Source organism: Rhodopseudomonas infernalis, assembly GCF_022271405.1.
Lineage (GTDB): Bacteria > Pseudomonadota > Alphaproteobacteria > Rhizobiales > Xanthobacteraceae > Rhodopseudomonas > Rhodopseudomonas infernalis.
Genome location: NZ_JAJNAL010000025.1, coordinates 1 through 55,773 on the forward strand (window position 1 = coordinate 1; position 55,773 = coordinate 55,773).

A 55,773-nucleotide genomic window follows, 5' to 3' on the forward strand; every position below is an offset into this window, starting at 1 on the left:
TCCCGCGAACCGTGACGATCGCGTGTCGCCCCTCTCCTTGGGACGGGATGAAGGGACTATAGTCCTTATAGGAATATTGTCAAGAGCGATTGTCGATAGTCTGTAGCCCGGATGGAGCGAAGCGTAATCCGGGGAGCGTTGTCGATGCCGTCCCGGATTTCGCTTCGCTTCATCCGGGCTTCTGTAACGGGCCTTCGTTAGTCAATCCCTTTTGCTTGGTCCTTTCGCCGGCGACTTGCTTCTGTCCGGGATCGGCGCTGTGGCCGTCACCTTTAGGGGTGCGTAAGAGGAGCCAGCCGGCCAATCTACGGAAGCGTGGTTGTGAACCGACTTCCCGGATGGCGGCCTGACCGGATCCATCGTCCCGGCGAGGGGACCTCGCTCAAGAATGGCCTGGTGTCGTGGCCTTCCCGAACTCGATTGTTGCTCCTCGTCAGGCCAAGGCCAGCTTGGCGTTGGGATTGAACGGTTTGGCGTCGGCGAGCATCCGGTGCAGCACGACCGCCAGCTTACGCGCCAGCGCCACCTTGGCCTTGCGCAGGCCGGCGCGCCTGGCGATCCGCGTCGCCCAGCTCTTCAGCTCGGTGCAATTCTTGATCGGCTTCGTCAGCATGATGTGCGCGGCCTGATACAGCGCCTCGCGCACCGAAGCGTCGCCGATCTTGGTGATGCGCCCGGTGTAGTCGGTCTGCCCCGATTGATATTTCTTCGGCGTCAGCCCGAAGTGAGCACCGGCCGCTTTCGAAGACTTGAACCGAGCGGGATCATCGATCGCATTGGCGTAGGTGAGCGCCACGATCGGACCGACCGACGGCGTCGTCATCAGCAGGCGGGCCTGCGGCTGCGCCTTGGCGAGCCGCAGCACCTGCTTGTCCAGCCCTTTGAACTCGCGCAGCAGCACGGCATGCACCGCCAGCAGCGCCTTGGCGATCGAAGCCAGCGCGGCGTGGCCGTTCGTGAGTTCTTCGATTCGAGCCGCAAAGCTTCGCTCGGTCGTCTTGCCGACCTTCAGGCCGAAGCCGCGCAGCACCCCACGCAGGCTGTTCTCGACGTCGAGCAGCTTGGTCTGCACCAGCTTGCGCGCCGTCAGCACAGCGCGCACCTCCTGCGCTTCGATCGACTTGCAATGCACCGGCCGGAACCAACCGAGCCGCATCAGCTGCGCGATCGCGCGAGCGTCGTTGCGATCGGTCTTCACCGACATCGCCTTGAACGCATCGCGGACGTGACGCGTCTCGAGCAATTCGACCGCCAGCCCGGCCTCGCGCAACGCTGCGTATAGCCACTGCGACAGAGGCCCAGCCTCCAGCCCGATCCGCTCCAGCGGCATCGCCAGCGAACCGAACCAGGCGATCAGCGCTGCAGGCTCGCTCGCCACCTTCGCTTCCCGCACGATCCGCCCCGTCCCGTCGACGACACAGACCGCAGACTGTTCCAAAGAGACTTCGATTCCGGCATAGTGGTGCATGGTCGTTCCTCGATGATGCTTGGAGCGGGCTCGCCCGACTCCGTTGATTGACACCATCAGTTTGAGGGACGACCACCCTTCCGCCAATTCGCCAAGCTACCTGCTCGGCCTGGCCGGCCCGTTACCCCATCTACTGACGGAGTCAGTGCTCGCGTCGCCCTCACCCCCGCCCTCTCCCGCACGCGGGAGAGGGAGCGCGCTGCGATGCGGGGGGGAGTTATCGGAATCGCGGACTGAACGACGGCGATGGGTCACATCGCGTTGAGGCGCGCCTGGTGCTGTCTGGCCAGGTCCTCTTTGCGTTCGCTGTAGCGATCCGTCAGATAGGGGGACACTCCGCGCGTCAGACGGGTGAACTTCACCAGTTCCTCCATCACATCCACGATGCGGTCGTAGTACGATGACGCAAGCATCCTGCCGTGATCGTCGAACTGCTCGTAGGCCTTGGCGACCGACGACTGGTTCGGGATGGTGATCATCCGCATCCACCGCCCGAGCACGCGCATCTGATTGACCGCATTGAACGACTGCGAGCCGCCGCTGACCTGCATGACCGCCAGCGTCTTGTCCTGCGTCGGCCGAACCGCGCCGAGCGACAGCGGGATCCAGTCGATCTGAGTTTTCATGATGCCGGTCATGGCGCCGTGCCGCTCCGGGCTGCACCAAACCTGCCCTTCCGACCAGGTCACCAGGTCGCGCAATTCCTGCACCTTCGGATGATCCGCCGGCGCACCGTCCGGCAAGGGCAGGCCCGCGGGATCAAACACGCGCGCCTCCGCGCCGAAGGCCTGCAAAAGACGCGCTGCCTCCATCGTGGCAAACCGACTGAACGACCGCTCGCGCAAAGAGCCGTAGAGTAACAAGATCCGCGGACGATGTTGCGCGTGATCGCCAAGACGCGCCGGATCCGGCGTTGTGAAGGCGTTTGGAATGATGTGCGGAAGGTCTGCTGGATCGGTCATCGGGCTCCAGAAAGGTCGGTTGAACACAGCGACATTCTACTTGATCCGCGCTTATAATTCAATTATTCATGAATCATGGAAACACAACACGCGCTGAACGCCCTCTCCGCTCTGTCGCAGGAAACTCGCCTGGCGGTGTTTCGCATGCTGGTTCGTCGCGAGCCGGACGGCGTGGCGGCCGGCGATCTCGCCAAGGCGATCGGCGTGCCTGCCAACTCGATGTCGGTACATCTCGGCGTGCTGAGCCATGCCGGGCTCGTCACCTCCGAGCGTCGAAGCCGGTCGATCATCTATCGCGCCAACCTGGCCCGGTTCCGCGACCTGATGCTGTTCATGCTGAAGGACTGCTGCGACGGCCGAAGCGAGATCTGCGCACCGCTGATTGCGGACCTCACCACTCCCTGCTGCCCTTCGAAGGACTCCGTCGATGCCTGATCGCGTCTTCAACGTGCTGTTTCTTTGCACCGGAAACTCCGCCCGCTCGATCCTCGCCGAGAGTATCCTGCGCAAAGACGGTGGCGGCAAATTCAACGCCTTCTCGGCTGGCAGCCAGCCGAAGGGCGCGGTCAACCCGATCGCCCTCAAGGTGCTTGCCGAGAGCGGCTACCCGACCGCCGGCCTGCGTTCGAAGAGTTGGCTCGAATACGCGGAAGCTGACGCGCCGGTGATGGATTTCGTGTTCACGGTCTGCGACAACGCCGCCGGCGAAGCCTGCCCGGTGTGGCCTGGGCAGCCGATGACGGCGCATTGGGGGATCGAAGACCCTGCTGCGGTCGATGGCTTGGATCTCGATAAAGAGCGCGCGTTCTATCAGGCGTTTCGCTACCTCAAGAACCGCATCGGTGCGTTCACGGCACTGCCGATCAATCGTCTCGACGGCGTCGCGCTCGGGACCAAACTGCGGGAGATCGGTCACCTCGACGGGGCCAGCCACGGCCGTCCGGAGGTGGCGTGATGGACGTCGTAATCTATCACAATCCCGCCTGCGGCACCTCGCGCAACACGCTCGGCCTGATCCGCAATGCCGGCATCGAACCACACGTCATCGAGTATCTCAAATGCCCGCCCAACCGCGCCCTGCTGCAGCAGTTGATCGCGCGCGCCGGTCTCACGCCGCGGCAGGCGCTGCGCGAGAAGGGCACGCCATTCGCGGAGCTGAAGCTGGATGATCCGTCGCTCAGCGACGGCGACCTGCTCGACGCGATGATCGCGCATCCGATCCTGATCAACCGTCCCCTCGTGGTGACGCCGAAGGGCGTGCGGCTGTGTCGGCCTTCGGAAGAGGTGATCGACCTGTTGCCGCCGCAGCGCGGAGAGTTCTTCAAGGAAGACGGCGAGCAGGTGGTCGACGCCAGCGGCCGGCGCGTGGCGACCGCTTAGATCTCGACGCCGTAATCACGAGCCGAAGGTCGGCGCCGCACGACGACAGCCCGCAATTCGGCGCCCGCAACGAGGTGGATTGCTTCGTCGCTTCGCTCCTCGCAATGACGCAGAGGGTCAAGCAATCGACCCGCTCTCTGGCTGGAAAGTAGACTCTTATGTCCACCTTCGAACGCTATCTCACCCTCTGGGTCGCGCTGTGTATCGTCGTCGGCATCGGACTCGGGCACGTCATGCCGGGCGTCTTCCATGCAATCGGCGCCGCCGAGATCGCCAAGGTCAACCTGCCGGTCGCGGCGCTGATATGGCTGATGATCATTCCGATGCTGGTGAAGATCGACTTCGCCGCATTGACCCGCGTGCGGGAGCACTGGCGCGGCATCGGCGTGACGCTGTTCATCAACTGGGCCGTGAAGCCGTTCTCGATGGCGGCGCTGGCCTGGCTGTTCGTCGGCTGGCTGTTCCGCTCCTACTTGCCGGCGGATCAGATCAATTCCTACATCGCGGGCCTGATCATCCTCGCCGCCGCGCCCTGCACCGCAATGGTTTTCGTCTGGTCGAACCTGACCAAAGGCGAGCCGCATTTCACGCTGAGCCAGGTGGCGCTCAACGACACCATCATGGTGTTCGCGTTCGCGCCGATCGTCGGCCTGCTGCTCGGCCTGTCGGCCATCACCGTGCCGTGGGACACGCTGGTGCTGTCGGTGGTGCTGTACATCGTGGTGCCGGTGCTGATCGCACAGCTGCTGCGGCGGCAGGTGCTGGCGAGCGGCGGCGACGCGGGATTGCAGCGGCTGCTCGGCGTGTTCCAGCCGCTGTCGCTGGCGGCGCTGCTGGCGACGCTGGTGCTACTGTTCGGCTTCCAGGGCGAACAGATCATCAGGCAGCCACTGGTGATCGCCCTGCTCGCGGTGCCGATCCTGATCCAGGTGTATTTCAATGCAGGCCTGGCCTATCTGCTCAACCGCTTCGCCGGCGAACAGCATTGCGTCGCCGGACCTTCGGCGCTGATCGCCGCCAGCAACTTCTTCGAACTGGCGGTGGCAGCCGCGATCAGCCTGTTCGGGTTTGAGTCCGGCGCGGCGCTGGCCACGGTGGTCGGCGTTCTGATCGAGGTCCCGGTGATGCTCACAGTGGTGTGGATCGTGAACCGCAGCCGCGGCTGGTACGACGCCCCCACGGCTGCGGCACACCGCGCGACCGAGCCGGCGCCCCGATCCGGAATGCCGGGCGCATAGACGCGAGGCGGTGGAAGCGAAACTGGAGGTAATATAGGAAGGGTAACCCGGCTGCGCGTTTCCGCGGCACGCCGGCTGCCGATCCGATCGCGGCTCCGGAAGCGAGGAATGATTGGCGCTTTGGCTCGTCTTGCAGTAAACGTTCCCGACCTCCCATCATCGCCTGCCGCTTGCGGCCGCGGATTGTCTCGGCTCGACTCGAGCCGTCGGGATTTCCCATTCGGCGTTATCGCCCAGAAGGTTGCCTGCCCGTGCCATTTTCGTCTTCCCCCCCGCCGCTCGCCCGAGCTCTGGCGGAGCGCAATTATTCCGAGGCGACGCCGGTGCAGAGCGCCGTGCTGGCGCCGGACGCCGCCGGGCGCGACCTGCTGGTTTCGGCGCAGACCGGCTCCGGCAAGACCGTCGCCTACGGCCTCGCCATCGCCCGCGACCTTCTCGGCGACGCCGAGCGCTTCGAACGCGCCGCCGCGCCGCTGGCGCTGATCGTGGCGCCGACCCGCGAGCTGGCCCTGCAGGTGCACCGCGAACTCGGCTGGCTGTATGGCGAGGCCGGCGCGCGCGTCGTGTCCTGCGTCGGCGGCATGGATCCGCGCCGCGAGCAGCGCGAGCTGGAAGCAGGCGCGCATATCGTGGTCGGCACGCCCGGCCGGTTGTGCGACCATCTGCGCCGCCACCGGCTCGACGTCTCCGAGCTGAAAGCGGTCGTGCTCGACGAGGCCGACGAGATGCTCGATCTCGGCTTCCGCGAGGACATGGAGTTCATCCTCAAGACCACGCCGGAGAGCCGCCGCACGCTGCTGTTCAGCGCGACGCTGCCGCGCACGATCATCACCCTGGCCAAAACCTATCAGCACGACGCCTTCCGGATCGAAGTCGCCGGCACCGACGGCGGCCACGCCGATATCGAATATCGCGCCATCCGGATCGCGCCGAGCGACGCCGAGCACGCCGTGGTCAACACGCTGCGCTACGTCGAGTCGCCGACCGCGATCGTGTTCTGCGCCACGCGCAGCGGCGTGACGCATCTGCAGACCGCGCTGCTCGAGCGCGGCTTCTCGGTGGTGGCGCTATCCGGCGAACTCACCCAGAACGAACGCACCAATGCGCTGAACGCGCTGCGCGACGGCCGCGCCCGCGTCTGCGTCGCCACCGACGTCGCGGCGCGCGGCATCGACCTGCCCAATCTCGGCCTGGTGATTCATGCCGATCTGCCGAACGATCCTGAAGTGATGCAGCATCGCTCCGGCCGCACCGGGCGCGCCGGCAAGAAGGGCATCAGCGTGTTGCTGGTCCCGCCGGCACGTCGGCGGCGCGCCGAGACGCTGCTCAATCTCGCCGGCATCGACGCGGTGTGGGGCACCGCGCCGCAGGCCGAGGAGATCCGCGCGCTCGATCAGCAGCGCATGCTGCAGGACGAACTGTTCACCGAAGAAGCCAGCCCCGACGATCAGGCGATGGCGCAGACGCTGCTCGCGGAGCGCGGCGCCGAACAGATCGCGGTGGCGCTGGCGCGGCTGTATCGCGCCCGGCTGCCGGCCCCCGAAGACATTCTCGATCCGGGCGAACGCTCGGCCCGCGGCCGCGACGATCGTGCTGCGCGCGCACCGCGTGAGGAACGCGATTATGGTCCGCGCGACAAGGGGCCGCGAGCACGCTCGGGTAAAGCCGGCGAGAAGCACAGCATGGCCGACGGCGTGTGGTTTCGCGCCGCGATCGGCAAGCGCAAGAATGCCGAGGCGCGCTGGCTGCTGCCGATGATCTGCCGCCGCGGCGGCATCACCCGGCAGGACATCGGGGCGATCCGCATTCTCGATACGACGACCGAGTTCGAAATCTCGGCGGCGGCCGCGGTCGATTTTGCCGCGCAGATCAAGCGGCCCGACAAGGACGACAACATCCGCATCGAGCCGCTGATCGGCGCCAAGCCGATCGAGGAGCGCCCCGAGCGCCCGGCCGCGAAGGCCTCGCACGAGACGAAGGCGCCGTACGAGCGCAAATCCGAGCGCGCGACGCGCCACAGCAAGCGACCGGATTCGTGGTCGCCGCAAATCGAGCCGCTGGCCGATCCGCGCCGCGACGATCGACCGCGTAGCAAGAGCTTCGACGATCAGCGCGCGCCGCGCGGCAAGGATGCGGGCTTCAAGGACGCCGGCTTCCGTGCCGGCAACGACGGGCTGAAGAAGAAGGACGGCTTCAAGAAGGACAGCTTCACGCCGGAGGGGTTCAAGAAGAAGCCGAAGTCACGCGACGACAAGCCGGCCTATGTCAGCAAGGCGCGCCGCGCCGATCCGTCGGCCAAGAGCCCGAGCTTCAAGAAAAAGGCGAAGACCAAGTTCCGCGGCTGAGCGCGCGGAATTCACGTCGCGGAAGATACACGGAGGGTGGGCAAAGGCGCGCAGCGCCGTGCCCACCCCAATCCTCGACAAACTACGCGTGGGCACGCTTCGCTTTGCCCACCCTACGACGACTGGCGATGCCCCCGTTGTTCGGTGGCACCCACCATCCACAGCGCGGCGCGCTGGCTTAGGCCGCCTTGCGCTTGCGCGAGTTGGTCTTCTTCGCGGCGGGCTTCGGCGCGGCGGTCTTGACGGTGGCGATCTGGGTCAGGGACTGCGTGAGCAACTCGCGCTGGGCGCTCAGCCAGAACGCATCGGCATTGCCCTCGGGCCGGCCGGCCTCGTTCCACATGTGATAGGCGCGCTCGCGGATGGCTTGGTCCATGTCCTGCATTGGAAACTCCTGTTGCGTTGCGGCGACGATGCCGCGACGCGGTTAACAAATCACCAATCGCAGCGCGGCCCGCACGCAAGTGATTAGTCCGCGATGATTTCGATCAAATGATATGCGCGCCCGCCCGATCACCACAACTCACTCGGCCCGGGGCTGTCTGCGCGGGCATCCCGGCCCGCCATATCAACGGCGTAAATCCGATCCACGCTGTCGCCGCAGGATCAGGCCGCGTGGAGAGCAGGAATGCAACGGTTGAACGTGGTCGTCGTGGCGGCCGTGCTGCTCGCCTCGACAGCGCCGGCCTCTGCCGATCCGGCGCTGTCGCTTCCGATCGCCTGCACGGTCGGCCGCGATTGCTACATCCAGAACTACGTCGATCACGATAGCACCGCCGGCTCGCAGGACTATCATTGTGGCCCCCGCACCTACGACACGCACAACGGCACCGACTTTCGACTGCCCGACACGGCCACGCAGCGGCGCGGCGTTGCGGTGCTGGCGGTCGCCGATGGTGTCGTCGAACGAACCCCGGATTCGATGGCCGACATCTCCACCCAGACCACCGGCCGCGCGGCGGTGCGTGGCAAGGAGTGCGGCAACGGGCTCGTCATTCGCCATGCCGACGGGTGGACATCGCAATACTGCCACCTCGCCCACACCAGTCTCGTCGTCAAACCGGGGCAACAAGTGAAGTCGGGAGACAAGCTCGGCCAGGTCGGGCTGTCGGGCGATACCGAGTTTCCGCATGTTCACGTCAGCATCCGCAAGGACGGCAAGATCGTCGATCCGTTCGCCTACCCGGACAGCGCGAGCTGCGGTCCTGGGCAGTCGCTCTGGCAGCCGGCGCTGCAGCCGCAGCTGCAATATCGCCCCACCGAAGTGCTCAATGTCGGCTTCTCGTCGCAGACCGTCACCATGGAGTCGATCGAACAGGGGCAGTCCAACGAGCTCTCCAAAGACGGCCCGATCATCGCCTATGCCCGAACCATCGGCCTGCGCGCCGGCGACGTGCAATCGTTGAAGGTGACGTTGCCGGACGGCAAGACCCTGGTGGAGCGGACCTTCCCGCCGTCGGAAGGCAACAAGGCCCAGGCCTTCATCGCGCTCGGCAAGCGCAACGCCGCCGTCACCGGCCGCCTCAGCGCGACCTACACCATCACCCGCGACGGCGCGGACGTGCTGCAGCGCAGTTTCGACGCCGACTTGAACTAGTCGAGGGGAGCTACCCCGTCCCCCTCTTGCGTCATTCCGGGTCTACGCCGCTGCGCAGCGCATTCCGGAATGACGCACAGGCTGGTTCCGGCTGGTGAGTGATGGCGGTGAGCCCGCTGGAGTTCGGATCAAGCGAAGCGAAATCCATGGATCGGCGGGCGTAACAGGCGCAAGGTGGAGCGATCGACGCCGGGCTGCGGCCGTGAGTCGTCGATGCGATGCCGATCGAACCGATCGCCGCCAAGTTACGTCCCGTTTCACATCCAACAGGAGACCGCTATGGCCAAGGGCGAGCAAAAGGGTAATCGCGAAGTCAAGAAACCCAAGAAGGAAAAGGTCAAAACAATCGCCGCCGCGCCGAGCCAGAAGACCGGCGGCTGGCAGCCGACCCAGGGTGGGACCGGCAAGAAGAAATAGCAGACGAGGTCGAGGCAATCAGGTCAGGGACGGATTCGCTTGCGACTTCTTGCTCGTCATTCCGGGGCGCGTCGCAAAGCGACGCGAACCCGGAATCTGTATTCACGGGTGAACGGAGCGATATCCGGGAGTCGGAAGCGCTTCGACGAGACTCCCGGGTGTCGCTTCGCTCACCCGGGCTGCGCTCGCTAGGGCTGCAAGCTGGCGTCATCCGACCCGCACGGTGAATTCGTTGCCGCGGCCTTCGTCGATGTCGAGCGACTGGGAGAAGTAACCGTTGGCGGGCGTGCGGACGTAGTCGAGATAGTCCTGCGCGAAGGCGTTCTCCCCGAGGATCACGGCGCCGGGCGTCAGCCGTGGCTCGATCAGTTTGAGCATCGGCAGGTACAGCGAAAACGCGCCGTCGATCGATAGAACATCGACCTCGCCGCCGATATCCTTGAGCGTTTCGAGCGCATCGCCCTGGCGGATCTCCACCAGATCGGCAAGCCCGGCCGCTTCGAGGTGAGCCCGCGCCCGCGTCACCTTGGTAGGTTGCAACTCGGAGCCGATCAGCTGTCCGCCGCCATTGTCGCGCAGCGCAGCCGCAAGGTAGATCGTCGAGACCCCCATCGACGTGCCGAACTCGACGATCCGGGTCGCCCTGCGGGCGCGCACCATTGCGTAGAGGAAGCGGCCATAGGCCGGAGAGATCGCCAGGAAATGATCGGCGTGATCCCGATACATCGTTCCGTAGTTCGCCCGCTCCTCGTCGATGAATTTGGCGGCCGCATCCTTCAGCGTTGCGCCGGCCGCCTCGACCTTCGCCATCATCTCGGCCATCAGGCCGCGATCGGCCGCTTCGGCATCGGCGTGGAGTTTGTCGAGCGTCTCTGCGACGCGCTTGCTGCTCAGTGACGTCATGAAAGTCCCTTTCGGTGATGCCGTGACCGTTTCGGCCTCGACTATCCGTGTGCGTAAAGGGACGTCGTCCTGGCGTCATTCCGAAGTCTGGACAAATTGTTATCCAGTTACGCCAGACCGCATGGTAGATTGAACGATGCCCATCCTTACAGACAGCTCCTCTGCGTCCGACTGGACCGAACCCGACGAGGTCGCGCGCCCGGTCGTTACCTACGGGATGGAATCGAACAGGATCAGCTCGTTCGAGCTCGACCCGCACTGCCATGCCAAAAGCCAGATCATGCTGGTGCAGCGCGGCGCGCTGAGTTGCCGGGTGGAGGGCGGGCTGTGGATCGTCCCGCCGCGTAGCGCGGTCTGGATCCCAAGCGGCGCGATGCATGCCATCACGGCGACCGGCACGCTCGAAGGCTACAGTGCGTTCGTCGCCGCCGACATCGATGCAGGGCTACCGCAACGCTGCTGCAGCGTCTCGGTGACGCCGCTGCTCCGCGAACTGCTGTTCCGGGCCGCCCGCCTGCCGTTGTTGTACGACGAGGGCGGCGTGAATTCGCGATTGATCGCGGTGTTGCTCGACGAGATCGCGGCTGCCGAGATCGAGGACCTGCATCTGCCGATGCCGGTCGATCCGCGGCTGCGCACCCTGGCCGACCTGATGATGACCGCGCCCGCCGACCGCGGCTCGCTGCAGGGCTGGGCGGAGCGCGCCGGGATGAGCGAGCGGACGCTGGGGCGGCTGATCAGCCGCGAGACCGGAATGAGCTTCGGGCGCTGGCGGCAACAACTCGGCGTCATGCTCGCCGTGCAGTGGCTGGCCGGCGGCGCCTCGATCCAGCAGGTGGCCGCAGACCTCGGCTACGAAAGCGTGCCGAGCTTCGTCACCATGTTCCGCAAGACGCTGGGCACGTCCCCGGGCCGCTACATGGCGGAGCGCTACGCGGGAAGAAGTGCGGGGTGATAGGCGAGCGTAGTTCGACCGCAGCGACCGGTTTCTGTCGCAACGTGCGGACGGGTGGGCGGACACGTAGGGCGCAGTTCGGTTGGTGAACAGATGGCGGTGCGTTTGGAGGGCCTGACCGCAATAGCGCCCGCCCCTCTTTCGTCATTCCAGGGCGCCCGCACTTGCGGGCGAACCCGGAATCCATAACCACCCGCGTCGCGACAAGGCGTAGGCCGGATGAGCGCAGCGATCCGGGGCGACGCATCTGAATCGAATCCCGGAGATCGCTGCGCTCACCCGCGCTAGGCTGGCCAGCGAGAGCATTGGTGATTGACCACAACGGCCGGCATCCTATTCTAGCTAGACTTCGAGCCAGATAGGTCCACCGAGATGGCCGAGCGCAGCTGGTCAGTGCAGGACGCCAAGAGCCGCTTCAGCGAGGTCATCGAAGCCGCGCGCCAGAGCCCGCAAACCGTGACCAAGCACGGTAAGCCTGCCGTCGTTGTGGTCGACGTCACCGAGTACGAACGCCTGCAGCAACTCGACCGCGCCAGCGCGCCGTCGTTCGCCGATGTGCTGCTGGCCATGCCGCAGGACGATGGCGAATTTTCGCGCGACGCCGTCCGGATGCGCGATCTCAATCTGTGATGTTTCTGATCGACACCGGTATCGACTAGTTCGCAGGGCGGTTAGCCGAAGGCGTAACCCGCCGACAGCCGCAGGGGCTTGTCTCGGCGTAATGGCGGATTACGCTGCGCTAATCCGCCCTACGGGTTGCACGATGATCATAGTCCCTAATAACAATGACCGCTGGCAATTGCTCACGCCGCGCAACATCGCCGTAAGGCGGCTATGGGGATGGGGCTATTCGGTGCAAAAAATACTCGCGGCATCAGAGCCGAAGCCTCGCGAAAGCGCGTCGCTCGTCATTGCGTCGGATTTTGGCGGTGAGCACAAACATGCCACGCATCTCATCTACTGCTACCTTCTCGTGCGTGGTGGTATGCGCGATTGGCTGTCCTCGACAGCGGCTGTTCGCAGACACCTCACCGACACACGTAGAATGGCCTACAAGCGGCTCGATGATCGGTTGCGGCAAAACGCACTTATACCTTTCCTAACCGCAGCTGCGGGACTCGATGGGCATCTCGTAGCAATAGCTATTGATAAGAGAAAGAAGTGGCTATCAACTGCGCCGGGCTCTTCGGATCGATTGCTACGCGAACTGAACCTGAACGCAACCTGGAACGCGCGTGCATTGGAGGGCATGCTCCGAAAAGTCCACATCACGGCGATCCTGCTTTCGCTTTGGTCGCGCCCCCATAGCAACGTCACATGGATCACGGACCAGGACGAATTCGTTGCGAACGATTTGCGTCATGATGATGCTCTCTTAGCCGCTGCGCGGTACTCGTCGTTCTACATCGACCACCCGATGGGCGTCTTTCGCCTCAATACCACGGGGCAAGACGCGGATGCGGGCGACTTTGAAGACATATGCGCTGTTCCGGACTTGGCTGCTGGCATGTTGTCTGACGTTTCGACACGACTTCGAAACAGGGGGGCGGAAGACAGGCTCTGGAAGCTATCTTCGGACCTTCCACCTAAGGCCGAGGTCATCGCCGATTGGTTCTGGGACGACGCCATGGTGCTGCGAAAGACCCTCATCTCGATCGACGTGCATGGTGACAAGTTTGGGGTTCGCAAAGTGTCGATGATGATGCAATCGCCAGACGACCAATCGGCTATCTCTCCAAACGAACCGCTATGATTGCGGGTCTTTAGCCATTCTCTGTAACACTAAAAGTGTATGACCATTCCTTGTTCTTAGGCGCTCGACTGCAAATGGAAAGACAATTCAGAGGAAGCGCACCTTAGGCATGCCTCGCCATACAGCAGAAGCCCCGGAGCATCGCTCCGGGGCTTCGTTTCTGTCAGATGGATGGCCGCGCCTTCGCCCGGCCATGACGCTCTGAGCGAGTAGCAGCAGCCACGCCCTGCGCGACCGCCGCCCTCCCCGCATCAATACCGATAATGATCCGCCTTGAACGGCCCCTCGACCTTGACGCCGATGTAATCCGCCTGGTCCTTGCGCAGTTCGGTCAGCTTGACGCCGATCTTGGCGAGGTGGAGCCGCGCCACCTTCTCGTCCAGCGACTTCGGCAGGACGTAGACTTCCTTCTTGTACTTGCCGTCCTTGTTGTTGGCGAACAGTTCGATCTGCGCCAGCGTCTGGTTGGTGAACGACGCCGACATCACGAAGGAGGGATGGCCGGTGGCGTTGCCGAGGTTGACGAGGCGGCCTTCCGACAGCAGCACGATGCGCTTGCCGTCCGGGAAGGTGATCTCGTCGACCTGCGGCTTGATGTTGTCCCACTTCAGGTTCTTCAGATGCGCGATCTGAATCTCGTTGTCGAAGTGGCCGATGTTGCAAACGATGGCGCGATCCTTCATCGCGCGCATGTGCTCGATGGTGATGATGTCCTTGTTGCCGGTGGCGGTGACGAAGATGTCGGCGCGGGGCGCGGCGTCTTCCATCGTCACCACTTCGTAGCCTTCCATCGCCGCCTGCAGCGCGCAGATCGGATCGACTTCCGACACCATGACGCGGGCGCCGGCCTGGCGCAGCGACGCCGCAGAGCCCTTGCCGACGTCGCCGAAGCCGGCGACCATCGCGACCTTGCCGGACATCATCACGTCGGTGCCGCGGCGGATGCCGTCGACCAGCGATTCACGGCAACCATAGAGGTTGTCGAACTTCGACTTGGTGACCGAGTCGTTGACGTTGATCGCCGGCCACAGCAGCGTGCCGGCCTTCTGCATGTCGTAGAGGCGGTGCACGCCCGTGGTGGTCTCTTCGGAGACGCCCATGATGTTCTTGGCGATCTCGGCGAAGTAACCCTTCGGCTTCTCCTTGAGCTGCTTCTTCAAGAGCGCGAAGAAGATCACTTCCTCGTCGGAGCCGGGCTTATCGAGGAAGGCGGTGTCGCCGTTCTCGGCGCGCAGGCCGAGATGGACGTACATGGTGGCGTCGCCGCCGTCATCGAGGATCATGTTCGGGGTGCCGCCGCCGTGCCAGTCGAACATCCGGGCGGTGTAGGCCCAGTAATCCTCGAGGCTCTCGCCCTTGATGGCGAACACCGGAATTCCGGCAGCGGCGATCGCCGCGGCGGCGTGATCCTGGGTCGAATAGATGTTGCACGACACCCAGCGCACATCGGCGCCGAGCGCCGTCAGCGTCTCGATCAGCACCGCGGTCTGGATCGTCATGTGCAGCGAGCCGGCGATCCGCGCGCCCTTGAGCGGCTGCTTCGGGCCGTATTCCTCGCGCGTCGCCATCAGGCCGGGCATTTCGGTCTCGGCCAGCGAGATCTCCTTGCGGCCGAAATCGGCGAGGCCGATGTCCTTGACGATGTAGTCGGTGAAGGTGGCGGTCATGCGGATGGGTTTCCTGATTTCGGTGTCAGACGAACTGAGCACTACAAACTAATTGGGGCACTTTGAGGCACTGCGCCTCTTCTCCCCGCTTGCGGGGAGAAGGGTGGGATGAGGGGGCGTCTCCGCGAGTCCGAACGGCTCGGCTACGCGGAGGCGCCCCCTCACCCGCCCGGCTTCGCTGCGCTACGCCGGGCGACCTCTCCCCGCTCGCGGGGAGAGGTTAGAGAAGGCGTCGTTGCTCACTTAAACCGCGCGCTTGAGCGCGTCGGCAAGATCGGTCTTCTCCCAGGAGAAGCCGCCGTCGGCGTCCGGGGTGCGGCCGAAATGGCCGTAGGACGAGGTGCGGGCGTAGATCGGCTTGTTGAGATCGAGATGGGTGCGGATGCCGCGCGGGGTCAGGTCCATCGCCTCGGCGACCGCCTTCTCGAGCTTGTCTTCCGAAACCTTTCCGGTGCCGTGGGTGTCGATGTAGATCGACAGCGGCCGCGCCACGCCGATGGCGTAGGCGAGCTGCAGCGTGCAGCGATCGGCGAGACCGGCCGCGACGATGTTCTTGGCGAGGTAGCGCGACGCATAGGCGGCCGAGCGGTCGACCTTGGTCGGATCCTTGCCGGAGAACGCGCCGCCGCCATGCGGGGCCGCGCCGCCGTAAGTATCAACGATGATCTTGCGGCCGGTCAGGCCGGTGTCGCCGTCCGGGCCGCCGATGAAGAACTTGCCGGTGGGATTGATGTGCCAAATCGTCTTGTCGGAGATCCAGTCGGCCGGCAGCGCCTGGCGGACATAGGGCTCGACGCGCTCGCGGACCTGGGCGGAGGTCATGTCCTCGATCAGATGCTGGTGCGACACCACGATCTCGCGGACGCCGACCGGCTTGCCGTTCTCGTACTGGATGGTGACCTGGCTCTTGCTATCCGGGCCCAGCACCTTCTCCTTGCCGGAGTGGCGGGCTTCGGAGATCAGCCGCAGGATCTTGTGGGCGTAGAAGATCGGCGCCGGCATCAGGTCGGGCGTCTCGTTGGTGGCGTAGCCGAACATGATGCCCTGGTCGCCGGCGCCCTCTTCCTTGTTGGTGCCGGGCTGCAGCGCGTCGACGCCCTGGGCGATATCGGCCGACTGCGGATGCAGCAGGATCTCGATGTCGCAGTTTTCCCAGTGGAAGCCGTCCTGCTCGTAGCCGATGTCCTTGATGGCGGCGCGGACGACGCCTTCGATCTGGTCGTTGGTCACCGAGGCCGGGCCACGGGTTTCGCCGGCGATCACCACCTTGTTGGTCGTCGCGAGCGTTTCGCACGCGGCGCGGATCGCCCACGGATCGATGCCGGCTTTCGGCCCTTCGCGGAAGAACAGATCTACGACTTCGTCAGAGATCCGATCGCAGACCTTGTCCGGATGACCTTCAGAAACCGACTCACTCGTGAACAAATAAGACGCGCGCATCTAACAACCCCTTATCCGCCGAACCCCGGCGGCGCTTTCGTGAATGTTATCCCTGAAAGTCAATCGCGCCGACGCGAGATGACGTAGGATTCGTCGTAGAACCAGAGCCCGCTGTGCTTGCGCAAAACCTCTCTGGTGGCCTTCAGATACTGGTCGCCCTGGGTCGTCTCCGTCAGCCGGTCGTCTTCGATCTGGGCGACATAGACTGCGGCATTCCAGGCTGCAAAGGCCGTCGAATTGCCGATCGACCCCGTGACCTCATTGGGTAGCGCCTCCATATCATAACGAAATATCGACCGGCTATCCGCGTAAGCGTTAAAGTTGAGGTCCCGGCCGGCGGCCCCCAACTCGTACTTCACGGCCCGCAGCAGCTCGTGGCGGCTGACCGAGAACGGATTTTCGTCCGGCCATACCGCCTGGACGATTTCCAACCCCGGATCCTGGCCGTGAGAGTGGATTCCGATCAGCCGGCCCCCGGCCCGCAGCGCCCGTGCGAGCGGCGCGATGATCCGCTTCGCCCGAAAGTTGACGCTGGATTTCGCCCGATACGGCTGCGAGGCGATGATCAGATCGAAATTCGCCTCGGTCTTGCCGGCGCGCGGGATGATCGAATCCAGCAGGAAACGGTGATCTTCCCGGTACAGCACGATCGCCACCGGCCGCTCGTAGACCGGCATGCCGGAGCGTGGGCTCACGGCGGCGCGCCAGTTTTCCTGCAGAAAAGGCGCCAGCTCGGCAATCTGGGTCTCAAATTCGCCCGACGACGCGCCGCGCAGCGCCACCTCGTGCCAGATCATGCCGGCGGCGGCGGTGGGCGAAGCCGGCGTCAGCCACGGCGCTTCGGCGTAATACATATTGGTGAAGACGAACACCGACGCCGGGTGCTCGAACAGCCGGTCCGCCACCTTGTCCAGCGTCAGCCGCAGATCCTCGAGGCTGAGCTCCTTGCCGGCGACATAGAACGGCATGTGCGGGAACCGGCCGTGCATCGCCCGCAGCACGCGGGCCAGTACCGTGCCGTCGCCGCAGCCGGCGTCGAATACCCGCAGCGCCGGCGGTCGCGGATGAATGCTGCCGAGTTCCAGCGCGACGCGGTCCGCCACCACCCGCTTCTCGCTGCAGGTGTGAACGAACAGCAGATATTTCTGACGATTTTCGAAGAACCGGAAGTTGCTGCGCGGATCGCGCCGCTCCGGCGGCACCACAAGCCCGCGCGGCGGCGGCGGATTGCCGAGCCCGGCGGCGACGAAAGCCTCGATCCGGTCCAGCGTATCGACCGTGATCCGCTTCCCCTCGCGCAACCGCTGCACCAGCTTGCCGTCATTGACCGCACGCCGACCAAACGTGGTCTCGGCCATCCCCGCCAGGCGGCAATAGTCCGAGATCCGGCCGAGGAGCTGGTCGTTCTTCATAAAACCATGGTGGGCAGATCGCGATCGTAGGTCAACCCCACCATGCCTTTCCCACGACCAAAAGACAATGGGGCCCGCTGCGGCGGGCTGGAAAGGGTGGGACGATGCGGGGCGGTGGAGCGGCACGCCTTGGTGGGCCCGGCAGGACTCGAACCTGCAACCAGACCGTTATGAGCGGCCGGCTCTAACCATTGAGCTACAGGCCCCGCCGGGCGCCGCGAGGCGGCGGACGGTGCGGGGACGGCATACAATGGCGGGGTCGGCGCGGCAATGTTTGGCTAAGGCGAGCTGGAGCATTGGGTAACATCTGTGCGCAGAACAAAAATGCCTGGCGATTGAAGCCGGCACGAGCCCGCGGCAGTGACCGAAGCACAGATCGTTCGAGCGGACTGGAAGAACGCCATACAAGGCACCCGACCAGTTCGGGCCCGGTGCACAGACTCGACAATGCGCCTTCGACAAGCCGAGGCAATGCGGCTGACGAAAGCCACCGTCGACGCATGTCCTGATTGGCGCCGGCCCTTACTCGACGGGCGAGAGTTGTCTCAGTCTTGACTCATACGGCAACAGGCCGCTGCCCGAATGACAGTTGAAATATTCGAAGCAGGGGTTGCTCGCATCGAGAATGAAGATCTCGTTGTAGGTGCGAAGCTGCAACGCATCCTGGAATTTCCTGCGTGCCGCCATGGCTCGCGCATAGATCGACAGATGGGTCGGATGATGCTCGGCCCACGATTCCAGATGACCGAGCGACAGGAAGTGGCCGAGCGAATAGGCCTCCGCCATCGGGCGGTCGGTGCCCTCCACGGCCACGACCTGGCGCAATGCCAAACAGCCGGTCTCCTGCGGATGATCGCGCAAATAGGCCATCCCCTCATCGAGCTTCGGCTTGATGCGCTCGAAATAGTCCTTGAGTTGCTCGCCCTCGCAGGCCTGCCACGAAACCCCGGACCGGATCACGGCCAGATTGGCGGGCGGCTGGATCACCCGATGACCGGACGCGGTGGCGTTGCTGGCTGTCTCCCCGGCCGGCTGATCGAGCCGCGCGACGGCCGGCTCGAACATGTCGTCGGCCGATGCAGGGATCCGGTCGCGAGCCGCGCCCCAATAGCCGGTGCCCTCCGTGGTCTGCAGCCCGGACGCCGGGCAGCCGGAAACCCCGCGGCGAAATTCCTTAAACGTGATCGTTTCCGCACGCTGGGCGTTGACGATCACCGGCTCCCACCACACCCCGACCCGCTGCGTCAGAATGTGCTCGCGCCACTCCGCAACGGGCGCGCTGCTCGACCAGGCGTGATAGGCGGAAGCGTCGAGCCAATACAGGGCCACGACATGATTGAGGTAGCCGCTCTTGTCGGTGAAGACGGCGTCGTCCTTGTAGTCCGGCGCGTGTGGTGCAGCCTGAACAAGTGCACCGGATTTCGCCAGTGCAGCCCTGAGCTCTTCCGGATGCTGCGATTGAATGCCGAGGAACAGCACGGCGATCCGGGACGACGGCGCAAGAGCCGCCGAGTATCGCGTGATCGGCGCCGTGTGGCCTGCGGGCCGCCGCAGCGGGAAGCGCCGCACCGGGCAACCGCCTGCGGCTGTGCCCGATGCCGTGCCACGATCGGCGTCAAGGTCGACCATCACTCACCGTTCGCGAAGGCGCGCAGCTTCGGATCCTGATCGATCATCTTCAGAAAGCGATCGTCGATATAGGTTTTCGCGTCCGGAATGGATTTGAGTGTGCCGGTACTCACGAGATAGGCGGCAAGATCGTCGTTCCATTTGTCGACGGTCGACGGCCCCTTGCTGCGATCGAAGATCTGCAGCTCCTCCGCCAGCGTGAAGGTCTTGCGGCGATCATGGTCGATCTCGAGGAAGTGGTCGCTCAGCGAAACGCCGTTCGCCTCGTTGAACTTCTTCAAATAAGCCAAAGTCCCGGCCCGGTTCTTCTTCTGCCAGCCGACGGCCCGCAGATACACCGCGAGTGCCTTGGCGACCTGTTCGGGCTTTGCCTTGGCATATTCCGACGTGACGACGAAGGACGACGTGACGAACGCGTTGGCGAGCTGGCCGTTGCAGATTTCCTTGGCGTCGGCTTTGTCCTGGAGGACATAGGCGAATGGCGCCCACGACGCGGCGATGGTGCCGTTGCCGTTCGAGTATGCGGAAATCAGCTGCGGCGGCGCCAGGTTGACGATCTGCACGTCATCGCGTGTCAGGCCGAATTTCTTCAGACAGGCCAGCGCCGAGTACTCGCCGGTCGAGTTGGTGGTGACGAGCAATTGCTTGCCCTTCAGCATCGCTGGATTCTTGAGGATCGCATCGGCGTCCGCCGCGCGGGCGACCGTCGCCGTCACTGCGGATTCGTCGGTCTGAATCGCGATCGACTGGAGGCCGAGCCGGACGCCGCCGAGGACGGCCGGGGGACCGCCGGTGCCGCCGAGGTCCCAGGACTGCATCGCCGAGATCTGCTGCGGCCCGGCGGGGAAGACCGAGAACTGTGGCTCGATCCCTACTTCCTTCCAGTAACCAAGCTCGGAGGCGACATAGAACGGCAGCGCCCAATACAGCGGCTGATACGAAATCCGCATCGGCTCCGCCCGGGCGCCGGCCACGGGACCGGTCGATGCGAGGACGAGTGCAGCAAGGCCTCCAAGAACGTGACGAAGCGACATAAGGTTCTCCAATGAACGGGCTCAGCTCGCGATGGATAGTTTCCGACGATTGTCTGCCTGCGGTTGCGCAGCGCCGCTGTCGCGCAGCAGCCGCCAAACCTGGGTGCGGAGATGGACGAACGACTCCAGCTCCATCACGTCTTCGACCGGCTTGACGTCCCAGCCCTCGTCTTTGCGGACGCTCTGGACTTCGATGACCTCGCGAATGCGGCCGGGGCGCCCGGCCATCACCACCACGCGATCGGCGAGGTAGACGGCTTCTTCCACACTGTGAGTGATGAACAGCACCGTACGGCGACGCTCCGCGGTGACCCGGATGAGTTCTTCCTGCATCTCGATGCGCGTCTGCGCATCCAGCGCGCCGAACGGCTCGTCCATCAGCAGCAATTGCGGATCGAGAATCAGCGAACGTGCGATGGCGACACGCTGCTGCATGCCGCCCGACAGCTGGTGCGGATAGCTCTGCTCGTGACCGGACAGGCGCATCAGGCTGACGTAGTGCGCGACCTGGTCGGCCGATTTGGCCGCAGATACCCCACGGCATTTCAGCCCGAACGCGATATTCTCGTTCACCGTTTTCCACGGCAGCAGAGCGAACTGCTGGAACACCACGGCACGGTCCGCGCCCGGCCCGGACACTTCCTTGTTGCCGACGATGACGCCGCCGGTGGTGGGAAAGTCCAATCCAGCGGCCATTCTCAGCAGTGTGGTCTTGCCGCAGCCGGACGGACCGACGATCGCGACGAAATCGCCTTCGGGAATTCTCAACGTGATCGGCTGCAGCGACTCGTAGTGACCGTTCTTGGTGTCGAAGCGTCGCGTGACGTTCTCGAATCGGACCTCGCTCATCGTGCTGACGGCCTCCATTTGTGACCAATGCGGTCGGACGCGAATTGCAGGGCCCGATCGATGATCAGCCCGACAAGCCCGATCGCAACCATCCCGGCGAGAACAATGGGTGTTTCGAAGGACCCCTGGCCCTGCACCATCATGTAACCGACACCCGACGACGCCACGATCAGTTCGGCACCGACCAGCGACTGCCAAGCGAGCGCCGCGGACACGCGCAGCCCGGCCATGATCGATGGCAGCGCGCCGGGCAGCAGCACATCGACGGCGAGCCGCCACGGGCTGGCTCCGAGCATCTGCGATGCTTCGAGCAGCACCGGATCGATCTGCCTGGCGCCGCGGAAGGCGTTGATCACGCAAGGCGCGAGAGCGCCGGAGAACACGATCAGGATCGGGCCGCCGATGCCGGTCCCGAACCACAGCGCCGCGAAGGGAATCCACGCCAGCGGTGCGATGAAGCGAAACGTTTCGAAGAACGGCGTGACGACATGGCGGATCGGCGGCGACCAGCCCATGACGAGTCCCAGCGGAACACCGATCAGCGCCGCGAGCAGGAACCCGGCCGCAAACCGACCGATGCTCGACAGCAAATGAATCTGCAGCGTGCTTCCCGCGAACCCTTCCGTGACGAGTCGATAAGCCGCGCTCGCAATCTCCCATGGCGGCGGCAAGACGCCCTTCGGAAGCCAGCCGGCCAGCGATGCCGCCGACCACGCGATCAGCAGCGTGCTTATGCTCAACGCAGACAGCAGCCTCAGGCTCATTGCGCGCGGATTGGTCGGACGCCGCCGGCGCACGGCCGGGAGAACCATCGTCATGACGCTCTCCTCGACCAGGGCATGGCTCGCCGTTCGATCACATCCAGTGCCTTCGTCATCAGCGCACCGGCGACAGCGACGCAAACCATGCCGACGACGATCATGCCCGGATAAATGTCCTGCGCCGCCATCGTGAGGACGCGGCCGAGTCCGAAGAACGCGCCGACCAGTTCGGCGGCGACCAGCGCCATCCAGGCGGCCTGCAGCGACAGGCGCAATCCGCCGAAGATCATCGGCAGCGCGCCAGGGATCAATACATCGATCAGCAGCCGCCAGCCTTTGGCGCCATGCACCCGCGACGCCGCGATCAAGGTCGGATCGACGCCGCGGATCCCCACATACGTATTGATCAGGCTGGGGACGAAGGCGGTGAACCAGATCACGAAGATCTTCGCGCCGTCGCCGAGGCCGAACCAGATGATGGCCACCGGGATCCAGGCAAGCGGTGGGATCGGTCTGACGAATGCGACGATGGGATTGAAGATCGCCTCGCAGCGGCGATCCAGCGCCATGGCTATTCCGATCGGAATCGCAGCCGCCACAGCGACTGCAAATCCCATCAGCGCGAGCCGCATGCTATATACCACGTGGGTCAGCAAAGTGCCGCCCGCATATCCCTTGACCGTGATCTGGTGCAGCGCCTCATAGAATTCGGCCGGTGAAGGAAAGCGGACCGGCTTGATCACGGCCGACAAAGCAAACCAGAGAACCAATGCGATGATGACGGCGAAGGCGCCGACCGCAATGCCGGTTCTGACGTGGCGGGCTTTGCTGGCCAGCGTCATCGCACGGCGGCCCCGTAGGTCTCGTCCACCATGGCGAAGGCCTGCTCGGGGTCCTGCGAGCGCGCCGGCAGCGGCGAATCGATCACCGCATCCTTGAGCCCCTGCGGACGCTCGCGGACGAGGCCGACCCGGAACAATTCTCCCCGGTGATAATACCCGGCCATGTCGTGATGTTGTTTCAGTTCGACGAGGCTGCGCAGATCGACCTCCGCGAACAGAAGGCCTTCTTCCCCGGGCGGCAGTTCGGCGATGATGTTGCCCATCGGACCGATCACCATCGAATTGGCCTGCGGACAGGCCCGCATGATCTTCTCGATCTCCGCGTCACCGGCGCTGACCGTCGCAATGGTCGGCTCGTCGAGTACGCCGGCGGCAACGACCGTAAACACCTTCGCTTCGAAGCTATGCGCTGCGGCGCGGAAATGGATTGCCTGCCGCAGATCGTAAGGCGCTGAGTCGACGGGATTGCGGAACGGCCAGATCGACGGATAGCACGCGCAGTGAATTTCCTCGGCCTCGCTCATCAGTGCGTAGCGGGCGAGCGGATTGTTGTTCTCGCCGCAGATCAGCCCACCGATCCGGCCGATCGACGTATCGACGACACGCAGGCCGGCGGCGTCGCCGCGATTCCACGACAGCTGTTCGTAGAACGTCGGCACCAGCTTGCGATGATGATTGATCAGTTCGCCTTGATCCGAGATCAGCGCCTGACTGTTCCACATGCAGCCGCGGCTGCGTTCGGACACTTCGCAAAAGCCGAGGCTGACGAAAATCCGGTGGCGCGCCGCAGCGCTCGTGATCTCTGCAAACAGACCGCCGCTCGGCTGCAACGCGTTGGCCGCAAACCGACCGAAGAAGCTGTGCGCGTCGATCGGACGATAGAAGCCGTTCCAGATCGGAAATCCCGGCAGAAACGATTCCGGAAACACGATCAGGCGGGCTCCTCCCGCTGCGGCCTGCGCGATCAGCTCGCAGCACTTGGCTACTCCTGCCCGGATATCGAACAGCGGCGCGACGGCCTGGGCGGCAGCGACCACGACACGACCGGCCGGAGCGCTCGTCTGGAAATCGGCTTTTTGCAGCATTTTCTTTCTCTTCTGGCGTTGAAATAATTTGATCGCTCATGCAGCATTTGAAAAGTCGGAACCAACAAAATGGCTTCATCGGAAAATCTTAACAACTTTTCTCTGCGTGAGCTGCGATCACTCGTTACGGTTGCAGAGCTCGGCAGTATTTCGCTGGCCGCCCGCAAGCTGGGGCGCAGCAGCGCAGCGGTCTCCACCGCTATCTCGGACATCGAAGCCAAGCTTGGAATTCAGCTCTTTATCCGCAAACCCGCGAAGGGCCTTTCGCTGACCTCGTCGGGAGAAATCATCTCGATGGAGGCGCGCGGGCTGCTTGCCCATGCCGACGAATTCGAGATGATCGCAGGCGCTCTCGGCAGTGGCCTGGAAGGTGAGGTCTCGGTCGGATGCTTCACAAACCTCGCACCGATCGTGTTTGCGAGCCTGCTCGCCGCGTTCAACCAGGAATTTCCGGGCATCCAGGTGAGGATGCATATCGGCGATCAGGAAGAAGTACTGCAGGCGCTGAAGAGCGGGATGACCGAGCTCGCAGTGACTTTCGATCTGGATATCTCCGATCACTATGACAGCGTCGTCATGGCTGAGCTGCCGCCTCACGCGATCGTGCCGGCGACACATCGATTGGCCCACCGCGAGGAGGTCTCCCTCTCGGAACTGATCGACGAGCCGTTCGTGCTGATGGACCTGCCGCACACCCGCCAATACTTTCTGTCGGTGTTCTACAGCCAGAATCTCGAGCCGAAGATCCGCTATCGCTCGACATCGTTCGAGGCCGTTCGCGCACTCGTCGGCAACAACCTCGGCTACGCGCTGCTCAATCTGGAACCGAAGAATTCGCAGACCTACGACGGCCGCGAAGTCGTCAGTCTCAGGCTTCGTGAAACCATGCGCCCGCTGAAGATCGTCCTCGTCTCCTTGAAGCGGACCGCGCGGCGGCGCATCGCGCGGACATTCCAGGATTTCGCGCGCGGCTTCGTCAAGACCTGGCGCGAAGAGCAGCGCCGCATTGTCGGTAGCCGCCTCTCCAAGGAGACGTGAGCGACCCGGCGGATCCGCGTGCATGCGCGGACCTTCCGCGGGCCACGCTCGCGTGGCGCCTGCGAGAGGTCTCGACTGAGAGTACTTGATGTGTCCTGCTGACCCGGGCCGCCCCTCCCCTTTTCGAGGGGAGGGTGAAGCAAGGCTTGGTGCTGTGCCCTCCCCGCTTACTTGCTGATCAGCGTTACCTTGCCGTCGTCGATCTTGACCAGGTGGGTGACGGCGGGGCTCTGGCCGCTTTCCTTGCCGGCGGGACCGACCTTTTCGAACTTAATTTTGCCGGTGAGGCCGGCGTAGCTGACGTCCCACAACGCCGCGCGGATCTTTTCGGAGTCCGGAGCGCCGGCCTTTTCGATCGCCAGCGCCAGCACCCGCACCGCGTCGTAGCCGCGCGCGCCTTCCGGCATGCCGCCGGGCGGCAACCCGGCCTTGGTCCAATCGGCGATGAACACCTTGGCGGCTTCCGGGTCCGGCGCGGTCTCCGGAAACCACGGGGCGAACATCGCGTCGTGATACGAGTCGTTGGCCGCGGTGCCGGCCTGCGCGATCAGCTGATCGGGCAGCGTGCCGCCGGTGGTGACGATGCGCCGCTTCAGGCCGAGCGACTGCGCCTGCTTCATCAGCAGCGTCATCTGTTCGACGCCGGTGGTGATGAACAGCGTGTCGCTGTCGGTGCCTTTCAGGTTCGACAACTGCGCCGACACATCCTGCGCGGCGGCATCCATCGTCAGCGACTTGTTCACCGTGAGGCCCTTGTCCTTCAGCATCTTGCCGAACTCGGCGGCAGCGCCGAGGCCCCAGTCGTTGTTGACGGTGAGGAAGTCAGCCTTCTTGATGCCGAGCGGCTCGACGAAGCGGGCGAAGCTCTTGGCTTCGGTGCCATTGGTCGGGCTGATGCGGAATACGTAAGGATTGCCCATCATGGTGATCTTGTCGGCGCTCGAGGTCTCGACCACCATCGGGACCTGATATTCGAGCAGCTTCGGCATCACCGCGAGCGTGTAGGTCGAACTCCAGGCGCCGACCAGCGCCGGCACCTTGTCGCGCGTGATCAGCTTCTCGGCGACCGCGGCGGCCTCGGTCGGGTTGCTCTTGTTGTCCTCGATCACCAGTTCGAGCTTTTTGCCGAGAATGCCGCCCTTGGCGTTGATCTGCGCGGCGGCGATTTTGGTGCCCGCCGTCACCATGTTGCCGGCGGCCGCGACCACGCCGGTCAGCGGCTGATTGACGCCGATCTTGATGACATCCTGCGCAGCAGCGGGGCCGCTGATGCCGACGACCACGGCGGCACACGCCATCCACGAACGTGACGAGTTCATCTCACTCTCCTCCTCTGCTGAACCAGGTTCGACGCTTCGCCGCGCGCAGCCGCGCTGCATTTTGCGCTAATAGCATAACTTTAGGATGTTTCCGGTCAACGGGCCGGGACGGCGATAATTCCGGCAGATGCTGCCCAACTTAGGCGCAGCGACGCCGTTGCGGTGTCTAATCCTAATGTGCTATTTATAGGACTTATTAGATACGCGCTCGCGCGGTGCTGCGCATCGCCCGGCCGGCTTCAGCTGCGGCGAGAGCCGCGCGGCAACGCCGGCCGGTCGGATGGCGCGCACACAAGGAGGAGACGGCAATATGGATCTCGACGGCAGCGTGGCGATCGTCACCGGCGGCGCGATGGGGATCGGCTTTGCAGCCTGCGAGGCGCTCGCGGCGCAAGGCGCCGCGGTGCTGGTGGCCGACAAGGCCGGCGCCGCGGATGCGGCGGAACGGCTCCGCAACCAAGGCTACCGCGCCGCCCACGCGGTCACCGACGTGGCCAGCGAAACCGACACGGCCGCGATGGCCGAGGCCGCGCTGCGCGCCTTCGGCCGCATCGACATTCTTCTCAACAACGCGGCGATCTACTCGACGCTGACGTCGAAACCTTTCGAGCAACTGACGATCGCCGAGTGGCGCACCATTCTGGACGTCAATGTGATCGGACAGTTCCTGTGCTGCAAGGCGGTCGTTCCGCACTTCAAGGCGCAGCAGTCCGGCCGCATCATCAATATCTCGTCGGGCGTCGCCTTCAAGGGCAATCCCGGAATGTTGCACTACGTCGCCACCAAGGGCGCGATCGTGTCGATGACCCGCACGCTCGCCACCGAGCTGGGCGACCATGGCGTCACCGTCAACAGCGTCGCGCCGGGCTTCACGCTCAGCGACGGCGTGCACAAAAATCCGGAGCTGGCGGGCGCGGTCGCGACGTTCTCGGTGCGGGGTCGCGCGCTGAAGCGCGACATGGTGCCGACCGATCTCGGCGGCGCGATCTGTTTCTTCGCCGGCCCGCATGCCGCGTTCATCACCGGCCAGACGCTGGTGGTCGACGGCGGCGCTTACTATCACTGACCGGCGACATCCGGGCATCCCCACGCAGGAGGCAGTCATGACCTACATCAAAGAGGCCTGGTACCCGGTGGTCTGGGCCGATCGCGTCGGCCGCGAACTCACTCGCCACACCGTGCTGGAGGAGCCGATCGTGATCTATCGGCTGCAGGACGGCGGCATCGCCGCGCTGCAGGACGCCTGCCCGCATCGCCTCGCCCCGCTGTCGCTCGGCCGGCTGAAGGGCGACGACATCGAATGCGGCTATCACGGCATGACGTTCGACTGCGCCGGCAAATGCGTGCTGATTCCGGGGCAGGACATCATCCCGGGCCGCGCTTTGGTGCGCGCCTTCCCGGTGCAGGTCAAATACGGGCTGGTCTGGCTGTATATGGGCGATGCCCGCAACGCCGATCCGGGCAAGATCTTCCACATCGAGCAATACAACGACCCGGCCTGGCACGCGGTGCAGGGCGACACGCTGCGGATCGAATGCAACTATCTCAGCCTGTGCGACAATCTGCTCGATCCGGCGCACGTGACGTTCGTCCACGCCACCACGCTCGGCACGCCGGCCGGCGCCACCGTGCCGGTCAACAACGAGTATCATGGCAACGAGATCTGCGTCTGGCGCTGGATCCGCAACGCGCCGCCGATCGGCGTGTTCGCCAAATTCGGCGGGCTGACCGGCATGGTGGATCGCTGGCACTACTACACTTACAGCACGCCGAGCTACTTCAAGATCGACATGGGCTCGTGCCCGACCGGCAGCATTCCGGACATGGAGCGCCGCGCCGAGGGCACCCAGATGTACACCTGCCACGTGCTGACGCCGGTCGATGAGCGCACCGTGCTGCAGCACTGGTTCCACGTCCGCAACTTCCGCACCAACGAGTTCGAGATGGACGCCGACCTCAGCGCCAGCCTCGACATGGCCTTCCGCGAGGACAAGGTGATCCTCGAACGGATCCAGCTCGAGGAAGAGCGCGCCCCGGGCTTCAAGCGCATCATCCTTGGCATCGACGCCGCGCCGATGAAGATGCGGCGGATGGTGGACAAGCTGATCCAAGCCGAGGCCGCGGCCCCTCAATCGACAATGAGCACCAACAGCAAGCCCGCGAGAGTATCGGCGGCCGCCGAGATCCACGGATGATCGAAACACAAGCAAGCTGCGAACAATTTATGCGCCGCTTGCCGCAAAGCAGCCTTGCCGCAGCAGGGCGTGCTCGTAGGATCGACGCAGCGGGAACGCGCTTTGGCTGATCCCCACGGTCGCAGGAGCTCGACATGAATTTCGCTGACGCGCGGCCCGTCGTGCTCGACATCGCCGCATCCGCCGCTTCCGGGCTGCCGGTCTACTACCCGGCTCCCGACGTGGCGCAGGAGCCGCCCCGGCGAGCGTCCGGCGCGCAGGAGCCGCGGCGCAGCCTGCTCGGTCGCTGCCAGGCGCTGCTGCAGGCCCAGCTCACCAGCGCGCGCCGCTGACCACCGCACGCGCCCGCATTGGTCGCGCGGCTGCTGATCAGACGGCCTTGGCCAGCTTCCGCACAACCTTGCGCGGCTTCGGCACGAGATCGCGGCGCAACGCGAAGCAATTGCGCTGATAGTGGAACTCGGCGACGTAGATCGCCACATTGGCGCTATCCACCAGCACCAACCGGCAATCCGCCGTCGGCTCGCCGAGCCCGACGCGAAGCAGATCAGCCGTTTCCCAATCGGCGACCCCGATCGTCACCGTCTGCAGCGCATGCGCGACGTCGATATCGGGCATCTCCATGATGCGCGGCAGCGCCGGCTTGCGATTGAAGGTGCGGCGATCGCGCAGATAGATGTCGCGCGCGAGCCGCAGATTGGCGACCGCAAACGGCTCGCCCCGGCTGAACTGCACGCTGCGCAGCTGCACGTAGTCGGCCGCCCGCACGCCCTCACCGTCCCGCAGCAGCGGCGCCGCGGCATGCTCGTCGATGCTGACGATCTTGATGACGTTGTCGCGCACCGAGTCGATGACGGATTCGAGATCGTTGGCGAGATTGAACCAGTGCTTCTCCTTGGGACGCCCGGACACGAACGTGCCCTTGCCGCGGATCGACTCGACCAGCCCATCATCGCGCAGCAGATCCAGCGCCTGCCGCACCGTGATCCGCGCCACCTTGAACTCCGCCTCCAGCTCCTCGATCGTCGAGATCTTGTCGCCCTCGCTCCAATGCCCACTCTCGATCCGCTGCCGCATCACCGATGCGACCTGCAGATACAGCGGCACACGGTTACGATCACGGTCTGGGTTGCGCATGAAGGCAGCTTCTCGTGTGTCTTCGGGAACGATTGCGGCGACGTATCCGGCAGCGGCCCCGCTCGGCTGATCCGATGTGCGACTATAACGGTTTCGCCGACCCGAAACATCCCAAAGTCTTTATAATAGACTTAATTAGGCTGGGGGCTCTTGGCGATCCCGCCCGGCGAGGGTGAGGGGACCATCTCTTCTTGAGTTATCACCCGCAGAAAATCACCGGGCGCTATCTTGGCGCGGCCATGAAAGACGAGGACAAGAACGGGATCATCGCCAAGACGAACGCCAGCAATCCCGGCATCGCGATCTTCCAGTGCAAGCGCGATGCGAAGGGGCGAGTTACGTCTGTGCGGGAGTGACGGGGTCCAGGCTAGTTGCCTTCGGATACTATGCAACTGCGATTTTCTGTAAGGCGGTCGCTTCGACCGTCGATACGGCGTAATGTGCGTTGCGGCCCAACCGCATTGCCAGCCAAAGATCGTCGAGGGCCGACTGAATATCGGCGTCGTGGGTCGCAATCGTACCGAGATCCATTCCGCTGCAATAGGTCTCTGCCGGCGAACGAGGCATGACTTCCCAACCATGGGACATCCACAAGACCGAGCCGGCTTTGTGCAAGGCACTACGTCCGGCGCGCCCCGGATTGGCGCGGTCCCACTGCTGCAAGCAAGCCGTCAACTTCGCCATGGCCTGCGCCAATACAGGAGCTCGTTCGCTTATCGCAAAGGTCGCACCGCGAATAATGACGTTCTGGGACAACATGGTTTTTTGGTCGGGATGGGACATTGCGACGAGGTCTGTGCAGCGTTCGACTTGCGAGATCGCGTCCGCTTGTTGGACGAGGGCTCCGACCGATCGGGCCTCCGGCTTGGCCAGCGCGGCGAGGAGAACCGTGTTAAGTGCGCCGTCGCCCACAAATTTAAGAAATTCTTCACGCGGTTCACCGGTTGCGTACCGGGTCTGCACTTGCCGGAAGAGGCCCTTCGGTTTGCCGGGACCGTAGGGCTTTGAGAACATGATCTGAACGACGCGGCACGCAATCGATGCGAGCGCATCGTCCTGAAGCCACCCCTCTTCGCTCCCCTTGGCGCCGAGCAGAATGGGAAAGACGAGCGCCTGCGCCAACGTGGCGGGCGGGCATCTTTCTGCAAAGCTCGGCTTCGCCAAGCCAAACAGGAATGCCTCGATCTCCCTGCGCAAAGTTGCCATCGCCTCGGCATCGCTTCTCGGGACTGGCGTCTGCTCCGGCGGCGGTGGAGTTCCAGTCGGTTTCATCCCCGATGTGGCGCCATCTTCGTATTGCTCCGGCTCGTCGGCGCCCCATCTTTCCTGAGAAAGGTCGACTTCCGGATCGTCCTCTGAAGAAAAGAGAAGCGCTATTATCCCGCTCAGCGATACGCCGTGCATCTTGTGTTGGCCAGGCGCGTTGGTTACGTGCTTCCCAGCCTGATCGCTGATGCGGTAAGTCAGCTTCGAAGGATCGACAGGACCTGCCGCCTCCTCGTCTTCATCCGCGCCGGTTTCCTTTTCATTTGGTTCCCGGCGTTCCGGACCCAAGTCGGACAAGTCTGGCGTTTCGCAATTGAAGAGGCTCGTAGAAATCGAGTAGATCGCCTCCATGATCCGCTGCTCGCTCGCCCCTGCGAAGCCGCGGCCCGAAAATACGCTGTGGTTGGGATCGGTCTCCCGGCCGCGAGCACCGTTTTCGATCGCACGGTCGTTGTCGAGCCAGCGTGATTGCGTCACGATGACATCTGCGTTCGACGGAATTTCCATCGTCCCGAAGACGGTCTCGGCCCCCAGCGATATCTCTTCGGAAAGTCTCCCGGTGAAGCGATTGTTGGATCGCTTCATGGGAACCCGATACTTCTTTCGGTCGATCTCGAAGACGAGTGTGGCGCTATCCTGATCCGGAGTGGGTTCGACGACGGCCTCGATCGTGCGTCCTGATTCCCTTAAACGGAGGCTTGTGAGGCGGTAGATCTCACCATCGGCGGCATTGCCGGGCAGTTCCTCCAGCTTCACCGGGGCAGTAAGAACATCCTCGGGCAAGTGTTCTTCGCCATCGAAGTCGGTGAGGAGCGGTACGAAGGCGGCGCGATCCGGCGTGTCGTACACGGTGATCAGTTCGATATTCCCGTTGGCGTGATTTGCGAGCCAAGCCGCTGCCGAGCAGTTCGCGGAACCCATCACAGCCGCATCGCCGTCAGATCCCGAGAACCAGCAAAGTTTTGCGTGCATGCGGCGCTTGGGATCACGCTGCACGAAGCGCACGTCGAGCGGTAGCTTGGCTAATTGCTTCGCATCGAACGAAGCGAAAGACGGCGTAACGCAAATGGTAGCTTTCTTCACCCCGAAGGTGTCATGTGCCCAGCGAAGGAACGCGCCGTCGACGTCGGTCGATCCGGTGTACATTTTGAGCGTTGCAAAGCGACGTCCTGACCATCGGCGCGCCAATTGCGGGGCAAGCGGGCGGCCCGGCATGCCGAGAAGAACAGGAGTTGCAGCGGCTTCCGACGCCGCTCGGCGTAACCATGGAAGCGATGCGCCGACTTCCTCGATCTGCGATCGGAAGGATTCCGCGCCGGTCAAGCTTGCAACCGAACGCAATATATCGAATAGCCACGCACCGCTATCGGTCGAGCCAGGGCCGATCGGCCAAGCGACGGCAAGCTCGTGGTTGCCGCCCCAACCGGTATAGGTGAGATTGCCGGAGCCGATCCAGACTTTGCCACCCTCGGGCGAGAGGCGGACCATCAACTTCGGATGGAAAAGGTTCGAAGGATTCGCCTCCGCCAGCGTGTACTTCCGCCCAAGATGGAAGATCTGTCCCGCGCATCGCTGGATGGCTCCCCCGATCTCGGAGGCGTCACCCAAGACCAAAATGCGGCGCGTTCCGCCTACGCCCAGATCTTCATACGGGATGCGCTCGAAGAACAAGGGATCGAAGGCATAGGTCAAAAATATCGCGACGGAATAACCGGGCTCCTTGCAAAAGTCGCGTGCACTGATCATGACTTTTCCAGCGTTGCGAGGGACCGGTCGAGAACGCGTTTGCCGGATTTCGTCAAGCCATCTTCCGAAGTGAGTTTGAGCTGTTCCAGCCAGTCAATCGACATCGGAAGGCGTGAGCCCGTGCGACCCGGCCTGAAGGCGTTGTTACGAGACCAGGCCTCCGTGTCGGCGATCAGAACAGACACATCTTTGCCGCGCAGCGCTGAGAAGCGGCTCCATGCAACGCGAAGATGCTGCTGCACCGTTCGCAGGACGAGTTCGGCCATGACATCGCGATAGCTACGGTCGTCGGCAAGAAACCCCGCGATCTTCGGACGTATCACGGCATCGATGCCGATTTGAAACGGGAAAATGCTGCCGAGATTTACAGATTGCTGCGCGCCGGCATCGCTGTCCTTCAAGGCGCGCTGGCAGGAAAGACACCACACAACGGGTAGCAGGGCGACTGCCGCATCGCCCGACGTTCCGGCATATTCATAAAGCTCGGTTTCGGACAAGCCACCTCGCCAACGGGCTATGCCGCTCGTTTCCACGCGGTCCCTGCGAGATCTTCTTTGTACGCGCTCATAGACTGTCCGAAAGGACAACTCATGGGCCGCTTCGCCATCCAACAAGAGGCGGAACGTACGCAGCGCCTCGTCCTTTTCCGTGGAGCCGGCGACGAGGGATGCAACGACTTCGCTAGAGAGCGCAGGCGAGCACTGTATTTGGAAAACGCTGTCTACCTCGCGCATCACGGCCGCGAATACGTGTTCGTGACAAACCGCGAGGCAATCTCGCACGACAAAGGCGAGGAAACCGTCCAAACTCTGAGACAGGCAGGTCGGAAGACCTTCAGGCGGGCGTTGTGACGCTTCGAAGATATCGGCCTCCTCGATGGGCCGTTCGTTCTTTTGGGTCAACCATAGGAGCAGCGCATAGTGGCGCAAGCGCCGACGCTCTGCTGCATCCGCAGGTCTTTTTGGAACGAGAGCATCGATCAGAATGTTGCGCTCGCCGCGCGGTATCGCGATGATCGACATTGCCTCAGCAAGCTCTTCAAGTTCGTCGCGGTTAATTTCGTCGGTAGTCGGCTGTTTCGTGAGGCGCGCGCCATAAGCGGTCCCTTCCAACACTTTGTCGAACTCTTCGGCAAGCGCGATTCCTCGTTCTTCACTGAGCTCGTTGAGCCCGTGCTTCGCCGGGCGCGTGAAATTCAATTGACGACTCGACGCGATGTAGGCGTTTAATGCGATGTTTTGCGTAAGCCGTCTCAAGGGCAGCGTTGCCTCTTCTCGATCGATCTCTTCATCTGCACCGCCAACGCCGACGAGATTGTTTACGGTGCGATCCAATATCCGGTTCGCCATAACGAAAGCGCACTCTTGCGCGGCTGCGAACTCGAAGAAGGACGAGCGTTTCTCGGGCAATCTTGCCTTGGCATAACGCCAAATGATCCAGGCGATTACGGACATGTAGCGCAGCTTCGGCGTGATAGTGGTCACCCCATCGAAAAGGCTATTTCCAATAGACTGAACTGGTGCGCGAAGCCCGAGTAAATCGAGGCCAGCCGTCTCGTCGGCGTTGTAAGAAACCCATTCCGGTACGGGTATGCTCATGAACAATCAGCCCACTCAGCGGCCGGACACCAAGCGAAGAGACGCCCTCGATCCCCCGTTACGAAGCCGAAGGCGACGGCCGCGTGGCTAGCGCAAACGTTCTGCGGTAGAGAATTCGAGGTCATATTCCCAAAGCTCGACTCCCTCCGGCACAAGATGGCCGTGAGTTTTCAAGTAATAGGCCGCAAGGCTCAAGTCTTTGCGGTAATGCTTCAACACAAAAAAGACTTTCCGGTATGAGGCCGGTGCAACGTGAAAATAGTACATAGCCTCGTTCCACACGGTCATCTTCGCACTCGGCATGTTGCCGCCATGCGTCCATGTGTGGGATTTGCATTCGACAAGCATCGGCGGAGTTTCGCTGCCGAGATCGAAACGGTGAGATTTTTTCGCCGAGCCGACACCAACCGGCACCGCAAAATTCTTCGTCAGGACGATTCCCTGCGCTCCGAAAAACACCTTCGCCGCGGCCTCGAAGTCGTTGCCGGCTTGCGTGTTGCTGGTCGCGCCCAGTCTCTGGAAATTGTTATTGTCCATGCAGGCAGATGGCATCCTTCGGGAGGTGCAAGGGATAAAAGCACGCTTATATGGCAGTTGGAGCTAGCTACAATCTCGACTATAGTAACAAAGCATTGGCAGTCTCGACGGCCCCCGGGATCGGGGCCCGACAGCAAATTTTGTCGGCAAAGCCGAACGTTGAGGACTGCCCCGGGTCTCAGCACGGACCCTACCGGCAGACCAGGGCTAACGCGGCAGGATGGAGCGTTGGCCTATTCCGCGCTTATCAGGCCCCCCGCCGAGGGCACCAGGGAAATCTGACGTGGCGACATGGGATGCCACCTTAAATAAACTTACGGCGGCGATAGTCTTCGATCCGGAAGCGGCCACTCTTTCAGGCAGCGTCCGGGATGCTTGCGGACTGCGGCTGCAAGGAGTGGCCAGTCTTCTTCGGAAAGCGTCATGAAGAACACTTGCAGGGCAAAGTCGTCGCGGACCGCGGTTAGATGTCCCAACACGTCGTACCACACGCGCCCCTCAACACGAATCCGGTGATGAAACTCGTGCCGGTGCGCCGTCGTTTTGTCAGTCCGTATCCAGGCAGCAAGCTCGGCGCCGTAGTTAGGCGGATCGGCTGCGCCGCCCTCACGCCACCGCCACCCGCGCCCCACCCCGCCGTGACCTTAGCCATAGCGCGGTGACGATGGTGATGTTGACGGCGTTCCAGGCGAGGCCGTTGAGGAAGGCGGCGGCGTAGGAGCCGGTGGCGTCGAAGATGACGCCGGAGATCCAGCCGCCGAGCGACATGCCGATCACCGACGCCAGGATCACCAGGCCGACGCGGGTCGCGGCTTCGCTCGCCGGCATCGCTTCGCGCACGATGATCGCGTAGGCCGGCACGATGCCGCCCTGGAACAGGCCGAACATCGCCGAGATCAGATACAGCGACGGCAGGCTGTCGAAGAACAGATAGAACAGCAGCGCCGTGCCCTGCGCCACCGCGCCGATCAGCAGCGTCGGGATGCCGCCGATGCGATCGGCCAGATAGCCGGAGCCGATCCGGCTGAGGATGCCGAACGCCAACATCAGCGACAGCATCTCGGCGCCGCGCGCGACGCCGTAGCCGAGGTCGCCGCAATAGGCGACGATGTGGACCTGCGGCATCGCCATCGCGACGCAGCAGGCGATCGAGGCGACGCACAGGATCACCGTCAGGGTGTTGGTGGGCAGTTGCAGGTCGATCCGCGGCGCCGGCGCGGCGGCGTGGCTGTGCGGCGCGGCGGCGCGCATCCGGGCGCGCAGCAGCAGCAACGTCAGCGTCATGGCGACGACGCAGAACGCACCGATCGCCAGATGCGTGGCGCGCCAGCCATAGGTCTGCGTGCCCCAGTTTACCAGCGGCGGCCACAGCGCGCCGCCGAGATAATTGCCCGACGCCGAGATCGTCACCGCGAGGCCGCGGTAGCGCTCGAACCAGTGCGAGGCCTCGGCCATCAGCGGGCCGAACGTCGCCGAGGCGCCGGCGCCGATCACGAGGTGCATCAGGTTGAACTGCCATTGCGCGGTCGAAAGCCCGGCGGCCGCATAGCCGAGCCCGATCAGCAGCACGCCGCTGCCGATCGCCGCGACGATGCCGAACCGGTCGGTGAGCTTGCCGGTGACGACGCCGCCGAGCCCGAAGCCGAGCATCGCCATGGTGAAGGCCAGCGAGGCCGCGCCGCGGCTGGCGCCGAACTCGGCCTGCACCACCGGCAACACCACCACCACCGACCACATCCCGACGCTGCCGATCGAGCCAATGGCGAGCGCCAGCGCCAGCCTGATCCAGGCCTGGCGCGAGTCGAGCACGAATGCCGGCCTTGTGCCGGTCGTTGAATAAGGCGTTTCCACACTGCAACTTTGCCGTGAGACGCCGCGCGGTCAAGAGACGCCGGTGGTGCCCCGCTATGCAGGGCGCCGGCCATCTTGCGGTAAAATGCTCTTGTTCGGCGTCGTCCAGACGGATAACCGCAAGGATCGCGATGCAGCGACTGGGCTGCAGCAGCAACCGTGCCGGCGCGCAGAGCCTGTCCGGCCGTCGCAGCGCGGCATGGGCACGGCTGGCATCATGATGTTGTGGAGGGTGTGGTGAGCAAGTTCGAGAATATGCTGGGCGGAATCGACCTGAGCGCCTCCACCGGACTCGAGTTCGGCCCGCTGACCTCGCCGATGGTGAGGAAGGGCCAGAGCAACGTCTTCTACATCGATCACGATACGACCGAAGGGATCAAGCTCAAGTACAAGGACGATGCCAATGTCGATTGCGACGCGATCGTCCCGATCGACTTCGTCTATCGCAACGACCTGTCGCAAAGCGTCGAAGGCCGCAAGTTCGACTACATTGTCGCCTCGCATGTGTTCGAGCACATTCCCAATCCGATCAAATGGCTCAATGAATGTGCCTCGGTGCTGAACCCGGGCGGCACTTTGTGTCTGGCGCTTCCCGACAAGCATCTGACGTTCGATCGGCCCCGGCAGATCACCCAGCTGTCGGAATGGATCGGAGCGCTGCTCGACAAGCGCGATCGGCCGAGCCCCGCTTCGGTGTTCGAAGCCGCCCGAAGCGCCCTGATCGAGGCGGGATTGCCGCCATCCAGGTGGCCGTACGACCACGCGGCCGAAAGCCTGGAGCGCTACATCGACGTCCATTGCACGATCTGCACGTTGCAGACGTTCACGGACCTGATCGACGGCAGTCGTAATCTCGGTCTGCAGCCGTTCAGCATCGTCGCCGCCTTTGAGCCTGAGCCCAACTCGATCGAGTTTCAGGCAAGGCTGAAGAGCCTCGGCGCGTGATCGGCTGAACCTCCGTCCCGCGCGAGCGTCGCCACGACCACAGGGGCGATGGGCGAGCGGAAAAGCCCGGCGCCCATCCCGAAGCGCCCGAAATCCGCCCCGCGACGCCTGCCGCCGTACGGTCTTAACCCGCGTTAACTCTTTCCTAACCATAAACCCGGCAAAATTTGCCGAGTGATGGTGTCGTCGGCCGCGGTCCGGATCAGGGCCGCGGGCGTCAGTGCGGTGCTTCACCGGCCGGCGTGCCGCCTTTGTGGGCGGACGCGCGGGCGATCAGGGGCCGACACGGCGGGAAGAGGCGGACATGACGGATACCACGGTCGGCCAGGGCACCGGCGGCGGTCTTCCCAGCTTCAAAGACATCGTCGAGATGCTGAAGCGCGGCGATCTCGCGCTGGCGTTCGGCGTGCTCACCATCCTGGTCGTGCTGATCCTGCCGCTGCCGGCGATCGTCCTCGACCTGTTTCTGGCAATCTCGATCACGCTGTCGATCCTGATCCTGATGACGGCGCTGTTCATCCAGGCGCCGCTCGAGTTCTCGTCGTTCCCGACCGTGCTGCTGATCTCGACCATGCTGCGGCTGTCGCTGAACATGGCCTCGACCCGGCTGATCCTGTCGCACGGCCACGAGGGCACCGCGGCGGCCGGTCACGTCATCGAGGCGTTCGGCAACTTCGTGATGGGCGGCAATTTCGTGATCGGGATCATCGTGTTCGCGATCCTGATCATCGTCAATTTCGTGGTCATCACCAAGGGCTCCGGCCGCATCGCCGAAGTCGCGGCGCGCTTCCAGCTCGACTCGATGCCCGGCAAGCAGATGGCGATCGACGCCGACCTGTCGGCCGGCCTGATCGACGAGGCAACCGCCAAGACGCGGCGCAAGGAGCTCGAGGACGAAAGCGGCTTCTTCGGCGCCATGGACGGTGCCTCGAAGTTCGTCCGCGGCGACGCCATCGCCGGCCTGCTGGTGGTTTTCATCAACGTCATCGGCGGCATCATCATCGGCGTCGCCCAGCAGGGGCTCAGCTTCGCCGAGGCCGGCCACACCTACACGCTGCTGACGGTCGGCGACGGCCTGGTCACGCAGGTGCCGGCGCTGATCGTCTCCACCGCGGCAGGCCTTCTGGTGTCGAAGGCGGGCATCTCCGGCTCCGCCGACAAGGCGCTGATGAGCCAGCTCTCCGGCTACCCGCAGGCGCTCGGCATGGCGGCGGGCGTAATGCTCGTGCTGGCCGTGCTGCCCGGCATCCCGACGCTGCCGTTCCTGGCGCTCGGCGGAGGCGCCGCCTACCTTGCCGTCACGGCGAGCAAGCGCAAGACTGCGGCGAAGGGAGCGGCGGCTTCCGCAGCCGCGCTCGCCCCCGAGGCTGTCGCGGCGGCGGCGGCCGCCGCCGAGGAGCCGATCAGCGCGGCGCTGAAGATCGACGACCTCAAGATCGAGCTCGGCTACGCGCTGCTGCCGCTGGTCAACGGCCCGGACGGCACCGATCGCCTCACCGAGCAGATCAAGGCGCTGCGCCGCTCGCTGGCGATCGAGATGGGCTTCGTGATGCCGGCGGTGCGCATCCTCGACAATGTCCAGCTCGAGGCCAACACCTACGTCATCAAGATCAAGGAGGTCGACGCCGGCACCGGCCGGATCTGGCCGAACCAGTTCATGGTGATGGACCCGGGCGGCGAGCAAGTGACGGTGCCGGGGATCCACACCACCGAGCCGACGTTCGGTCTGCCTGCGACCTGGGTCGACGCCGCGTTCAAGGAAGAGGCCTCGCTGAAGGGCTACACCGTGGTCGATGCCGCCACCGTGCTGTCGACGCATCTGACCGAGCTGCTCAAGGGCAACATGTCGGACCTGCTGTCCTACGGCGAGACGCAGAAGCTGCTGAAGGATCTGCCGGCGGATCAGGCCGAACTGATCAAGGATATCGTGCCCGGCCAGATCACCGTGTCGGGCATCCAACGGGTGCTGCAACTGCTGCTCGCCGAGCGGATCTCGATCCGCGACCTGTCGACGATCCTCGAAGGCATCGCCGACGCGCTCGCCTTCTCGCGCAATCCGACGTCGATCGTCGAACACGTTCGCGCCCGGCTGGCGCGGCAGATCTGTGCGCAGAACACGTCCTACAACGGCTACCTGCCGCTGATCGCATTGTCGGCGAAGTGGGAGCAGGCGTTCGCCGAATCGATCATCGGCCAGGGCGACGAGCGCAGCCTGGCGATGGCGCCGTCGAAGCTGTCGGAGTTCATGATCGCCGTGCGTGACAAGTTCGAGCAGGCCGCCCGCGAAGGCGAGGCCCCGGTGCTGGTGACCTCGGCGACGATCCGCCCGTTCGTGCGCTCGCTGGTCGAGCGCTTCCGCGCCCAGACCACGGTGCTGTCACAGGCCGAAATTCATCCGCGCGCGCGGCTGAAGACGGTCGGCAGCGTCTGATTCGCGGTTCGAGAGGGTGGCTCGCCGGCGCGACATTTCGGTCACATTCAAGCGGAACAAGCGCAAAACGATTGAGCAAAGGTGAATGGTGCAAATCTACCTTCGCACTCGCAAAATAACTTAAGCGACTGAATTTAATAGAATAAATGGACGGCTCGCAAACGCACACTCGCGGCCGTTCACGTCTTATCACCGCCTTGTGATCGCATCTTGGGAACGAGAAACCGATGGACTACGTTTGTTCGGCGAGTTGTTTGAACCTGCTTCGAGTTTGCGACTACCAATTCTCGAAGGTGGAGAAAGACACCAGGAGGCTCATCATGAACCATTCGATCTATAGCGCCGATCGTTCGACCCACCTCAAGGTGGTGGTTGTTGCGCTGGTCGCTGGTATTGCAGTGGCCGGCCTGGGAATTACGGCGCGCATGGGCGCAGGCGATGGCTACACGCAGACGGCACGCGTCATCAAGGCCGACAAGCCGATGATGGTGACGACCACGACGAATACCGCCATTCGCTAAGTCCGCTCCAAGAGGAATTGCATTCACGCGTTGCCTGTTAAGCCCCCAGGTTCATCGCGTGTGATGCAGCGATCCACTCGCCCCAAGTGGATCGCCCAGAAAGCGCCCGCTCCCCACGGGCGCTTTCTTTTTGCGCTCTCGTCAGCGCATCACCAGGCTGCACTTGCGACGCCGCAATTCCGCGCCCCTGCCCTTCCACCAAACCGTTAGTTAGTACCATCATTGCGAGCGAAGCGAAGCAAGCCAGCGCGGTGGACTGCGCTGGATTGTTTCGTCGCTTCGCGCCTCGCAATGACGCTGGCTGAGTGGCTTCGACGTCGTCAGGGCTTCGGGGGCATGGGCATCGGCGGCATGCTCTCGACCAGCTTGCCGGAGTACACGATCGGCCCTGTCGCAACGCCGGTGGGCGAGCCGCCTTCGGGCTCGATCGTCACCGCGTAGGTCGCCTTGCTGACCATGTCGGGGTCGTAGGAGGCCATCGACGGGTTCATGGTGAAGTCGTGGCTGCCGATCACGCCGAGTGAGCGCGGCTTCTGCAGCTTGTCCGACACCAGCCACAACTCGTAGCTCTTGCCGGGCTCCGGCGTGGCCGCGACCCGGCGCACCATGAACATCTTGTTGGAGGGATCGACGGTGAGGATGAAGGCCGGCGAGTTGCCGTCCTGCTGCAGCACCGCGACGTATTGCGCCGGCATCGCCTGAGGCGGTGTTTCGACCTTGACGATCTGGGTGCGGATCGGGGGCCGCAGTCCGTTCGGCAACAGATCCGGCTGATACAGTTGCGCGCCAAGCACCAGCGCCAGCGACGCCGCCAATGCGCCGGCGGCGCCAGCGACGCGCTTCCACACGTAGGTCTGCTTGGCGAAGCGCACGACCCGCATCGATTCCGGGCTGAGGCCGGAGCCGGTGTCATTGGCCGGCGTCGGCACAACGATCGGCGTCTCGGCTTGCGGCGAGGCTTCAGCAGCCACAGTGGCTACCGACGGAGCAACGGCAGCGGCGGCCGGCAGTGCGAATGCCTGCTGCTCACCGGAGCCCCCGATCGCCGACTTGATCCGCTCCCACACCTGTGGCGACGGCTCGACGCCGCCGACCATCTGGTTGAGCGCACTCAGCCTGATTTCCCACGACTCCACGACGGCCGCGTAGTCCTTGTCGGCGGCCATCATGGCCTCGACTTGCGCCCGCTCGTCGGCATCGAGAGTGCCGAGCGCGTACTCCGCGGCGAGCGCGATATGGTCTTCGCTCATGGCCATCAGACGAGTCCCAGACACTCCCGAACATCGAGCAGGCTGCGGCGAAGCCAGGTCTTGACCGTGTTCACCGGAGCATCGAACTTCGCCGCGAGTTGTTCGCGGCTCCAACCGTTGTAGTAAGCAAGCAGCACGAGTTTCTGACGGTCCGGCTCCAGCCGGCCGACGCATTCGAGCAGTTGCTTCAATTCTTCCGTCATCTCGCGGCGCGCCAGCGGGTCCGGCGAATCTGCAGCGGCCTCCTGTGCGGACGGCTCGTCCTCGATCGAAACCTCACTGCGCTTGCGCGCCACGTCGATCGCCCGGTTACGCGCGATCGACGCCATCCAGGTAATCGGCGAAGCAACGCCAGGATTGAACGTTCCTGCGCTGTTCCAGATCTTGACGTAAGCTTCCTGGACGACTTCTTCCGCGAGATCCTGACGTCTCAATATACGGAGCACCACGCCGTAGAGTTTCGCGCGCGTCGCATTGTAGAGCCGCTCGAAGGCCGCCTGGTCACCCTTGGCCACAGCGGCGATCAGCCAGACCAACTCAGCCGACGTCAGCATTCAGTCCCCACCCCGGCCGCCCCGCGCCGTCCCGGTCGTTCCGACCGATCGGCTCGGCCGTTGCCAGCATATCGTGCGCCGTCACGATCCGCCACGGCGCGGACGCTGCTCTTGTGGATACCCCGCGCGAAAAAGCCCGGGTGTGACCCGGGCTTTGCAGAGTTTTTCGCAATGGCTCGATGAACAGCCGTCAGGCAATGGCGCCGAGCCGCGAGCGCATCAGGCCGATGCTGTCCATGTCGGCCTGCTCGCGCGCGCCCTCCTCGGCGCGTTCGCGAGCCTGATCGCGCTCGTCGAGCAGTTCGACCTTCTTCAACTCGTCATAAGCTTCGGACAATTGCGCGCGAGCGTCCTCGAGCTGCACCCGCAGCTCATCCGCCGACCGGGTGAGGTTTTCGCGGCGCTGGATCGCGGCCTTGGCGTAGGTGGGATAGGCAAAGTGGGTGGGATCGCTGATGCCGGCACGCTCCTGCTCGGTCAGAATTTCCCGCTCCAGATCCACCGACATGCGTTGGAAGTCCGCGATCATTCCCTCGATCTGGGCTACTCGCCTGCGCCGCTCATCGACCTGAAACTTCTTCAAGCGGATCAGCGTGTCACGTGACTTCATCGACTCGTACTCCCCAGAAGTCCCGATTCAACGCGGGACGTTGCCGGCATGCCACGGGGGGCCAACCGGCAAAACGATTGACGTGCCAAGGATGATGACCGGACAAAGTTAGCGTTCCGTTTCCACGGACTTCAGGATCTGGTCGAGTTGGGCATAACCTGAGGAAAGGCTGGTCGCCTCGTCCTTGCCCTGGCGCAGAAACTCCTCGAGCGGCTCGTGCAACCGCACCGCCTCGTCGACTTCGGCGCTGGAGCCGGGCCGATAGGCGCCGAGCCGGATCAGCTCTTCCATGTCCGCATAGGTCGCCATCACCTGCCGGGCGCGCTTGATCACCGGCAGATAGGCCGGATCGCAGGAGCGCGGCATCGTGCGCGACACCGATTTCAACACGTTGATCGCAGGGTAGCGGCCGCGCTCGGCGATCGAGCGCTGCATCACGATGTGGCCGTCGAGAATGCCGCGCACCGCGTCGGCGACCGGCTCGTTGTGGTCGTCGCCGTCGACCAGCACCGTGAAGATGCCGCTGATGGTGCCCTCGCCGAGCCCCGGCCCGGCGCGCTCCAGCAGCTTGGGCAGCTCGGTGAACACGGTCGGCGTATAGCCTTTCGCGGTCGGCGGCTCGCCAGCCGACAGGCCGATCTCGCGCTGCGCCATGGCGAAGCGCGTCACCGAATCCATCAGGCAGAGCACATCCTTGTCATCATCGCGGAAATACTCGGCGATCGACAGCGTCAGATAGGCGGCCTGGCGGCGCATCAGCGCCGGCTCGTCCGAGGTGGCGATCACCACCACCGAGCGCGCGAGGCCCTCCTCGCCGAGGTCATCCTGCAGGAACTCCTGCACCTCGCGGCCGCGCTCGCCGATCAGCCCGATGACAGACACCGCGGCGTCGACGTTCCGCGCCAGCATCGAGAGCAGCACCGACTTGCCGACGCCGGAACCGGCGAAGATGCCCATGCGCTGACCGCGGCAGCAGGTGAGGAAGGTGTTTAGAGCGCGCACGCCCAGATCCAGCGGCGCGCCGACCCGCCGTCGCGAGTGAGCGGGCGGCGGCGAATTGCGGAACGCCATCGGTGCCGGCCCCTGCGGCAGCGGCCCCTTGCCGTCGATCGGCTCGCCCAAAGCATTAACGACGCGGCCGAGCCACGCCTGGCACGGCCGCACCTGCGCGGCCGAATTGGCGATCACTGCGCGGCAGCCACGGCGCACGCCTTCGAGCCCGGCGAACGGCATCACCATCGCGTTATTGCCGGTGAAACCGATCACCTCGCACGGGATGGTCCGACTTCCGCCCGTTTCTACGACGATTCTGGCGCCGACCGACATCGCATGGATCGGCCCGGCGATCTCCACCATCAGGCCGCGGACCCCGACCACGCGGCCGTAGATGTTGACGCCGTCGAGATCGCCGATCTGTTCCGCGAGGGCCTTCATTGCGAAACCCTTAAGTTTGTGGGGACCGGTCCTGTCACCTTAACTTCGTGTTTACCCGCATCGTTAATCATTGCGTCACTGTCTTTGGTGGCTGAACGCGCTCGTCCGTCAGAATGAAGGGTGAGTCGCGGGAGTCGGTTGACGCTGACTCTTAATGTGAAACTTGAAGAGGCCCGGTAACAAAAAGCTGCTTCTACGCAATATCTTACGTCGATTCTGCAAAAAATGCACGAACAGACCTTGCGGACCAGAATCAGGATTTGTTAACCATACCTCGTCAGGATCCGAATCAGTTGTTCAGAGGCGTTTCCAGTGCCGCAGGTAGTGCGGACGCCTGACGCCCGGAGCGGCGCTATAAGGGGACTGGCATGCGCGTATTGCTGATTGAAGATGACAGCGCCACTGCGCAGTCGATCGAATTGATGCTCAAATCCGAGAGTTTCAATGTCTACACGACAGATCTCGGTGAAGAAGGCGTCGACCTCGGCAAATTGTACGACTACGACATCATCCTGCTCGATCTGAACCTGCCGGACATGTCCGGCTATGACGTTCTCAAGCAGCTGCGTGTTTCCAAGATCAAGACTCCGATCCTGATCCTGTCCGGCCTCGCCGGCATCGAGGACAAGGTGAAAGGTCTCGGCGTCGGCGCCGACGACTACATGACCAAGCCGTTCCACAAGGACGAGCTGGTCGCCCGCATCCACGCCATCGTCCGCCGTTCCAAGGGCCACGCCCAGTCGGTGATCCAGACCGGCGACCTCGTCGTCAATCTCGACACCAAGACCGTCGAAGTCGGCGGCCAGCGCGTGCATCTGACCGGCAAGGAATATCAGATGCTGGAGCTGCTCTCGCTCCGTAAGGGCACCACGCTCACCAAGGAAATGTTCCTTAACCACCTCTACGGCGGGATGGACGAGCCGGAACTGAAGATCATCGACGTCTTCATCTGCAAGCTGCGCAAGAAGCTCGCGAACGCGTCCGACGGCCGCAACTTCATCGAAACCGTCTGGGGCCGCGGCTACGTGCTGCGCGAACCGAGCGAAGAAGAAGTTCGCATCCCGGCCTGACCGCCGCACAGCCTTTCAAGGAGCGCCCGGTCCAGCGCTCACCTCCCGACTGAACCCCGCCGCAAATGGCGGGGTTATTGTTTGTGCGGACCTCTGCCCTTCGTCATTCCGGGGCGCGCGCACTTGCGCGCGAACCCGGAATCCAGAGGTTGGAGCACACCCCGACGTTGCAACAACTGCGAGATTCCGGGTTCGCGAACTGCGTTCGCACCCCGGAATGACGAATCACTGCGCCAAGGCAGCTCGACGCGTCCGGCCTCAGCCTACGCGCAGGCCGGCGAACTGGCCGAGCGGCTTCGCCGCCGGCACGATCGACGGCGACTTGGCGAGCGTGTTCGGCAGATAGACGCCGCGCCTTGTCGGATGGGGCTTGAAGACGTCGGTCAGGCCGACCACGGTTTCGGCGGCGCCGAGCGCCAGATAGCCATCGGGCTCGAGCCGTTTGGCGAGCCGCTCGAAGATCGACACCTTGGTCTGCTGATCGAAATAGATCAGGACGTTGCGGCAAAAGATCACGTCGAACATGCCGAGCTGCGAATAGTCCTGCAGCAGGTTGAACTGGCGATGCTGAACCATCGCGCGCAGCTCCGGGCTGATCTCCCACAAATCGCCGGTCTGCTTGAAGTACTTGACCAGCAGCTGGATCGGCAGGCCGCGCTGGACTTCGAACTGGCTGAACAGGCCCGATTTCGATTTCGCCAGCACCGACTGCGACAGGTCGGTGGCGACGATCTCGAAGCGCCAGCTGGCGACCGCCGGGCCCATCTCCTTCAGGCACATCGCGATCGAATACGGCTCCTGCCCGGTCGACGACGCCGCGCACCAGATCCGCAAGCTGCGCTTACCGGCCCGCGCTTGCAGCAGCGCGGGCAGGATTTCCTCGCGCAGATGATCGAACGGCAGCTTGTCACGGAAGAAGAAGGTCTCGTTCGTGGTCATTGCTTCGACCACCTCGGCGGTGACCTGCTCGGCCCCGCTCTTCATCTTCTGCACGAGATCGCTGATCCCAGCGTGACCGAGCCGGCGCGCCAGCGGCAGCAACCGACTCTCGATCAGATATTGCTTGTCGGTCGATAGGTCGAGGCCGGAGCGCTCCTTGAGCGTCTTGCGAAGATAGTCGAAATCAGCCGGCGTCACGAACGATCTCCCGAGAACAAGCGAACCAGCTTCGGCCCGATTTGATTGAGTGGCAGCACTGCGGCGCAGATGCCTGCGTTGGCGGCGGCGCCGGGCATGCCCCAGACCACACTGGAAGCTTCGTCCTGGGCGATCACGCTGCCCCCTGCGGCGACGATCTCCTTGCCGCCGCGCATGCCGTCCGATCCCATGCCGGTCAGCACCACCGCAAGAATTCCGCTCTGCCAGACGTCGATCGCCGAGGCGAACAGCGGGTCGACCGCGGGCTTGCAGAAGTTCACCGGCGGACCGTCGTCGAGCGCGATGACCGGATTGCCGCCCTGCTTGACGACGCGCATATGGCGGCCGCCGGGCGCCAGATAGATCCGGCCCGGCTTGACGGCTTCGCCGTCGATGCCCTCGTGCGCCGGCCGGCGCGCAGTGCGCATCAGATGCTCGGCGAGAATCGTCGTGAAGGTCGGCGGCATGTGCTGGGTGATCAGCACCGGATAGCGGTCGATCACCGGGCCGATGTCGGCCACCAGCGACATCAGCGCTTGCGGGCCGCCGGTCGACGAACCGATCAGCAGCACGCGTGGCGCGGTGGGGCCGAACGACCGCTTCACCAGCGCTGCCTGACTGGCCACGCTCGCTGCAGCCGGCTCGCGGTGGCGCTCGAGCACCGGCGCGGCGGGAGCCAGAGAGGGCGCAAGGGCAGTCGCCTTGCGGCGAACCTTGCCGCCGAGGTGACGGATCTTCTGCAGCAAATCGTGCTTGAAGATATCGGCGGCGTGCGGCTCGCGCGTCGATTCCGGCTTGGGGATGTAGTCGGAGGCGCCGAGCGACAACGCCTTGAAGCTGATCTCGGCGTTGCGGCGCGTCAGCGTCGACGCCATGATGATGATCAGGTCGCGCTTCTTGGCGAGCAGCTTCGGCAGCGCCGAAATGCCGTCGAGTTCGGGCATTTCGATGTCGAGCACCGCGACGTCCGGCTTGACGCGGTCGATCTGATTGACGGCGTCGAGCCCGGTGCGCAGCGAGGCGGCAACCACCATGTCGGGCTCTGCTTCGATCCAGCGCGAGATCAGGCCGCGGATAACGACCGAGTCATCGACGATCATCACCCGCAAAGGCTCGTACTGCTTCGAAGTTGCGGTGGAACTACCTGCCAATGCTACACTCATCACTCACCGACGCAACGCAACTTTCCCGCCGCGTCGGGTGACGCGGCGTCGACCACCTTTCGGCGGACTCAGCTCAGATCAGGCCGACTTCCTGAAATTTCGCCGTCACGATGTCCTTGTCGAACGGCTTCATGATGTACTCGTTGGCGCCGGCGTGCAGCGCGCGGGCGATGTGCGCCACGTCGTTCTCGGTGGTGCAGAACACCACCTTCGGCATGTCGCCGCCCGGCATCCGGCGCAGATTGCGCAGGAACTCGTAGCCGTCCATCACCGGCATATTCCAATCGAGCAGCACCGCGTCCGGCAGCCGCTCCTTGCAGACTTCGAGCGCCTTCTCGCCATCTTCGGCCTCCACGATCTCGAACTCGAGACCTTCGAGAATCCGCCGTGCGACCTTTCGGATCACGCTCGAGTCATCGACCACCAAACATGTCTTCATTGTCTGCCTCTGTCAGTCAGCGCCCGAACCAACGGACGGTTGTTGTCGCCGGAAAAATCCGGTTTACGCGGCCATCCGCGCGTTCGAGATTTCGAGCACCTTGTCGACGTCGAGCACGACCATCAGCTGGCCGTCGAGCCGGTGAACACCGTTGGCGAATGACGCCATCCGTGGATCGAGATTGACCGGGTTGACCTCGCGGCCTTCGTCGGGGAGCGTCAGCACCTCGCCGATCGTGTCGATCAGCAGGCCGTAGGACTCGCCGCGCAGATCGACGCCCATCGCCATCGGCGGTTTGCCGTCTTCGTTCCTGGGCAGGCCGAGGCGCGCCCGCATATCGATCGCGGTGACGATGCGGCCGCGCAGATTCAGCACGCCCGCGACATCTTCGGGCGCCAGCGGCACCCGCGTCAGCCGCTCCGGCATGAACACGTCCTGCACACGCGAGATCGGCAGCCCGAACAGCTGCCCGCCGATCATCGCGGTGGCGAATTGGGTGGTGTTGCCGCTGATGGCGTCGACTTGCCGGCTCATCGTCTGGTGTCCTTCCTGGTCCTTCGTCATGCCGCCTGCTGCTGCAGCGCGTCGCCCCGTTCATGGTTCACGGTCTGCTCTTGCAGCGCCGCGATCAGGCCCGGGCGGTCGAATTTGGCGACGTAGTCGGCGAGGCCAGCCTGACGTCCACGCTCGATCGCCGCCGGCGATACCAGCGAGGACAGCGCGATCACCGGCGTCGTCGAGAACTTGGCGTCGGCGCGGATCGCTTCGGCGAACTCGAAGCCGTTCATCTCCGGCATTTCGATATCGGTCAGGATCACGTCGAACTGCGCGCCGGTGCGCAGCACCGACAGGCCTTCGACCGCCGAGGTCGCGAGCCGCACCTTGTAGCCAGCGGCTTTCAGCACCGGGCCGAGCATGTTGCGGAAGAACGCGGAGTCGTCGACCAGCAGCACCGAACGGGTGCTGAGCGACTGTTTCATCTCCTTGCGCGCGAGCCAGTCCGAGAATGCCATCGGCAGGAAGTGCGCGACGTCGATGACTTCGGTCGCCTGCCCCTTGATCACGGCCGACCCCAGAATGCCCTCGCGACTGGAGCCGACCTGGATCTGCAGATGCTCCTCGACGATGTCGACGATCTCGTCAACGACCAGACCCATGCTGCGGTCGTCGTCGGCGAACACCAGGATCGGCTGCACCCCGGTGGTGGCGACGGTGACGCCCTCCATCAGCACCAGAGGCATCAACTGATCGCGATACTGCACCAGATAGCGGCCGTTCGAGGTCTCGATCTTGTCGGCGGCGATCTCTTCGAGCCGGGTGACCAGCGACAGCGGCACCGCCTTCGGCTGCGGCGAGCCCGAGCGAAACACCAGCAGCGAGGTGAGCTGTTCGGTCGAAGCCGCGCGCGTCGCCGCGCTCTGCTCGGACAGATCGTGCTGCGCCGACACGGAGGTGCCGAGCGCCTGCGCGATGCCGTTAGGATCGACGATCATGATCACCGCGCCGTCACCCAGGATGGTGTTGCCGGAGAACATGCCGATGTGCCGCAGCTTGGTCGACATCGGTTTGACGACGATTTCCTCGGTATGAAACACCGCGTCGACGACGATTCCGAAAGTCTGGCTGCCGACCTGGGTCACGACGATGAAGCCGTTCTCGGGCTCGGTCGAGCCGGTGCCGTCGTCGATGTGCAGCAGCTTCTTCAGGTGCATCAGCGGCAGCAGCTTGTCGCGCAGCCGCAGCACCGGAGTGTCCTTGATGCGCTCGATGCGATGCTCGGAATTGGCTCGCGCCCGCACCAGCTCGACCACCGCGAGCTGAGGGATCGCAAAGCGGTCGCCGCCGGCTTCGACGATCAGCGCCGAAACGATCGCCAGCGTCAGCGGAATTTTGATCGTGACGCTGGAACCCTCGCCGGCCACCGACTTGATCTCGATGGTGCCGCCGATCTGATCGATGTTGGTTCGCACCACGTCCATGCCGACGCCGCGGCCCGACACGCTGGTGACTTCTGCAGCGGTCGAAAAGCCCGGCGCGAAGATGAATTTGTGAATCTGCGCCTCGGTCGTCCTCTCGACGTCGGCTTCGCTGACCAGACCGTTGGCAATCGCCTTGGCCTTGATCTTCTCGGTGTTGAGACCGCGGCCGTTGTCGGCGATGCAGATCACGATATGGCCGCCTTCGTGATAGGCGGACAGGCGGATGGTACCCTGCTCGAGCTTACCGTTTCGCACCCGCTCCTCGGGGCGCTCCAGCCCATGGTCGGCGGAGTTGCGCACCATGTGGGTGAGCGGATCCTTGATCAGGTCGAGCACCTGGCGGTCGAGCTCGGTGTCGGCGCCGTGCATTTCGAGTTCGATGTGCTTGCCGAGTTCGGAGGCGAGATCGCGTACGATCCGCGGCAGCTTCTGCCAGGCGTTACCGATCGGCTGCATCCGGGTTTTCATCACGCCGTCCTGCAGCTCGGCCGTGACGGTCGACAGACGCTGCAGCGGCACCTTGAACTCCGTGTCCTCATGGCGGCGGCTGATCTCGAGCAACTGATTGCGGGTCAGCACCAGCTCGGACACCATCGTCATCAGGTGTTCGAGGGTGTCGACGTTGACGCGGATCGACTGGTTGGCGATGCGATCGCCTTCGGCAGGAGCGGCCTCCTGCTCGTTCGCCTTCTTGGCGGCCTTGACGGCCGGCTTCGGCGCAGGCTTGGCAGCCTCGGCGACCGGAGCAGCCACGGCGGCCGGCGGGTCGATCTCCTCCTCGGCGGGAGCCAGCGGCGGCGCGGCGACTTCGATCGCGGTTTCGCGGAAGGCGCGCTCCAGCTCGTCGAGCGACACTTCGCCCGGACGCAGCGGGCGTTCGAGCGTCTGCGACACCAGCGTGCCTTCGGCCACCGCGGCCTCGACGACGACTTCAACTTCGGCAGACGCTTCGGCCACGACCGGCGCAGCCTCGCCGAGCTCGGCAGCCAGCTCCTCCGGCGTGCGCATCGACAACCGTTCGAGCTCGCCGATCAGGTCGCCGTCCTCGCCAGAAGGCTCAGCTTCCGTGGCTTCCAGGCCGCCTAGAATGTCCTTGATGCGGTCGATCGTGGTCAGGATCAGCGTCACGGCTTCGCCGGTCACCGGCATGCCGTCGCGGAATTTGCCCATCAGCGTTTCGGCCGCGTGCGCCAGAGCTTCCAGTCGCGGAAGGCCGAGGAAACCGCAAGTGCCCTTGATGGTGTGCACGAGGCGGAAGACGTTATCGAGAATCTTCGCGTTGTTCGGCTCTTGTTCGAAACGGACCAGTTGGTTGTCAACCGTATCCAGACTCTCGAAGGTTTCCGTCAAAAACTCCCGGAGAAGATCGTCCATGTGCGCTGGCCTCTTTACGCGGGCGCACGGCAACAGCCGTGACCGAATTGTGCGGCCACTGTCTGCGGAAAGCGTTTAATATTAGTTGCGTATCGGGGCCAGGAGCTACCGTAAGAAGACGCGTCGAACGCGTACTAATACCAGGGAAATTTCCTTACCTGGTCTTTACCATGCGCTCCCGGTGTTCAAATCCGGCTCAAACGGCGCTTACCACCAAAGTATCAGCTTCGGGCGCGAGAGTGACGGTCAATCCGCAGGCCTCGGCCAGAAGGCGCGTGTAGTAGGGCTGCACACCATGCGACTCGATCGGTCCGGCGTGCTTGCCGCTGAGCATGTCGACGACATTCTGCGGCGTGCGGACGTTGAGGCCGGCACTGATCACCCGGAACGACAAGGCCTCTCCCTCGCCGACCGGCTCGACGGTGAGCGTGCCACCGCGCGGAATGGTCTGCTGCGCGATGATCAGCATATTGAGCAGCAGCTTCACCCGGTTCTTGGCCAACAGCACGCGCGGCAGATTCCAGGTGATCTTGGTCTTGTCGTCCTCGAAATGGCCGCGGGCCATGTTCTGGGCGTCGCCGAGATCGATCTGGGCACCGGCGGACCCTGCGGCGCCGAACGCCAGCCGGCAGAACTGCAGCCGGGCCGACGCCGTCTTGGCGCTCTTGCGGATCAGGTCGAGGGCGAAATCCTTGTCTTCCTGCTTGTTGCTGTCGTCGAGCACTTCGAGGCCATTGACGATCGCGCCGACCGGGCTGATGAGATCGTGGCAGACCCGAGAGCAGAGCAGCGCGGCCAGTTCGAGCGCATCCGGTGCCGGAGCCTGGACGGGAGTGGGACTGTCGGACATCGGACTGCTCCTCGGAAGCCACGGGGGCGTTCAAACGGCTTGTTCGAAACGAATCAGCCATGGTGCTTGGCTTGATACACTGCGGTCGGTTGCGCTGCCAACATTGGGCCCCGCGCCAGACCGGCCGGACAGGGAGACGGAATGATGGGGAATGGGCACGCGCTGGAGCGAGGACCTTCGATGATCCGCGACACGGCTGCGGCCTGGTTGCAGCCGCTGACCGATCTGGTGGTGCGCGCCGGCGCCGCGATCCTGGAGATCGATCGCTCCGGCAAGGTCGACCACAAGTCCGATGGGTCGCCGGTGACCGCCGCCGACCTCGCCGCGGACCGGGTGATCGCCGAGGGCTTGGCGCAGATCGCGCCGCAACTGCCGACGCTGTCGGAAGAACGCTGCGGCCTCGGCCGTCCTGATGCGCCGAGCTTCTTCGTGATCGATCCGCTCGACGGAACCAAGGAATACGTGTCCGGCCGCGACGAATTCACCGTCAATCTGGCGCTGGTGAGCGATGGCGAGCCGCTGCTCGGCATCGTCGGCGCGCCGGCGCTCGGGGTGATCTGGCGCGGCCTGGTCGGCCACGGCGCAGAGCGGCTGACGGTCGCGGCCGACGGCACGATCACCAGCACCGAGCCGATCCGCACCCGCCCGCTGCCGCCGCCCGGCGCCCCCTGGACAGTGGCGATCAGCCGCTCGCATCTCGATGCGCGCACCCTCGCCTTCATCGCCGAACGCCCCGGCGCCGTGCAGGCCCAGATGGGATCGGCGCTGAAATTCGGCCGGATCGCCGAGGGCGCGGCGGACATCTATCCGCGGATGTCGCCGACCTGCGAATGGGACATCGCCGCCGGCGCCGCCGTGGTGATCGCGGCCGGCGGCAAGCTCACCGACGCCAGCGGCGCGCCGCTGCGGTTCGACGTGCCGCGGCCGAACTTCATCGTGCCGGAATTCATCGCCTGGGGTGACGCTGACGCGGTTTGACCGCCGGACCGCGCTGAAGGCCCTATTCGGCCAGCGTCGTCTGCAGCGCCGGCCATTGCCGCCGGGCCGGTTTCAAGTAGCGCTCCGGATCGGCTGCGAAGGCCGCGCGGCTCTCCTCGCGGGCGAACAGGAACAGCCGCTGTCCGCTGACCAGCCACACCAGCGGATCCCCCGCCACCGGCACGCCGCGCGCAATGCCGACCGGATCGTAACCGCCGAATTGCGGGCCGTAGATCTCCGGGTTGGCAACGAATGCCGCCATGTTGGAGGGATTGCAGAACCGCCAGATCGCGCCGCTCGACGACGCCTCATGATCCGCTTCGCCCATTCGCGCCTCGTGGTCGGTAAAATAGGCGACGGGATCGAAACCGTCGATTGCCAGGCCCGTATAACGATCGACCACCACGCGCTCGGTGGTTGCGGCGACGAGGCTCTGCAACGGAGCTGCGGCGAGCAGCAGCGCGACGAGCCAGATCGTGGCGCATCCGAGGCGAATCCCGTTTCGTTCCTGCCGTTGTGCCGTCATAGTTGAAATCGATAAGCTTCGAATCGTGGGGCGCAGGCGCCACACTAGCCGGGGCAAGTCAGCGTCCGGTTAAGGGATGGGCCGGGGATCGAAGACCCAGGGGTGAGTTGGATGACCATCGTTTCACGTCGTGCTGCGTTGGCGCTGCTTGCGTCGGCGGCCTTGATCGCGCCGGCTGCGGCGCAGCAGCAGCCAATGCCGCCGCGCGCGGCGGCGAGCCCCAACACTTATGGACCGGAAGAATTGACCGCCGCCGGCCATCGCTTCTTCGGCAACGTGTCGCGCGGGCTCGCCTCGGTGATCGAGCGCGCGGTCAGCCAATGGGGTCTGCCCAACGGCTATGTGCTGGGCGAGGAAGGATCGGGCGCGTTCGTGGCCGGCCTGCGCTACGGCGAGGGTACGCTCTACACCAAGAACGCCGGCGATCTGCGGGTGTACTGGCAGGGCCCGTCGGTCGGCTTCGACTGGGGCGGCAACGGTGCCCGCACCATGACGCTGGTCTACAATCTGCCCTCCACCAACGCGATCTATCAGCGCTTCGGCGGCATCGACGGCTCGGCCTATGTGGTCGGCGGCTTCGGCATGACGGCGCTGACCGCGAACAATATCGTGCTGGTGCCGATCCAGTCGGGCATCGGCCTGCGGCTCGGCGCCAATATCGGCTACCTCAAGTTCACCCCGACGGCGACCTGGAATCCCTTCTGAGCGCAGCGGCTCCGGCCGCCCTCATCCCCTGCCGGGATTCACGTTAACGCCGCAACGCACTGGCGCTGCGGCGGCGCTCCGTGGCAATGTGCGGCCGGAATTTCCGGCCGGACGACGACGTTTGCCCGGCGCCTCGTTCGAGCACGGTTCGCCGCACCATCGGTTTCGCCCTCAGACGTCGCGCAGGCGCAATCGGCCCTCCCGGCCGCTCGCGCAGCGTCCCGCTTTTCGGATCTCGGGTAGGAGACATTGATGATCGAGCAGATCATGTATCTGGCGATCGGCTTTCTGGCCGCGATGCTGCTGGCGCTGATGATCGCGCCGCTGGTGCATAATCGCGCGGTGCGGCTGACCACCAAGCGGCTGGAGGCGGCGACGCCGCTGTCGATGGCCGAGATCCAGGCCGACAAGGACCAGCTCCGCGCCGAATTCGCCATGTCGGCGCGGCGGCTGGAGATGAGCGTCGAGCAACTCCGCAACAAGACCACCAGCCAGCTCGCCGAGATCGGCCGCAAAACCGACGCGGTGAACCGCCTCAAGGTCGAGCTCGCCGAGAAGAACGAGGCGATCCTGACGCTGGAGGCGCGCGAAAAGTCGCTCAACGAGCAGCTCCGCACCACCGAGCAGGATTTCGCCGCCAAGATGCAGGAGCTGCGGAGCGCCGAAGCGGCGCTGGCCGAGAAGCAGGCCGAGCTGGCGCGGATCAACACCGAACTGGCCGACCGCTCGATGCTCGCCGACACCCGCCAGGTCGAATTGGTCGCCGTGCGCACCCAGATCGAGGAGCTGCGCGGCCGCGTCAGCGAGGCCGAGCGCGAATTCACCGCGACCCAGACCCGGCTGGAAGCGCAGCGCGGCGAGTCCGCCAGCACCAGCCGCGACCTCACCGACGCCCGCGGCCGCGCCGAACAGCTCGGCAGCCGCGTCGCCGATCTCGATCGCCAGCTGGTCGCGCAGGTCAAGGAAGCCGAACAGCTCGGCGGCCGCGTCGCGGCGCTGGAAGCCGAGAATACCGGACTGCGCGCCGCCGCGGCCGCGGCCGATCAGGAGCTGCAGCAGCTGCGCGGTGGCAAGACCGCCTCCCCGGCCAAGGCCGGTACCGCCGATCTGGCCCGGCTGCAGGCCGAGAAGACGGCGCTCGAACAGCAGCTTCAACAGGCCCGCGACGAGCGCGCCGCCGCGCAACGCGAGCTGACCGCGATCCAGCAGCAGGCCGAGAACAGCTGGGCGACCGAGCGGATGGAGAACGCGCTGCTGCGCGAGCGCATCAACGACATCGCCGCCGAGGTCGCCAAGCTGGCGATGACGCTGGAGGGTCCGGATTCGCCGATCGAAGCGATCCTCGCCGGACAAGGCGCCAGCGCCCCGACCCCCGCCGCAAGG

At 64.2% G+C, this 55,773-nt stretch carries 52 protein-coding genes and 1 tRNA gene (1 of these 53 only partly in view); 22 read left to right on the forward strand and 31 right to left on the reverse strand.

Translation table 11 applies throughout. From position 1 onward, the window contains the following. Nucleotides 1-433: 433 nt before the first annotated feature. Both LPW26_RS16630 and arsH read right to left on the reverse strand, forming a co-directional pair. Nucleotides 434-1,468, reverse strand: coding sequence for an IS110 family RNA-guided transposase (locus LPW26_RS16630; protein WP_238736594.1), 1,035 nt, complete (start codon nt 1,466-1,468; stop codon nt 434-436). A gap of 251 nt (nt 1,469-1,719) precedes the next feature. Further along, nucleotides 1,720-2,430 carry an arsenical resistance protein ArsH gene (arsH, locus tag LPW26_RS16635; RefSeq protein ID WP_238736595.1) on the reverse strand — a complete coding sequence of 237 codons (711 nt, stop codon included), beginning with the start codon at nt 2,428-2,430 and terminating at the stop codon, nt 1,720-1,722. Between the two features lie 75 nt (nt 2,431-2,505). On the opposite strand from arsH, the gene LPW26_RS16640 reads away from it, so the two are divergent. From LPW26_RS16640 to LPW26_RS16660, 5 genes are all read left to right on the forward strand, one after another. After that, a complete protein-coding gene (locus LPW26_RS16640) occupies nt 2,506-2,865 on the forward strand; it encodes an ArsR/SmtB family transcription factor (RefSeq protein ID WP_238736596.1) in 360 nt (119 codons plus the stop codon). Further along, nucleotides 2,858-3,385: an arsenate reductase ArsC gene (locus tag LPW26_RS16645; RefSeq protein ID WP_238736597.1), complete on the forward strand. Its 528-nt coding sequence runs from the start codon at nt 2,858-2,860 to the stop codon at nt 3,383-3,385. Before LPW26_RS16640 ends, LPW26_RS16645 begins: the two co-directional genes overlap by 8 nt. Continuing rightward, nucleotides 3,385-3,810, forward strand: coding sequence for an arsenate reductase (glutaredoxin) (gene arsC / locus LPW26_RS16650; RefSeq protein WP_238736598.1), 426 nt, complete (start codon nt 3,385-3,387; stop codon nt 3,808-3,810). Before LPW26_RS16645 ends, arsC begins: the two co-directional genes overlap by 1 nt. Nucleotides 3,811-3,968: 158 nt before the next feature. Continuing rightward, a complete protein-coding gene (arsB, locus tag LPW26_RS16655) occupies nt 3,969-5,048 on the forward strand; it encodes an ACR3 family arsenite efflux transporter (RefSeq protein WP_238736599.1) in 1,080 nt (359 codons plus the stop codon). A gap of 251 nt (nt 5,049-5,299) precedes the next feature. Beyond that, complete coding sequence (locus LPW26_RS16660) at nt 5,300-7,393, forward strand: DEAD/DEAH box helicase (RefSeq protein WP_238736600.1); 2,094 nt, start codon at nt 5,300-5,302, stop codon at nt 7,391-7,393. 178 nt (nt 7,394-7,571) lie between these two features. Here LPW26_RS16660 and LPW26_RS16665 read toward each other — a convergent pair whose 3' ends face one another. Next, nucleotides 7,572-7,778: a DUF2934 domain-containing protein gene (locus LPW26_RS16665; RefSeq protein WP_238736601.1), complete on the reverse strand. Its 207-nt coding sequence runs from the start codon at nt 7,776-7,778 to the stop codon at nt 7,572-7,574. 243 nt (nt 7,779-8,021) lie between these two features. Here LPW26_RS16665 and LPW26_RS16670 point away from each other — a divergent pair, with 243 nt between their 5' ends. Together LPW26_RS16670 and LPW26_RS16675 are read left to right on the forward strand one after the other, a co-directional pair. Beyond that, entirely contained in the window at nt 8,022-8,990 is a 969-nt protein-coding gene (locus LPW26_RS16670) for a M23 family metallopeptidase (RefSeq protein WP_238736602.1), read from the forward strand. A 279-nt stretch (nt 8,991-9,269) separates the two neighbouring features. Continuing rightward, complete coding sequence (locus LPW26_RS16675; protein WP_238736603.1) at nt 9,270-9,407, forward strand: hypothetical protein; 138 nt, start codon at nt 9,270-9,272, stop codon at nt 9,405-9,407. Between the two features lie 207 nt (nt 9,408-9,614). Here the strand turns inward: LPW26_RS16675 and LPW26_RS16680 are convergent, their stop codons facing one another. Next, complete coding sequence (locus LPW26_RS16680; RefSeq protein ID WP_238736604.1) at nt 9,615-10,310, reverse strand: O-methyltransferase; 696 nt, start codon at nt 10,308-10,310, stop codon at nt 9,615-9,617. A 136-nt stretch (nt 10,311-10,446) separates the two neighbouring features. Here LPW26_RS16680 and LPW26_RS16685 point away from each other — a divergent pair, with 136 nt between their 5' ends. The 3 genes from LPW26_RS16685 (at nt 10,447) to LPW26_RS16695 (ending at nt 13,018) form a co-directional block, all read left to right on the forward strand. Beyond that, nucleotides 10,447-11,265, forward strand: coding sequence for an AraC family transcriptional regulator (locus tag LPW26_RS16685; protein WP_238736605.1), 819 nt, complete (start codon nt 10,447-10,449; stop codon nt 11,263-11,265). Nucleotides 11,266-11,637: 372 nt separating this feature from the next. Then, nucleotides 11,638-11,895: a type II toxin-antitoxin system Phd/YefM family antitoxin gene (locus LPW26_RS16690; RefSeq protein WP_238736606.1), complete on the forward strand. Its 258-nt coding sequence runs from the start codon at nt 11,638-11,640 to the stop codon at nt 11,893-11,895. Between the two features lie 133 nt (nt 11,896-12,028). Further along, nucleotides 12,029-13,018 (forward strand): hypothetical protein, encoded by a 990-nt coding sequence (locus LPW26_RS16695; RefSeq protein ID WP_238736607.1) that lies wholly within the window; start codon nt 12,029-12,031, stop codon nt 13,016-13,018. A gap of 251 nt (nt 13,019-13,269) precedes the next feature. Here LPW26_RS16695 and ahcY read toward each other — a convergent pair whose 3' ends face one another. The 10 genes from ahcY to LPW26_RS16745 all read right to left on the reverse strand — a co-directional run bounded on the left by ahcY (nt 13,270) and on the right by LPW26_RS16745 (nt 23,737). Further along, nucleotides 13,270-14,685 carry an adenosylhomocysteinase gene (ahcY, locus tag LPW26_RS16700; protein ID WP_238736608.1) on the reverse strand — a complete coding sequence of 472 codons (1,416 nt, stop codon included), beginning with the start codon at nt 14,683-14,685 and terminating at the stop codon, nt 13,270-13,272. 243 nt (nt 14,686-14,928) lie between these two features. After that, nucleotides 14,929-16,125, reverse strand: coding sequence for a methionine adenosyltransferase (gene metK, locus LPW26_RS16705; RefSeq protein ID WP_238736609.1), 1,197 nt, complete (start codon nt 16,123-16,125; stop codon nt 14,929-14,931). Between the two features lie 59 nt (nt 16,126-16,184). Next, nucleotides 16,185-17,537, reverse strand: a complete 1,353-nt coding sequence (locus LPW26_RS16710; RefSeq protein WP_238736610.1) for a hypothetical protein — start codon at nt 17,535-17,537, stop codon at nt 16,185-16,187. A gap of 130 nt (nt 17,538-17,667) precedes the next feature. After that, nucleotides 17,668-17,743, reverse strand: a tRNA-Ile gene (locus LPW26_RS16715). A gap of 316 nt (nt 17,744-18,059) precedes the next feature. Further along, nucleotides 18,060-19,166 carry a phenylacetaldoxime dehydratase family protein gene (locus LPW26_RS16720; protein ID WP_238736611.1) on the reverse strand — a complete coding sequence of 369 codons (1,107 nt, stop codon included), beginning with the start codon at nt 19,164-19,166 and terminating at the stop codon, nt 18,060-18,062. After that, the gene (locus tag LPW26_RS16725; RefSeq protein WP_238736612.1) at nt 19,166-20,200 is read right to left on the reverse strand and encodes an ABC transporter substrate-binding protein; all 1,035 of its coding nucleotides are present in this window, start codon (nt 20,198-20,200) and stop codon (nt 19,166-19,168) included. The genes LPW26_RS16720 and LPW26_RS16725 overlap by 1 nt, the downstream gene beginning before the upstream one ends. 21 nt (nt 20,201-20,221) lie before the next feature. Next, a complete protein-coding gene (locus LPW26_RS16730) occupies nt 20,222-21,049 on the reverse strand; it encodes an ABC transporter ATP-binding protein (protein WP_238736613.1) in 828 nt (275 codons plus the stop codon). Then, a complete protein-coding gene (locus LPW26_RS16735; protein ID WP_238736614.1) occupies nt 21,046-21,867 on the reverse strand; it encodes an ABC transporter permease in 822 nt (273 codons plus the stop codon). The genes LPW26_RS16730 and LPW26_RS16735 overlap by 4 nt, the downstream gene beginning before the upstream one ends. Beyond that, entirely contained in the window at nt 21,864-22,652 is a 789-nt protein-coding gene (locus LPW26_RS16740; RefSeq protein ID WP_238736615.1) for an ABC transporter permease, read from the reverse strand. Before LPW26_RS16740 ends, LPW26_RS16735 begins: the two co-directional genes overlap by 4 nt. Continuing rightward, nucleotides 22,649-23,737 carry a carbon-nitrogen hydrolase family protein gene (locus LPW26_RS16745; protein ID WP_238736616.1) on the reverse strand — a complete coding sequence of 363 codons (1,089 nt, stop codon included), beginning with the start codon at nt 23,735-23,737 and terminating at the stop codon, nt 22,649-22,651. The genes LPW26_RS16740 and LPW26_RS16745 overlap by 4 nt, the downstream gene beginning before the upstream one ends. Before the next feature lie 69 nt (nt 23,738-23,806). On the opposite strand from LPW26_RS16745, the gene LPW26_RS16750 reads away from it, so the two are divergent. Then, nucleotides 23,807-24,775 (forward strand): LysR family transcriptional regulator, encoded by a 969-nt coding sequence (locus tag LPW26_RS16750; protein ID WP_238736617.1) that lies wholly within the window; start codon nt 23,807-23,809, stop codon nt 24,773-24,775. A gap of 167 nt (nt 24,776-24,942) precedes the next feature. Here the strand turns inward: LPW26_RS16750 and LPW26_RS16755 are convergent, their stop codons facing one another. Continuing rightward, a complete protein-coding gene (locus tag LPW26_RS16755) occupies nt 24,943-26,094 on the reverse strand; it encodes an ABC transporter substrate-binding protein (RefSeq protein WP_238736618.1) in 1,152 nt (383 codons plus the stop codon). A gap of 310 nt (nt 26,095-26,404) precedes the next feature. Here LPW26_RS16755 and LPW26_RS16760 point away from each other — a divergent pair, with 310 nt between their 5' ends. The 3 genes from LPW26_RS16760 to LPW26_RS16770 all read left to right on the forward strand — a co-directional run bounded on the left by LPW26_RS16760 (nt 26,405) and on the right by LPW26_RS16770 (nt 28,621). Next, entirely contained in the window at nt 26,405-27,160 is a 756-nt protein-coding gene (locus LPW26_RS16760; RefSeq protein ID WP_238736619.1) for an SDR family NAD(P)-dependent oxidoreductase, read from the forward strand. Nucleotides 27,161-27,197: 37 nt separating this feature from the next. Continuing rightward, on the forward strand, nt 27,198-28,289 hold the full coding sequence (locus LPW26_RS16765) for an aromatic ring-hydroxylating dioxygenase subunit alpha (protein ID WP_238736620.1): 1,092 nt from the start codon (nt 27,198-27,200) through the stop codon (nt 28,287-28,289). Nucleotides 28,290-28,423: 134 nt separating this feature from the next. Beyond that, on the forward strand, nt 28,424-28,621 hold the full coding sequence (locus LPW26_RS16770) for a hypothetical protein (RefSeq protein WP_238736621.1): 198 nt from the start codon (nt 28,424-28,426) through the stop codon (nt 28,619-28,621). 37 nt (nt 28,622-28,658) lie between these two features. On the opposite strand, the gene LPW26_RS16775 is transcribed toward LPW26_RS16770, so the two are convergent. Then, nucleotides 28,659-29,426 carry a GntR family transcriptional regulator gene (locus tag LPW26_RS16775; protein ID WP_238736622.1) on the reverse strand — a complete coding sequence of 256 codons (768 nt, stop codon included), beginning with the start codon at nt 29,424-29,426 and terminating at the stop codon, nt 28,659-28,661. Between the two features lie 191 nt (nt 29,427-29,617). On the opposite strand from LPW26_RS16775, the gene LPW26_RS16780 reads away from it, so the two are divergent. Further along, nucleotides 29,618-29,782: a hypothetical protein gene (locus tag LPW26_RS16780; RefSeq protein ID WP_238736623.1), complete on the forward strand. Its 165-nt coding sequence runs from the start codon at nt 29,618-29,620 to the stop codon at nt 29,780-29,782. Nucleotides 29,783-29,810: 28 nt separating this feature from the next. Here LPW26_RS16780 and LPW26_RS16785 read toward each other — a convergent pair whose 3' ends face one another. From LPW26_RS16785 to LPW26_RS16800, 4 genes are all read right to left on the reverse strand, one after another. Further along, nucleotides 29,811-32,438 (reverse strand): phospholipase D-like domain-containing protein, encoded by a 2,628-nt coding sequence (locus tag LPW26_RS16785; protein ID WP_238736624.1) that lies wholly within the window; start codon nt 32,436-32,438, stop codon nt 29,811-29,813. Further along, nucleotides 32,435-34,036, reverse strand: coding sequence for a hypothetical protein (locus tag LPW26_RS16790; protein ID WP_238736625.1), 1,602 nt, complete (start codon nt 34,034-34,036; stop codon nt 32,435-32,437). Before LPW26_RS16790 ends, LPW26_RS16785 begins: the two co-directional genes overlap by 4 nt. 87 nt (nt 34,037-34,123) lie before the next feature. Then, on the reverse strand, nt 34,124-34,573 hold the full coding sequence (locus LPW26_RS16795; RefSeq protein WP_238736626.1) for a hypothetical protein: 450 nt from the start codon (nt 34,571-34,573) through the stop codon (nt 34,124-34,126). A gap of 606 nt (nt 34,574-35,179) precedes the next feature. Next, entirely contained in the window at nt 35,180-36,424 is a 1,245-nt protein-coding gene (locus LPW26_RS16800; protein ID WP_238736627.1) for an MFS transporter, read from the reverse strand. A 237-nt stretch (nt 36,425-36,661) separates the two neighbouring features. Between LPW26_RS16800 and LPW26_RS16805 the strand changes: the two genes are divergently transcribed. The 3 genes from LPW26_RS16805 to LPW26_RS16815 all read left to right on the forward strand — a co-directional run bounded on the left by LPW26_RS16805 (nt 36,662) and on the right by LPW26_RS16815 (nt 40,321). Further along, entirely contained in the window at nt 36,662-37,369 is a 708-nt protein-coding gene (locus tag LPW26_RS16805) for a methyltransferase domain-containing protein (RefSeq protein WP_238736628.1), read from the forward strand. A 304-nt stretch (nt 37,370-37,673) separates the two neighbouring features. Further along, a complete protein-coding gene (gene flhA, locus LPW26_RS16810) occupies nt 37,674-39,800 on the forward strand; it encodes a flagellar biosynthesis protein FlhA (RefSeq protein WP_238736629.1) in 2,127 nt (708 codons plus the stop codon). Nucleotides 39,801-40,120: 320 nt separating this feature from the next. Beyond that, a complete protein-coding gene (locus tag LPW26_RS16815; RefSeq protein WP_238736630.1) occupies nt 40,121-40,321 on the forward strand; it encodes a hypothetical protein in 201 nt (66 codons plus the stop codon). A gap of 320 nt (nt 40,322-40,641) precedes the next feature. Here the strand turns inward: LPW26_RS16815 and LPW26_RS16820 are convergent, their stop codons facing one another. The 4 genes from LPW26_RS16820 to fliI form a co-directional block, all read right to left on the reverse strand. Continuing rightward, entirely contained in the window at nt 40,642-41,577 is a 936-nt protein-coding gene (locus LPW26_RS16820; protein WP_238736631.1) for an anti-sigma factor, read from the reverse strand. Further along, nucleotides 41,577-42,125 carry a sigma-70 family RNA polymerase sigma factor gene (locus tag LPW26_RS16825; protein ID WP_238736632.1) on the reverse strand — a complete coding sequence of 183 codons (549 nt, stop codon included), beginning with the start codon at nt 42,123-42,125 and terminating at the stop codon, nt 41,577-41,579. Before LPW26_RS16825 ends, LPW26_RS16820 begins: the two co-directional genes overlap by 1 nt. Before the next feature lie 190 nt (nt 42,126-42,315). Beyond that, a complete protein-coding gene (gene fliJ / locus LPW26_RS16830) occupies nt 42,316-42,735 on the reverse strand; it encodes a flagellar export protein FliJ (RefSeq protein WP_238736633.1) in 420 nt (139 codons plus the stop codon). 108 nt (nt 42,736-42,843) lie between these two features. Beyond that, entirely contained in the window at nt 42,844-44,169 is a 1,326-nt protein-coding gene (gene fliI, locus LPW26_RS16835; protein ID WP_238736634.1) for a flagellar protein export ATPase FliI, read from the reverse strand. A gap of 368 nt (nt 44,170-44,537) precedes the next feature. On the opposite strand from fliI, the gene ctrA reads away from it, so the two are divergent. Continuing rightward, nucleotides 44,538-45,239, forward strand: a complete 702-nt coding sequence (gene ctrA / locus LPW26_RS16840) for a response regulator transcription factor CtrA (RefSeq protein WP_238736635.1) — start codon at nt 44,538-44,540, stop codon at nt 45,237-45,239. A gap of 258 nt (nt 45,240-45,497) precedes the next feature. On the opposite strand, the gene LPW26_RS16845 is transcribed toward ctrA, so the two are convergent. The 6 genes from LPW26_RS16845 to chpT form a co-directional block, all read right to left on the reverse strand. Next, complete coding sequence (locus tag LPW26_RS16845; protein ID WP_238736636.1) at nt 45,498-46,376, reverse strand: CheR family methyltransferase; 879 nt, start codon at nt 46,374-46,376, stop codon at nt 45,498-45,500. Continuing rightward, entirely contained in the window at nt 46,373-47,539 is a 1,167-nt protein-coding gene (locus LPW26_RS16850) for a protein-glutamate methylesterase/protein-glutamine glutaminase (RefSeq protein WP_238736637.1), read from the reverse strand. The genes LPW26_RS16845 and LPW26_RS16850 overlap by 4 nt, the downstream gene beginning before the upstream one ends. Nucleotides 47,540-47,612: 73 nt before the next feature. Beyond that, a complete protein-coding gene (locus LPW26_RS16855; RefSeq protein WP_238736638.1) occupies nt 47,613-47,978 on the reverse strand; it encodes a response regulator in 366 nt (121 codons plus the stop codon). A 63-nt stretch (nt 47,979-48,041) separates the two neighbouring features. After that, a complete protein-coding gene (locus tag LPW26_RS16860; protein WP_238736639.1) occupies nt 48,042-48,512 on the reverse strand; it encodes a chemotaxis protein CheW in 471 nt (156 codons plus the stop codon). A gap of 26 nt (nt 48,513-48,538) precedes the next feature. Then, nucleotides 48,539-51,331, reverse strand: a complete 2,793-nt coding sequence (locus tag LPW26_RS16865) for a hybrid sensor histidine kinase/response regulator (protein ID WP_238736640.1) — start codon at nt 51,329-51,331, stop codon at nt 48,539-48,541. A gap of 196 nt (nt 51,332-51,527) precedes the next feature. Further along, complete coding sequence (gene chpT / locus LPW26_RS16870; RefSeq protein ID WP_238736641.1) at nt 51,528-52,181, reverse strand: histidine phosphotransferase ChpT; 654 nt, start codon at nt 52,179-52,181, stop codon at nt 51,528-51,530. Nucleotides 52,182-52,361: 180 nt separating this feature from the next. On the opposite strand from chpT, the gene LPW26_RS16875 reads away from it, so the two are divergent. After that, nucleotides 52,362-53,159, forward strand: coding sequence for a 3'(2'),5'-bisphosphate nucleotidase CysQ family protein (locus LPW26_RS16875; RefSeq protein WP_238736642.1), 798 nt, complete (start codon nt 52,362-52,364; stop codon nt 53,157-53,159). 22 nt (nt 53,160-53,181) lie between these two features. Here LPW26_RS16875 and LPW26_RS16880 read toward each other — a convergent pair whose 3' ends face one another. Then, complete coding sequence (locus LPW26_RS16880; protein WP_238736643.1) at nt 53,182-53,685, reverse strand: YHS domain-containing (seleno)protein; 504 nt, start codon at nt 53,683-53,685, stop codon at nt 53,182-53,184. 111 nt (nt 53,686-53,796) lie between these two features. On the opposite strand from LPW26_RS16880, the gene LPW26_RS16885 reads away from it, so the two are divergent. Together LPW26_RS16885 and LPW26_RS16890 are read left to right on the forward strand one after the other, a co-directional pair. Further along, on the forward strand, nt 53,797-54,390 hold the full coding sequence (locus tag LPW26_RS16885; RefSeq protein ID WP_238736644.1) for a DUF1134 domain-containing protein: 594 nt from the start codon (nt 53,797-53,799) through the stop codon (nt 54,388-54,390). A gap of 252 nt (nt 54,391-54,642) precedes the next feature. Then, nucleotides 54,643-55,773, forward strand: partial view of a coiled-coil domain-containing protein gene (locus LPW26_RS16890; protein WP_238736645.1) — the 5' portion only. The gene runs 123 nt beyond the window's last position; 1,131 of the gene's 1,254 nt are visible here — the first part of the coding sequence; it begins with the start codon at nt 54,643-54,645; its stop codon lies off the right edge, out of view.

Excerpts from the sequence above, each read along its gene's own strand:
- LPW26_RS16860 (WP_238736639.1), bottom strand. The coding sequence starts at position 48,512 with ATGAGCCGGCAAGTCGACGCCATCAGCGGCAACACCACCCAATTCGCC.
- LPW26_RS16790 (WP_238736625.1), bottom strand. The coding sequence starts at position 34,036 with ATGAGCATACCCGTACCGGAATGGGTTTCTTACAACGCCGACGAGACG.
- chpT (WP_238736641.1), bottom strand. The coding sequence starts at position 52,181 with ATGTCCGACAGTCCCACTCCCGTCCAGGCTCCGGCACCGGATGCGCTC.
- LPW26_RS16775 (WP_238736622.1), bottom strand. The coding sequence starts at position 29,426 with ATGCGCAACCCAGACCGTGATCGTAACCGTGTGCCGCTGTATCTGCAG.
- LPW26_RS16850 (WP_238736637.1), bottom strand. The coding sequence starts at position 47,539 with ATGAGTGTAGCATTGGCAGGTAGTTCCACCGCAACTTCGAAGCAGTAC.
- LPW26_RS16665 (WP_238736601.1), bottom strand. The coding sequence starts at position 7,778 with ATGCAGGACATGGACCAAGCCATCCGCGAGCGCGCCTATCACATGTGG.
- arsC (WP_238736598.1), top strand. The coding sequence starts at position 3,385 with ATGGACGTCGTAATCTATCACAATCCCGCCTGCGGCACCTCGCGCAAC.
- LPW26_RS16755 (WP_238736618.1), bottom strand. The coding sequence starts at position 26,094 with ATGAACTCGTCACGTTCGTGGATGGCGTGTGCCGCCGTGGTCGTCGGC.
- LPW26_RS16880 (WP_238736643.1), bottom strand. The coding sequence starts at position 53,685 with ATGACGGCACAACGGCAGGAACGAAACGGGATTCGCCTCGGATGCGCC.
- LPW26_RS16710 (WP_238736610.1), bottom strand. The coding sequence starts at position 17,537 with ATGAAGAACGACCAGCTCCTCGGCCGGATCTCGGACTATTGCCGCCTG.
- LPW26_RS16875 (WP_238736642.1), top strand. The coding sequence starts at position 52,362 with ATGATCCGCGACACGGCTGCGGCCTGGTTGCAGCCGCTGACCGATCTG.
- LPW26_RS16795 (WP_238736626.1), bottom strand. The coding sequence starts at position 34,573 with ATGGACAATAACAATTTCCAGAGACTGGGCGCGACCAGCAACACGCAA.
- LPW26_RS16720 (WP_238736611.1), bottom strand. The coding sequence starts at position 19,166 with ATGGTCGACCTTGACGCCGATCGTGGCACGGCATCGGGCACAGCCGCA.
- LPW26_RS16865 (WP_238736640.1), bottom strand. The coding sequence starts at position 51,331 with ATGGACGATCTTCTCCGGGAGTTTTTGACGGAAACCTTCGAGAGTCTG.
- LPW26_RS16645 (WP_238736597.1), top strand. The coding sequence starts at position 2,858 with ATGCCTGATCGCGTCTTCAACGTGCTGTTTCTTTGCACCGGAAACTCC.
- LPW26_RS16670 (WP_238736602.1), top strand. The coding sequence starts at position 8,022 with ATGCAACGGTTGAACGTGGTCGTCGTGGCGGCCGTGCTGCTCGCCTCG.
- LPW26_RS16745 (WP_238736616.1), bottom strand. The coding sequence starts at position 23,737 with ATGCTGCAAAAAGCCGATTTCCAGACGAGCGCTCCGGCCGGTCGTGTC.
- fliI (WP_238736634.1), bottom strand. The coding sequence starts at position 44,169 with ATGAAGGCCCTCGCGGAACAGATCGGCGATCTCGACGGCGTCAACATC.
- LPW26_RS16730 (WP_238736613.1), bottom strand. The coding sequence starts at position 21,049 with ATGAGCGAGGTCCGATTCGAGAACGTCACGCGACGCTTCGACACCAAG.
- LPW26_RS16885 (WP_238736644.1), top strand. The coding sequence starts at position 53,797 with ATGACCATCGTTTCACGTCGTGCTGCGTTGGCGCTGCTTGCGTCGGCG.
- LPW26_RS16640 (WP_238736596.1), top strand. The coding sequence starts at position 2,506 with ATGGAAACACAACACGCGCTGAACGCCCTCTCCGCTCTGTCGCAGGAA.
- LPW26_RS16815 (WP_238736630.1), top strand. The coding sequence starts at position 40,121 with ATGAACCATTCGATCTATAGCGCCGATCGTTCGACCCACCTCAAGGTG.
- flhA (WP_238736629.1), top strand. The coding sequence starts at position 37,674 with ATGACGGATACCACGGTCGGCCAGGGCACCGGCGGCGGTCTTCCCAGC.
- LPW26_RS16695 (WP_238736607.1), top strand. The coding sequence starts at position 12,029 with ATGATCATAGTCCCTAATAACAATGACCGCTGGCAATTGCTCACGCCG.
- LPW26_RS16675 (WP_238736603.1), top strand. The coding sequence starts at position 9,270 with ATGGCCAAGGGCGAGCAAAAGGGTAATCGCGAAGTCAAGAAACCCAAG.
- ahcY (WP_238736608.1), bottom strand. The coding sequence starts at position 14,685 with ATGACCGCCACCTTCACCGACTACATCGTCAAGGACATCGGCCTCGCC.
- arsB (WP_238736599.1), top strand. The coding sequence starts at position 3,969 with ATGTCCACCTTCGAACGCTATCTCACCCTCTGGGTCGCGCTGTGTATC.
- LPW26_RS16750 (WP_238736617.1), top strand. The coding sequence starts at position 23,807 with ATGGCTTCATCGGAAAATCTTAACAACTTTTCTCTGCGTGAGCTGCGA.
- LPW26_RS16685 (WP_238736605.1), top strand. The coding sequence starts at position 10,447 with ATGCCCATCCTTACAGACAGCTCCTCTGCGTCCGACTGGACCGAACCC.
- LPW26_RS16770 (WP_238736621.1), top strand. The coding sequence starts at position 28,424 with ATGAATTTCGCTGACGCGCGGCCCGTCGTGCTCGACATCGCCGCATCC.
- LPW26_RS16820 (WP_238736631.1), bottom strand. The coding sequence starts at position 41,577 with ATGGCCATGAGCGAAGACCATATCGCGCTCGCCGCGGAGTACGCGCTC.
- LPW26_RS16680 (WP_238736604.1), bottom strand. The coding sequence starts at position 10,310 with ATGACGTCACTGAGCAGCAAGCGCGTCGCAGAGACGCTCGACAAACTC.
- LPW26_RS16760 (WP_238736619.1), top strand. The coding sequence starts at position 26,405 with ATGGATCTCGACGGCAGCGTGGCGATCGTCACCGGCGGCGCGATGGGG.
- LPW26_RS16630 (WP_238736594.1), bottom strand. The coding sequence starts at position 1,468 with ATGCACCACTATGCCGGAATCGAAGTCTCTTTGGAACAGTCTGCGGTC.
- metK (WP_238736609.1), bottom strand. The coding sequence starts at position 16,125 with ATGCGCGCGTCTTATTTGTTCACGAGTGAGTCGGTTTCTGAAGGTCAT.
- LPW26_RS16725 (WP_238736612.1), bottom strand. The coding sequence starts at position 20,200 with ATGTCGCTTCGTCACGTTCTTGGAGGCCTTGCTGCACTCGTCCTCGCA.
- LPW26_RS16785 (WP_238736624.1), bottom strand. The coding sequence starts at position 32,438 with ATGATCAGTGCACGCGACTTTTGCAAGGAGCCCGGTTATTCCGTCGCG.
- LPW26_RS16765 (WP_238736620.1), top strand. The coding sequence starts at position 27,198 with ATGACCTACATCAAAGAGGCCTGGTACCCGGTGGTCTGGGCCGATCGC.
- LPW26_RS16735 (WP_238736614.1), bottom strand. The coding sequence starts at position 21,867 with ATGACGATGGTTCTCCCGGCCGTGCGCCGGCGGCGTCCGACCAATCCG.
- fliJ (WP_238736633.1), bottom strand. The coding sequence starts at position 42,735 with ATGAAGTCACGTGACACGCTGATCCGCTTGAAGAAGTTTCAGGTCGAT.
- LPW26_RS16855 (WP_238736638.1), bottom strand. The coding sequence starts at position 47,978 with ATGAAGACATGTTTGGTGGTCGATGACTCGAGCGTGATCCGAAAGGTC.
- LPW26_RS16690 (WP_238736606.1), top strand. The coding sequence starts at position 11,638 with ATGGCCGAGCGCAGCTGGTCAGTGCAGGACGCCAAGAGCCGCTTCAGC.
- LPW26_RS16740 (WP_238736615.1), bottom strand. The coding sequence starts at position 22,652 with ATGACGCTGGCCAGCAAAGCCCGCCACGTCAGAACCGGCATTGCGGTC.
- LPW26_RS16825 (WP_238736632.1), bottom strand. The coding sequence starts at position 42,125 with ATGCTGACGTCGGCTGAGTTGGTCTGGCTGATCGCCGCTGTGGCCAAG.
- arsH (WP_238736595.1), bottom strand. The coding sequence starts at position 2,430 with ATGACCGATCCAGCAGACCTTCCGCACATCATTCCAAACGCCTTCACA.
- ctrA (WP_238736635.1), top strand. The coding sequence starts at position 44,538 with ATGCGCGTATTGCTGATTGAAGATGACAGCGCCACTGCGCAGTCGATC.